The sequence below is a fragment of the Marinobacter sp. DS40M6 genome (assembly GCF_028581595.1).
Taxonomy (GTDB): Bacteria; Pseudomonadota; Gammaproteobacteria; order Pseudomonadales; family Oleiphilaceae; genus Marinobacter; species Marinobacter salarius.
On sequence record NZ_JAFCAE010000011.1, the window covers coordinates 1 to 56497 of the forward strand.

65 protein-coding genes are annotated in these 56497 nt (G+C 52.0%); 19 read left to right on the forward strand and 46 right to left on the reverse strand.

What is annotated here, in order from left to right; genetic code table 11:
- Positions 1-187: 187 nt before the first annotated feature.
- The 7 genes from JJO78_RS20165 to JJO78_RS20195 all read right to left on the reverse strand — a co-directional run bounded on the left by JJO78_RS20165 (position 188) and on the right by JJO78_RS20195 (position 2826).
- Positions 188-607 carry a hypothetical protein gene (locus JJO78_RS20165; protein ID WP_273624555.1) on the reverse strand — a complete coding sequence of 140 codons (420 nt, stop codon included), beginning with the start codon at positions 605-607 and terminating at the stop codon, positions 188-190.
- 482 nt (positions 608-1089) lie between these two features.
- Positions 1090-1281, reverse strand: coding sequence for a hypothetical protein (locus JJO78_RS20170; RefSeq protein WP_273624556.1), 192 nt, complete (start codon positions 1279-1281; stop codon positions 1090-1092).
- Positions 1282-1491: a hypothetical protein gene (locus tag JJO78_RS20175; protein WP_273624557.1), complete on the reverse strand. Its 210-nt coding sequence runs from the start codon at positions 1489-1491 to the stop codon at positions 1282-1284.
- Positions 1488-1811, reverse strand: a complete 324-nt coding sequence (locus JJO78_RS20180) for a hypothetical protein (protein ID WP_273624558.1) — start codon at positions 1809-1811, stop codon at positions 1488-1490. Before JJO78_RS20180 ends, JJO78_RS20175 begins: the two co-directional genes overlap by 4 nt.
- Positions 1812-2021 carry a hypothetical protein gene (locus tag JJO78_RS20185; RefSeq protein WP_273624560.1) on the reverse strand — a complete coding sequence of 70 codons (210 nt, stop codon included), beginning with the start codon at positions 2019-2021 and terminating at the stop codon, positions 1812-1814.
- 107 nt (positions 2022-2128) lie between these two features.
- Complete coding sequence (locus JJO78_RS20190) at positions 2129-2644, reverse strand: hypothetical protein (RefSeq protein WP_273624562.1); 516 nt, start codon at positions 2642-2644, stop codon at positions 2129-2131.
- The gene (locus tag JJO78_RS20195; protein ID WP_273624564.1) at positions 2641-2826 is read right to left on the reverse strand and encodes a hypothetical protein; all 186 of its coding nucleotides are present in this window, start codon (positions 2824-2826) and stop codon (positions 2641-2643) included. Before JJO78_RS20195 ends, JJO78_RS20190 begins: the two co-directional genes overlap by 4 nt.
- A 189-nt stretch (positions 2827-3015) precedes the next feature.
- On the opposite strand from JJO78_RS20195, the gene JJO78_RS20200 reads away from it, so the two are divergent.
- From JJO78_RS20200 to JJO78_RS20215, 4 genes are all read left to right on the forward strand, one after another.
- Positions 3016-4293: an ATP-dependent DNA ligase gene (locus JJO78_RS20200; protein ID WP_273624566.1), complete on the forward strand. Its 1278-nt coding sequence runs from the start codon at positions 3016-3018 to the stop codon at positions 4291-4293.
- A gap of 90 nt (positions 4294-4383) precedes the next feature.
- Positions 4384-4695 (forward strand): hypothetical protein, encoded by a 312-nt coding sequence (locus tag JJO78_RS20205; protein WP_273624568.1) that lies wholly within the window; start codon positions 4384-4386, stop codon positions 4693-4695.
- 15 nt (positions 4696-4710) lie between these two features.
- Positions 4711-4932 (forward strand): hypothetical protein, encoded by a 222-nt coding sequence (locus JJO78_RS20210; RefSeq protein WP_273624570.1) that lies wholly within the window; start codon positions 4711-4713, stop codon positions 4930-4932.
- An 833-nt stretch (positions 4933-5765) separates the two neighbouring features.
- Positions 5766-6716, forward strand: a complete 951-nt coding sequence (locus tag JJO78_RS20215) for a recombination-associated protein RdgC (RefSeq protein WP_273624571.1) — start codon at positions 5766-5768, stop codon at positions 6714-6716.
- Positions 6717-6976: 260 nt separating this feature from the next.
- On the opposite strand, the gene JJO78_RS20220 is transcribed toward JJO78_RS20215, so the two are convergent.
- The 33 genes from JJO78_RS20220 to JJO78_RS20380 form a co-directional block, all read right to left on the reverse strand.
- Entirely contained in the window at positions 6977-7372 is a 396-nt protein-coding gene (locus JJO78_RS20220) for a hypothetical protein (protein WP_273624573.1), read from the reverse strand.
- A gap of 7 nt (positions 7373-7379) precedes the next feature.
- Positions 7380-7706: a hypothetical protein gene (locus JJO78_RS20225; protein ID WP_273624574.1), complete on the reverse strand. Its 327-nt coding sequence runs from the start codon at positions 7704-7706 to the stop codon at positions 7380-7382.
- 28 nt (positions 7707-7734) lie between these two features.
- Complete coding sequence (locus JJO78_RS20230; protein WP_273624575.1) at positions 7735-9879, reverse strand: Ig-like domain-containing protein; 2145 nt, start codon at positions 9877-9879, stop codon at positions 7735-7737.
- Positions 9876-10703 carry a hypothetical protein gene (locus tag JJO78_RS20235; RefSeq protein WP_273624577.1) on the reverse strand — a complete coding sequence of 276 codons (828 nt, stop codon included), beginning with the start codon at positions 10701-10703 and terminating at the stop codon, positions 9876-9878. The genes JJO78_RS20230 and JJO78_RS20235 overlap by 4 nt, the downstream gene beginning before the upstream one ends.
- The gene (locus tag JJO78_RS20240) at positions 10703-10984 is read right to left on the reverse strand and encodes a hypothetical protein (RefSeq protein WP_273624579.1); all 282 of its coding nucleotides are present in this window, start codon (positions 10982-10984) and stop codon (positions 10703-10705) included. The genes JJO78_RS20235 and JJO78_RS20240 overlap by 1 nt, the downstream gene beginning before the upstream one ends.
- The gene (locus JJO78_RS20245; protein WP_273624580.1) at positions 10981-11451 is read right to left on the reverse strand and encodes a DUF5675 family protein; all 471 of its coding nucleotides are present in this window, start codon (positions 11449-11451) and stop codon (positions 10981-10983) included. The genes JJO78_RS20240 and JJO78_RS20245 overlap by 4 nt, the downstream gene beginning before the upstream one ends.
- Positions 11452-11463: 12 nt before the next feature.
- Entirely contained in the window at positions 11464-11883 is a 420-nt protein-coding gene (locus tag JJO78_RS20250; RefSeq protein ID WP_273624582.1) for a hypothetical protein, read from the reverse strand.
- Positions 11884-11961: 78 nt separating this feature from the next.
- Positions 11962-12858 (reverse strand): RCC1 domain-containing protein, encoded by an 897-nt coding sequence (locus JJO78_RS20255; RefSeq protein WP_273624584.1) that lies wholly within the window; start codon positions 12856-12858, stop codon positions 11962-11964.
- Entirely contained in the window at positions 12855-13532 is a 678-nt protein-coding gene (locus tag JJO78_RS20260) for a DUF2793 domain-containing protein (protein WP_273624585.1), read from the reverse strand. The genes JJO78_RS20255 and JJO78_RS20260 overlap by 4 nt, the downstream gene beginning before the upstream one ends.
- Positions 13532-18034, reverse strand: coding sequence for a phage tail protein (locus tag JJO78_RS20265; protein WP_273624587.1), 4503 nt, complete (start codon positions 18032-18034; stop codon positions 13532-13534). The genes JJO78_RS20260 and JJO78_RS20265 overlap by 1 nt, the downstream gene beginning before the upstream one ends.
- A 180-nt stretch (positions 18035-18214) precedes the next feature.
- Complete coding sequence (locus tag JJO78_RS20270) at positions 18215-18445, reverse strand: hypothetical protein (RefSeq protein ID WP_273624588.1); 231 nt, start codon at positions 18443-18445, stop codon at positions 18215-18217.
- Between the two features lie 8 nt (positions 18446-18453).
- Positions 18454-19242, reverse strand: a complete 789-nt coding sequence (locus tag JJO78_RS20275; RefSeq protein WP_273624590.1) for a phage BR0599 family protein — start codon at positions 19240-19242, stop codon at positions 18454-18456.
- The gene (locus JJO78_RS20280; RefSeq protein WP_273624592.1) at positions 19239-20909 is read right to left on the reverse strand and encodes a hypothetical protein; all 1671 of its coding nucleotides are present in this window, start codon (positions 20907-20909) and stop codon (positions 19239-19241) included. The genes JJO78_RS20275 and JJO78_RS20280 overlap by 4 nt, the downstream gene beginning before the upstream one ends.
- Positions 20910-20912: 3 nt before the next feature.
- Positions 20913-21878, reverse strand: coding sequence for a hypothetical protein (locus JJO78_RS20285; protein ID WP_273624594.1), 966 nt, complete (start codon positions 21876-21878; stop codon positions 20913-20915).
- Positions 21878-22840: a hypothetical protein gene (locus JJO78_RS20290; protein WP_273624596.1), complete on the reverse strand. Its 963-nt coding sequence runs from the start codon at positions 22838-22840 to the stop codon at positions 21878-21880. The genes JJO78_RS20285 and JJO78_RS20290 overlap by 1 nt, the downstream gene beginning before the upstream one ends.
- Positions 22840-27300, reverse strand: coding sequence for a tape measure protein (locus JJO78_RS20295; protein WP_273624597.1), 4461 nt, complete (start codon positions 27298-27300; stop codon positions 22840-22842). The genes JJO78_RS20290 and JJO78_RS20295 overlap by 1 nt, the downstream gene beginning before the upstream one ends.
- A 216-nt stretch (positions 27301-27516) precedes the next feature.
- On the reverse strand, positions 27517-27978 hold the full coding sequence (locus JJO78_RS20300) for a phage pre-tape measure protein (RefSeq protein ID WP_273624598.1): 462 nt from the start codon (positions 27976-27978) through the stop codon (positions 27517-27519).
- A 29-nt stretch (positions 27979-28007) separates the two neighbouring features.
- On the reverse strand, positions 28008-28799 hold the full coding sequence (locus JJO78_RS20305) for a hypothetical protein (RefSeq protein ID WP_273624599.1): 792 nt from the start codon (positions 28797-28799) through the stop codon (positions 28008-28010).
- 17 nt (positions 28800-28816) lie between these two features.
- Positions 28817-29005: a hypothetical protein gene (locus JJO78_RS20310; RefSeq protein ID WP_273624600.1), complete on the reverse strand. Its 189-nt coding sequence runs from the start codon at positions 29003-29005 to the stop codon at positions 28817-28819.
- Positions 28998-29474, reverse strand: a complete 477-nt coding sequence (locus JJO78_RS20315) for a hypothetical protein (RefSeq protein WP_273624602.1) — start codon at positions 29472-29474, stop codon at positions 28998-29000. Before JJO78_RS20315 ends, JJO78_RS20310 begins: the two co-directional genes overlap by 8 nt.
- Complete coding sequence (locus JJO78_RS20320; RefSeq protein ID WP_273624603.1) at positions 29467-30117, reverse strand: hypothetical protein; 651 nt, start codon at positions 30115-30117, stop codon at positions 29467-29469. The genes JJO78_RS20315 and JJO78_RS20320 overlap by 8 nt, the downstream gene beginning before the upstream one ends.
- Entirely contained in the window at positions 30114-30326 is a 213-nt protein-coding gene (locus tag JJO78_RS20325) for a hypothetical protein (RefSeq protein WP_273624605.1), read from the reverse strand. The genes JJO78_RS20320 and JJO78_RS20325 overlap by 4 nt, the downstream gene beginning before the upstream one ends.
- A 110-nt stretch (positions 30327-30436) precedes the next feature.
- Positions 30437-30808: a hypothetical protein gene (locus JJO78_RS20330; RefSeq protein WP_273624606.1), complete on the reverse strand. Its 372-nt coding sequence runs from the start codon at positions 30806-30808 to the stop codon at positions 30437-30439.
- A gap of 68 nt (positions 30809-30876) precedes the next feature.
- Positions 30877-31926: a major capsid protein gene (locus tag JJO78_RS20335; RefSeq protein ID WP_273624607.1), complete on the reverse strand. Its 1050-nt coding sequence runs from the start codon at positions 31924-31926 to the stop codon at positions 30877-30879.
- 39 nt (positions 31927-31965) lie between these two features.
- Positions 31966-32340, reverse strand: coding sequence for a head decoration protein (locus JJO78_RS20340; protein WP_273624608.1), 375 nt, complete (start codon positions 32338-32340; stop codon positions 31966-31968).
- A 40-nt stretch (positions 32341-32380) separates the two neighbouring features.
- On the reverse strand, positions 32381-33673 hold the full coding sequence (locus tag JJO78_RS20345) for a S49 family peptidase (RefSeq protein WP_273624609.1): 1293 nt from the start codon (positions 33671-33673) through the stop codon (positions 32381-32383).
- A complete protein-coding gene (locus tag JJO78_RS20350; protein ID WP_273624610.1) occupies positions 33666-35288 on the reverse strand; it encodes a phage portal protein in 1623 nt (540 codons plus the stop codon). The genes JJO78_RS20345 and JJO78_RS20350 overlap by 8 nt, the downstream gene beginning before the upstream one ends.
- On the reverse strand, positions 35288-35494 hold the full coding sequence (gpW, locus tag JJO78_RS20355) for a gpW family head-tail joining protein (protein ID WP_273624612.1): 207 nt from the start codon (positions 35492-35494) through the stop codon (positions 35288-35290). Before gpW ends, JJO78_RS20350 begins: the two co-directional genes overlap by 1 nt.
- Positions 35494-35751 (reverse strand): Acb2/Tad1 domain-containing protein, encoded by a 258-nt coding sequence (locus JJO78_RS20360; RefSeq protein ID WP_273624613.1) that lies wholly within the window; start codon positions 35749-35751, stop codon positions 35494-35496. The genes gpW and JJO78_RS20360 overlap by 1 nt, the downstream gene beginning before the upstream one ends.
- Positions 35752-35786: 35 nt before the next feature.
- Positions 35787-37892 (reverse strand): phage terminase large subunit family protein, encoded by a 2106-nt coding sequence (locus JJO78_RS20365; RefSeq protein WP_273624614.1) that lies wholly within the window; start codon positions 37890-37892, stop codon positions 35787-35789.
- Positions 37892-38473, reverse strand: a complete 582-nt coding sequence (locus tag JJO78_RS20370) for a DUF1441 family protein (protein WP_273624615.1) — start codon at positions 38471-38473, stop codon at positions 37892-37894. The genes JJO78_RS20365 and JJO78_RS20370 overlap by 1 nt, the downstream gene beginning before the upstream one ends.
- A 600-nt stretch (positions 38474-39073) precedes the next feature.
- Complete coding sequence (locus JJO78_RS20375; RefSeq protein WP_273624616.1) at positions 39074-41227, reverse strand: phage/plasmid primase, P4 family; 2154 nt, start codon at positions 41225-41227, stop codon at positions 39074-39076.
- A gap of 222 nt (positions 41228-41449) precedes the next feature.
- The gene (locus JJO78_RS20380) at positions 41450-41698 is read right to left on the reverse strand and encodes a hypothetical protein (RefSeq protein ID WP_273624618.1); all 249 of its coding nucleotides are present in this window, start codon (positions 41696-41698) and stop codon (positions 41450-41452) included.
- Between the two features lie 124 nt (positions 41699-41822).
- On the opposite strand from JJO78_RS20380, the gene JJO78_RS20385 reads away from it, so the two are divergent.
- From JJO78_RS20385 to JJO78_RS20455, 15 genes are all read left to right on the forward strand, one after another.
- Positions 41823-42497, forward strand: coding sequence for a hypothetical protein (locus JJO78_RS20385; protein ID WP_273624620.1), 675 nt, complete (start codon positions 41823-41825; stop codon positions 42495-42497).
- A gap of 9 nt (positions 42498-42506) precedes the next feature.
- A complete protein-coding gene (locus tag JJO78_RS20390) occupies positions 42507-43709 on the forward strand; it encodes a DUF2800 domain-containing protein (protein ID WP_273624622.1) in 1203 nt (400 codons plus the stop codon).
- Positions 43710-43720: 11 nt separating this feature from the next.
- On the forward strand, positions 43721-44401 hold the full coding sequence (locus JJO78_RS20395; RefSeq protein ID WP_273624624.1) for an ssDNA-binding protein: 681 nt from the start codon (positions 43721-43723) through the stop codon (positions 44399-44401).
- A 314-nt stretch (positions 44402-44715) separates the two neighbouring features.
- The gene (locus JJO78_RS20400; RefSeq protein WP_273624625.1) at positions 44716-45309 is read left to right on the forward strand and encodes a 3'-5' exonuclease; all 594 of its coding nucleotides are present in this window, start codon (positions 44716-44718) and stop codon (positions 45307-45309) included.
- On the forward strand, positions 45306-45767 hold the full coding sequence (gene dut, locus JJO78_RS20405) for a dUTP diphosphatase (protein WP_273624627.1): 462 nt from the start codon (positions 45306-45308) through the stop codon (positions 45765-45767). The genes JJO78_RS20400 and dut overlap by 4 nt, the downstream gene beginning before the upstream one ends.
- A gap of 2 nt (positions 45768-45769) precedes the next feature.
- Positions 45770-47845 (forward strand): hypothetical protein, encoded by a 2076-nt coding sequence (locus tag JJO78_RS20410; RefSeq protein ID WP_273624629.1) that lies wholly within the window; start codon positions 45770-45772, stop codon positions 47843-47845.
- 142 nt (positions 47846-47987) lie between these two features.
- The gene (locus JJO78_RS20415; RefSeq protein WP_273624631.1) at positions 47988-48509 is read left to right on the forward strand and encodes a hypothetical protein; all 522 of its coding nucleotides are present in this window, start codon (positions 47988-47990) and stop codon (positions 48507-48509) included.
- Positions 48509-48733, forward strand: a complete 225-nt coding sequence (locus JJO78_RS20420; protein WP_273624632.1) for a hypothetical protein — start codon at positions 48509-48511, stop codon at positions 48731-48733. The genes JJO78_RS20415 and JJO78_RS20420 overlap by 1 nt, the downstream gene beginning before the upstream one ends.
- On the forward strand, positions 48723-49097 hold the full coding sequence (locus JJO78_RS20425) for a hypothetical protein (protein ID WP_273624634.1): 375 nt from the start codon (positions 48723-48725) through the stop codon (positions 49095-49097). Before JJO78_RS20420 ends, JJO78_RS20425 begins: the two co-directional genes overlap by 11 nt.
- A 15-nt stretch (positions 49098-49112) precedes the next feature.
- Entirely contained in the window at positions 49113-50048 is a 936-nt protein-coding gene (locus JJO78_RS20430; RefSeq protein ID WP_273624636.1) for a DNA cytosine methyltransferase, read from the forward strand.
- 9 nt (positions 50049-50057) lie between these two features.
- Entirely contained in the window at positions 50058-50282 is a 225-nt protein-coding gene (locus JJO78_RS20435) for a hypothetical protein (RefSeq protein ID WP_273624637.1), read from the forward strand.
- A gap of 2 nt (positions 50283-50284) precedes the next feature.
- On the forward strand, positions 50285-51652 hold the full coding sequence (locus JJO78_RS20440) for a DEAD/DEAH box helicase (RefSeq protein WP_273624639.1): 1368 nt from the start codon (positions 50285-50287) through the stop codon (positions 51650-51652).
- A 213-nt stretch (positions 51653-51865) separates the two neighbouring features.
- On the forward strand, positions 51866-52519 hold the full coding sequence (locus JJO78_RS20445) for a helix-turn-helix domain-containing protein (RefSeq protein ID WP_273624640.1): 654 nt from the start codon (positions 51866-51868) through the stop codon (positions 52517-52519).
- Between the two features lie 93 nt (positions 52520-52612).
- Positions 52613-52774 carry a hypothetical protein gene (locus tag JJO78_RS20450; RefSeq protein WP_273624642.1) on the forward strand — a complete coding sequence of 54 codons (162 nt, stop codon included), beginning with the start codon at positions 52613-52615 and terminating at the stop codon, positions 52772-52774.
- Positions 52771-52986, forward strand: coding sequence for a hypothetical protein (locus JJO78_RS20455; protein ID WP_273624644.1), 216 nt, complete (start codon positions 52771-52773; stop codon positions 52984-52986). The genes JJO78_RS20450 and JJO78_RS20455 overlap by 4 nt, the downstream gene beginning before the upstream one ends.
- A 629-nt stretch (positions 52987-53615) precedes the next feature.
- On the opposite strand, the gene JJO78_RS20460 is transcribed toward JJO78_RS20455, so the two are convergent.
- The 6 genes from JJO78_RS20460 to JJO78_RS20485 all read right to left on the reverse strand — a co-directional run bounded on the left by JJO78_RS20460 (position 53616) and on the right by JJO78_RS20485 (position 56447).
- Entirely contained in the window at positions 53616-53870 is a 255-nt protein-coding gene (locus JJO78_RS20460) for a hypothetical protein (RefSeq protein WP_273624645.1), read from the reverse strand.
- Between the two features lie 2 nt (positions 53871-53872).
- Positions 53873-54142, reverse strand: a complete 270-nt coding sequence (locus JJO78_RS20465; RefSeq protein ID WP_273624646.1) for a hypothetical protein — start codon at positions 54140-54142, stop codon at positions 53873-53875.
- A gap of 12 nt (positions 54143-54154) precedes the next feature.
- Positions 54155-54754, reverse strand: a complete 600-nt coding sequence (locus JJO78_RS20470; RefSeq protein WP_273624647.1) for a hypothetical protein — start codon at positions 54752-54754, stop codon at positions 54155-54157.
- A 14-nt stretch (positions 54755-54768) separates the two neighbouring features.
- Positions 54769-55056, reverse strand: a complete 288-nt coding sequence (locus JJO78_RS20475) for a hypothetical protein (protein ID WP_273624648.1) — start codon at positions 55054-55056, stop codon at positions 54769-54771.
- The gene (locus JJO78_RS20480; RefSeq protein ID WP_273624650.1) at positions 55056-55661 is read right to left on the reverse strand and encodes a hypothetical protein; all 606 of its coding nucleotides are present in this window, start codon (positions 55659-55661) and stop codon (positions 55056-55058) included. Before JJO78_RS20480 ends, JJO78_RS20475 begins: the two co-directional genes overlap by 1 nt.
- A 63-nt stretch (positions 55662-55724) precedes the next feature.
- On the reverse strand, positions 55725-56447 hold the full coding sequence (locus JJO78_RS20485; protein WP_273624651.1) for a hypothetical protein: 723 nt from the start codon (positions 56445-56447) through the stop codon (positions 55725-55727).
- Positions 56448-56497 lie beyond the last annotated feature (50 nt).

Below are 56497 nucleotides of genomic sequence, written 5' to 3' on the forward strand. Positions count from 1 at the left end.
GAACGTCAGAGCACCAGAAATGCAGGTAAGTACATGAAAGTATTGGATAGAACGTTCTCTGTGGCCCCGATGATGGATAGATTCCACAGAGAACGTGAGGTCAGTAGTCACAAGGGTTTTCAGGTAGGTCGGAAGCCAGTGGTACACTGATGGTACACTGGGAAATTATCGTTTGTTCTAGTTTGAGCTATTTCATTCCAATTCTACCGTCATTCACCTTAACTGACAGTTCATTCAGAAACTCCCTTCTTCTCTGCAACTGGTTCAGACGTTCCACATGAGGTTCAATATAGTACAGTTCTTCTTCCTCACTCCTGGCCGGAGGTAGGTTGCTCGGATGAATGAAGAACGGCACACCCACCGGCTCCCCATTCAGGTTCACCTGTTTCTTCGCTTCATTGTCCCGTTCAATATTGATGACCGCCTGTAACACACCACGGTCGAACGCACAGGTGATGGGAATGGCGGCATCCAGAAGTTCCTTGATCGGCAACCGACCGTCGAAGTACGTCTTCCGTGCCCAGTCGTAGCCATCCTGATATTGAATGTCGTCGAGGCGTTTCCGCCAGCGTTTGAATACGGTGGTGATCTTACTGATAATTTTCATTGGTGTTCTCCTGTTCAGGTTGGAGATTTCCCGGCCAACGAGTGATCGGTAATGACCATAGGAACCCGTTGTCACCTCGGTATACCACCTGGGGTTCGTGGTTTTCATGAAGGTGTTCTGTGTTCGTCACACCCTCGACCGTGTACCCGTTGTACTCACCCTTCGACGGATCAAAGGTATTATCAGCACGGCACCAGCGACTCCCTTTGGTTGGGTAATCCGCTTCAGTCCCGTCAAACGGCACTAGACCATCAGTGAGAACGGTATCTTTGATCACCTGTCTGAACCGACCGAGGTTACGGCGCGTCATGAATGGCTTCGCTCGATTGCAAAGATGGTTCACAGTGCTGGACGCAATCCGGGTTTCTTCCGCCTTCTCGCAATACCCGCGCCAGGCCCACTCTGTTTCCATCGACATATACCGAGTGTCATTATACAGGCGTTCCAATGGGAGCCCCTGTTTCTCTGCGAATCGTTCAAACTTACGTCGGTTCATTGGTCTGCTCCTTCTGCAACTGACTACGAATCTGCGTCGGAGACACATAGGCGGTTAATGTCACACCGTTCTTCAGGTGGATTTTGCAACATGAAGGGTTCCTGCTTGCTTCCACCCACAGAATTTCATCCGCAATCACGAACCCACCTCTTTTGTCCAACTCAACAATGTCCATCATTCACTCCTTAATAATCACTTTGTGACCCAGGCGGTGTTCGATCTCCCGCATGGTCAGTTCCTGTGGGGTCCTGAGATACAGGTAGTGGTTGATCCACTTCAGCCGCTCCTGCTGTCCTGCCAGTTTTGAACTGAGTTCGGCTATCCTGCGTTCACACCGTTCCTTGCTACCCTGCAGTTGTTCTACCGTCTGCCACTTCAGATCACTCATCCCCTGTAACCCTCCGGTTTCTTGTTGAATTCAAAACGAAGTGTGGGTCTCCGGTGATAGTTGCCTGTCATCGTCTTGATCACCGGTTCACCGTTGTCGAACGCGATAATCTGGCACCAGAACCAACGTTCACCACCCTTCCGTGTATACCAACCAGTCCATCCAACATGGAGCCCATCACGTCCGTCGTTATTCAGGACCGAATGAATCACCGTGCGAACCAGACCTTTAAGTGTTTCCTGTGTCAGGAATACACTCTGTTCTGTTAGCAACCGGTCACCTAGTTTCGCGGCGGCTGTTTCTAAAACCTGTTCCATCACTCAATCCTCCGCTATACCAATGTCTTCCACACAACCGTCGATTTCCCCGGAGTGAACCCAAACCTCGTTTTCAGATTCACCCATTCGCTCGGCACCTAGTAGTTGACAGTTGTCCCGCCCGGAAGCAATCTCTAACGCTTCTTCCTTGCTGTCCGCCTCAACCATGGTTGACATGCTTATGGTCACAAAACCAACAACTCGATACTCCATCACTCAATCCTTATCTCTGGTATTCAGTTCGTAGTTCAACACCAGTCCCGCCAGCACGATTAACGTCAGGACCACTGTCACCACAATTACATCCGCAACCAGGTGCATCACATCACCGAGGGACTGCCTGGGTGGAACAACATTCTTCTGGCGTCGAATACCAGGACGATCTCACCATCCAGCAATGGTGATGCCCGGACGAAATCCCGTAATTGTTGCCCGGGTTGCACCATGTGATCTGGCACCAGTATCACCGTGTGCTGGTTGATCCGGTCGAGCGTTCTGTCATCGACGTTCGGGTTGAGAACTCTTACCACCTGGCGGATTTCCAGTGTTCTCCGAATTGCAACCTGAGTCAGATATTCCTGATCCAGGCACTCCTGAACTTCCCGCATTTGCTGAAGCAGATAGGCAGCACTGACAGGAGATTCCGATTCACTCTCTGCACTGAATGTCACAGGATTGGTCAGACCACCGAAGAACCTGGACATGTTCTGCATGGTCAACTCCATATCGATCTCCCGGCACTCCCGCGTCCGGTCCTCTGTTTGAACCGATACGTCTTCACAGGTACCAACCTCAACACCGTTGATGGTCAACTTACCTCGCCCAATGTGTTTCATACCTTCGCTCCCACGTTCTCGTAATTCACTTTCTCGCCTTCGATAGTGGCTATCTGGCGACCCTTCTGAAGCTGCAGTGGACAATGGCTCCGGATGGTCCAGCCCTGATAGAGCATCCAATCCACCCGTCTCCTGGTATTCAACTGCAGCCGGCGTTCCAATCTAGGTTTCCTGTCGCTCATTGGTTGTTCCTTCTACCAGTGGTTGTAACAAGAGAAACAAGGGTGTGTCCCAATACTTCAAAGCACCTGACTGTTCCTCAATGATTCCCACTCTAGTCCAACGCGATTTTATTTACAACCATTAGTTGACAATAAAAGTTTCACGTTCTAAAGTTCAGCACACATCCGGACATAGACAGGAGAGAAGTAGTGAACACAACAGACGTATTGATAGAACTGGACAACCTGGCGGATATGACGCCGACTCAGAAGAAGGGGCGACTCAAAGACTTGCTCACAGATACAACCTTCAGTCGTGTCGTCAAGTTCGCGTTGGACCCATTCACTACCTACGGGATCAACAAGGTACCGATGCCACAGGAACGTGCGACGTTGAACTGGCATTTCGATGAAAACACATGGGTGCTACTGGAACACCTGGCTTCTCGACGGTTCACCGGTGGTGACGCTATCCATGAAGTGCTTGAAGAAATGTTTCGACTGAACAACGAATCCCGTGAGCTCCTGAAGCGCATTCTCACCAAAGACCTCCGGTGTGGTGTGACAGCGAAGACGATCAACAGTGTTGAACCCGGGATGATCCCCTCGTTCGACTGCCAGCTTGCTCACAAATACGAAGAACGCCACATCAAACAGTGGCCGGTCGCCGTGGAACCCAAGTATGACGGCATGCGGGCACTACTCATCCTGGAACACTCGGGTGGTCAGTTCGTCTCTCGCACCGGGAAACCGTACTCCGCGGTGCAATGGTTGGCGGATGAGATTCACAAGTGGATTTTCGTGGACCGTAACGCCCTACTCACGCCGATGTCGGGCATGGTGATCGATGGGGAATTGACAACACCGGGTGGTAACTTCTACGAAACAGGTGCAGTGCGAAGTAAGTTGGATTTTCGCCACGTTCGATTCATGGCGTTCGATATGCTCCGAACGTTGCACTTCAAGAAGGGTCACGACCCCTCACCCTACACCGAAAGAAGGATGGCACTGTCCATCTGGATCGAGGACATTAATCACACCCATGTGAAGAAGGCACCAGTGTGGTACGCCGGTAACCATGACGAGATCATGGAATACTACAACGGTGTCCGTGCGGAAGGTGGTGAGGGTGTGATCGTCAAGCCGACCGATGGTGAATACCACTGCAAGCGGTCCCGTAACTGGCTCAAGATCAAGGACCAGCAGACCGTCGATGCTCCCATTGTCGGCTTCGAGGAAGGCACCGGTAAGTACCAGGGCATGCTCGGCGCTGTCATCGTGGACCTCGATGGTGTGGAAGTACGGGTCGGGTCCGGATTCAGTGATGAGGAACGTCGAGCGATCTGGGTTACCCAGAGCTTCAAGGAAATGGAAAACCGAATGATGGAAATAGAATACCACGAAAAGACCCCCGACGGTTCCCTCAGACACCCGCGTTTCGTGCGGTTCCGGGACGATAAGCCGGTGGAGGATGGGGCTGGCGTTTAATTAATGTTTACAATTGGTTGTGTACTTGCGGTTGACACGTTGACTGATCTGTAATTATATACAGTGGTGTGAACAGCAAGGAGGTGCAGGATGAAAAACGTAATATTGGCGGTAGCAATGTCGTTGCCCATGACGACCATGGCGGGTGTATTTGCAGACAGCACACCGGTGTGCGTCTCCCTCACTCACTTAGAGCAGGCCAATGAGGCGAAGAAGCGTAACGACACCCGGGGAATGGGTTACCTGGTAGAAGAAGGTTACTGTTTCTACGCGAAATCCGGCACCGAGTACAGTGTTATCGACGTGAACTATCCTGAGAGTCCTACTGAGTGGGCGAAAATCAGGGTCTACACGGACAAGGGAGCCACTGAGCTTTTCACATGGTACGGGTTTGTAAGATAAATCGAAGGGAGAGTTATGGACATCAGAGACGATTTTGAAAGCATGGTGCAGCAGTATTTCCCAAACGCAGACTTCACTAGGGACTGTCAGCATTCTGAATTCTACAGGGATCAGGGGATACAAACGTCATGGGTGGGCTTTAAAGCACTCCACCTGTCAAACGAAGATACAACTAAAGGTGCCGAAATCAACCATGAAGACAGTGCCGGAAATTCTGAAACAATGGGAGCAGGATAACGGACGGTGTTGGGTTTCAGAAATCCAACGGATAGCTGAATCAGGATTGTCCTGGGCAGACGCCGCAGAGTTCTTCGATATACCGGCGTACCGACTGAAAGCATTCTGTCATCGCAGGGAATTCACGTTCCCGTGGCAAGGTCACAAGTCACCGGTTCAACGTGATCATCAGCGACGGATGACCCTGGACAATCCTTCATCAGGAAGACCACCGAAACTGTACACATACAAGGGTCAACGCTACTCGATCAAGGAGTTGGCGGCATTAGCTTCGCTCGATGATACAACCATAAGGTGTCGATTCAACAAGGGGTGGACGGTAGAGGAAGCTGTAGAAACACCTTACATGGATCGACAGGTTCGCGGTCGGTTAGGTGGACTCGAAACCAGGAGAAGGCATGGCACGACGAACAAGCCATTTGAAAACTATTGTGCTCCTAATGCGGCACATGGGTTACAAACCCCGGGAGATATGGGAGGACCTGAATGAACAACCACACATTGTTAGAAAGATCATCAGCGATCACCTCAATCGCTATTCACCGGAGAGAGTTGAAGCCATCCGGTAGACTCGCAAGCGGCAACGTCAGAACAAGGCAATGCGTAAGCGTCTGGCTGAACAGCAGTGATTTACTCCCTCCTGTGTCGTGTCCGCTGTTGATTGAAGTAGGTGAAGCACTGGTGCCGGCAGTACGCACCGGGTTCATCGCAAAGAAGTCGGATGACATGGAGTACCGACTTTCCAATGGTCGTCTGATACACGGCCGCTACCGTTGGACGTACCCGTAGGATCAGTGCGTCTGGATTTACAACCAATGAAAGGGTGATCAACTATGATGTTTAAGAACGCGGTGATCTTTACGTTCACCAAAGAGTGGTTCATCAGTCAGGGCGATCTCGAATCTGAACTGTGGGAAGAATTGTTCAAACCTGTCGGATCACAGGAGATCGGTCGTACCGGGTGGGTTCCGGCTTTACCGGGTGATGAATACATGGTGTTCGACACCAATGAATGTTTGTTTCTGCGACTTCGCAGTGACAAGAAGGTGCTGAAAGAGTCAGCAATCAAACGGAAGGTCGAGGACATCACCAGTGGTATCGAGCGGGAACAGGGACGTAAGGTCCGTAAAAAAGAGAAGGAGGAAATCCGGGAGACAGTGATTCTGGAACACCTACCTCACGCGCTCATCGACTCCACCTACACCGTTGGGTACATCGACCTGAAGAAGCAGTGGCTCATCGTCGAGGCGTCCAGCTTCAAAGGTGCCGAGGAATTCGCCTCGTTCCTACGACGTACTCTGGGGAGCCTGCCTGTCCGTGCGCCGGCGTTGGAGAACAGCGTTGGGTTCGAGCTCACTGGTGCCCTGGACCCGCATGCAGAGTTCAGTAGGTTGACCAGTAAATTCGACCTCGGTGAAGAATGCACCATGGTTGGTATCGACGGTGAGAAGGCCAACTTCAAGGACATGGACCTGACCAGTGAGGAAGTGACGAACCACATCACCGATTCCGCGATGTCGGTATCCAGCCTCCGGTTGGCCATGGAAGACGATGTTGCTTTCACTCTCACCGAAGATTTCCGGGTGAAGAAGATCAAGTTCCTCGACCAGTTCCAGGAAGACGTATTGAACTTTGAACCGGAAGACGAGGATATTGACGCCGGCCTGTCGTATGCCAGGACGACACTGTTCTTGATGACCGGGACGTTCCGGGTCCTGTTCGACGCTCTGATTGAGAGCATGGGAGGGATCGAGGAAGACTTCGACCCGCTGGAAGGGTTATAGCAAGCAGCCTTGAATCAGGGCACGTAGTTTCGTGTCTGACTTCCTGAGCCGTTCTCTCTCAACGAGGACGGCTTTTATTTTCTCACCTGGTGATGACCCCTTTCTCACCTCTCCTTCTGCACCAGGCACCTGGTCAGGCACTTTCTTCCGGTCAACGCAAGGCACGGGTACCGGCACACTCACTTCGACCGTCTCGACGCGCACAGGGTTGCTCCCACAACCAGACACCAGTGCAACAGTGAGCAACGCAATCAGATATTTCATAACCCTAGTGCCTCATCGATCAGGTTGATACCTTCCTTGCAGGTCTGGGCTCCGGAAGACTGCAGGCGTTCGATCATCTCGTCTGCCCGTTCAGACTGTTGCTCGGCTTCCCTGAGTGCGTCAGCAGCCTGATCTTGCTTCGACTGGGCAATCAGACGCCATTGTTCCACTGCGTTGTTCTGGCTGGCGACAGAGCCCTTCAGGTCCCTGATCTCTCCATCCTTACGTTCAATGGTTGTTTCGTGCTTCGCCACCGTGGTTTCAAGATTGGCCACCGTCAGCTTCAGGTGGTACACGTAAAACCCAACGCCGGCGACAACCACAAGGATACCCACCCACTTCCAGGGCACTCGTTTCAACGCTTCACCTGCAACAATGCCACCCAGAGCCATATCAACCTCACAGGTTGTGAATGTTCAGACCGAAGTCAGTAGACCCGTCGGCACCAGATACCACCATCCTGAAGGGCAGGGTCTTCGAGAACTTGAACCGCTCGGGACCAGGTTTGGTGCTGAATACCCAATCCGAATGTTCCGGTAGCGCCTCAAGGGTGTTGTCCGGGCGCTCGGTTTCAAAGATGAACTTCACCGTGGCGGCACCGAAGTTCCCGTAGAAACCCAGAATCACTTCTCCGGACAGTTGGAATGGAGGATCACCCGGGGCCGGGTAAGTCCCGTTCTCAGTGATATCATCGAAGACATTGGTTTCGTGAAAGTTACCAGACATGATTGTTACCTCTACTGTTAGTTGTATGTTAGCTCAATTTGAGACTGGATCGTAGTGAACCACGAAGTAACTGCCGCAGTAGTTTCGACGAGGGCGAGGTGGACGGTTCCACGATCTGCAGTGTCGCCGTTTCCACGGTCTCATTCCCGGCAGTATCAACACCGGTCAGCGTCATGTTGTAGGTGCCGATAGCCAGTTCGGGGAACTGTTGAGACCACGACCCACCCGATGGGGTGATGTTGTAGCTTGATGTGTGGGTAACATCGACGCCATCCAGATCGAGAGTCAGACTATCGGAGTCCCCTGCACTACCGGAAGCCGTTGGTGTGGTATCCATGGTGTTGATCGCACCGATAGAGATAGTCGGGGCAATGTCGTCCACGACCGTAACCTCGAACACATCCTGAATGCTGCCGTCGGCACTGAAGGCGGTTGCCGTCAGGTTGTACGGTGAAGCCTCAACATCATTCTTGTTCGTCTCGCCGGACAGAACGGAACCGGTAAACGATAATCCAGAGCCGGCCGGAATCCCGCTGAGGCTGTAGGACGAAGCACCAGAGAAATAATCATCCAGGTCCAGCGATACAACATCTTCCTCGCCAAGGTTGAGGTTCGGTACCGGGGTGTCCAGTACAGGGAGCACCGCTGCCCTGGTAGTAGCAGAAAGGCTGGATGACTCGCTACCGATTGAGATTGAACCGGTTGCCTCCGACGAGAAGTCGTCAATGGTCCTGATCCTCGGCTTAACCAGGTCGCCGGCTTGCACATTGGTACTGGTAGCGCTGAACCCGCCATAGCCAGAGCCGGAATCCACGGCGTACTGAACATACGTACCGGAGACAACAACGGCAATCTGTTCACCGGGGTCAATGCCGCTCACCAGGATCGGATCGAACTCAACCCACTGGTCGAGGGCCTGGTTAGTCAGGGGATCAACCGTGAAGGCGTCGGGATCGGTGTCTATCTGTTCTTCAACAGTGATCGTAGCTGTCCACTGAGCCGTCGTACCGTCCGCGTAAAGAATCTCAAGCGTTACCGTGTCATCACCCGTGAAACCCTCATCCGGGGTGTAGATATCATCGACGTCGTTACCCCAGAGACTGTCCGCCTCGGCCGTAGCAGCATCGATCGTACCGTTCGCTGGGGGTGTCACAATCCGGAAGTAACTGTCCTCTGTGAGCGACTGACCAGCAAACAAACTGTTACTGTCAACCGGCGCGTATGGCGCTGTGTACTGGTGCGTGATCGCGTAGGTCACACCGGAGATCGTGTCCGTTTCAGTGGCACCGGAGATCGTCACGTCATAGGTGCCCGCAGCCAGGGTTACCGGCATACGAACTTGGATCACATCATCCGCTGGATCGTTGTCAGGAATGCTCGGGAACGCCACACCACCGATGTCACCGGATGTGATCGACTCTGTGAAATCAGTAACGTTGATGTTGACCAGTTGACCCTGGTTTACGGCGTTGTCGCCGTCCACGTTGGAAATTGTGGGAGTATCAGTCGGATATGTGACCGGCGCAAAATCCGTGTCTGCAGTCACCGTACCAGACGGCGTAAGTACTAGGCCGCCCACCTGGTCGGTCCATGACGTAACATTGTCACTACCGTCAACAGCCAACCCGGCAACATCAATCCAAAGTGCGATAGGTGATGTCTCTGACGGCAACAGGTCTGGGTTTCCGCCGCCTACAATATGGGCCTCATCGGTCGCATCAACCTTTGCCGGGTAAATGGCAGCCATCCCAAACTTGCCACCATTGGCCGGCTGGTTACCACCATCAAGGCGGCCAAAAATGCGAAGAGCCGGTGACGCTGGTGTTTGAAATGCCCCAGTACCACCCCCGGCATCTACGGCGGCGGAATCGGTTACCAAACGTGGTACACCGTCTGATACCGACATTGAACCAATAACGCACTGCCAAGTATTGGCTACAGAACCGGCATCTTCTTCTGCACCGGAACCGAATGCCTGATCAACTCGGTGGCGAATCTTCCCGCCCCAGTTGTCAATTCTAACGGTATTGGAGGCTGTGTTAGCGTAGTAGAAAAAACTCTCAAAGCCGGCAGCGTTGGCGGTCTTGTACCATACCGCAATCGTGTAGGTGCCATCAGGAATGAGGTTCGCAGCGATATCCAGAAAGCCGCCTGTGCCTTTTACAAGACTCATTGTGCGAATCCCCCTGTTGCTATTTTAATGTCATCAAAGTCAACAGTGAACGGATTGTTGTCATTCTGAGCGGCGTTAAAGAATACAACCTTCTCGATAGGACCGTTATCGTAGTGCCTGTTAAATAATTTTGTGGCATGAAGAAACACCAATCCGTCTATTTCAACATAGAATTCACCATCTGGTTTTTCTGTCGCGGCGGAATTACCGGAGTTGTATCCACATATTGTTCTGAAGAAATGCCAATCAGTTCCCCAATCAACTTCAGTCCAGTTCCGACCTTGCGGCGTTAGTATTACTGCATCCGAGTTGCGACCAATGCTGTGTCCACTACCAGTAAATTCAAAGGTATTCTGTGTGTCATTACCCGTCGTGGAACCATCTCCGTAGCTCACATCTGACATAATTCCAGTGTTGTTCTTTGTACCAAACGTGACGTTAGCTACGCCAGCAGGGTCATCATCGATACCTTGTACCTTGTAAAACTTACAACCACCCATGTTCCCCGGCATCCTGGCCCAAAAGGATGTGTATAGTTTTCTAACTCCGTAAGGTATTGGTACTGAGATGTTGACATGAGAATCGGGATTCCCTGCTGTTATCGGGTACTGACCTCTTGCAAAACCCCCAGAGAAGTCAATGGAACCCCCAGATTTTGTAGACACAAACCAGTTGTTTGGGGCGCTTCCAGAATCGAAATTGCTTTGTTCAAGAATCGTTACCTGTTCAGATGACTCCAACGCAGCCACACTCAACCCAACAGCCGAAGCCACTCTATCAAGCGGGTCTACCACCCTTGGATCGTGCGCCTGGTTATTAGGCATCAGAGTTGTGTCCTTGTCTTGTTAGCAGTGACTTCGAACACCGAGTCGGCCATGTACCCGACCCCCATTGCAGCAACCAACGTAAGTTGCCCAGTGTCTGCCAACATGATGTATCCCACCAGGGAACCACAGATTGCGAGCGCCGTTTTGTAGGGGCGATCCCCAATGTAGGACTGAATGGTTTCCTTCTTATCGGTCTCTCGAAGCTGAACGACCGTCTTGAGAATGTGTGCCAGGTGTCCCAGTAACATCACAGTGAGGAAAATCACATGTTCATTCACGGGTATTCCCTCAGTTTCGGGATGATCTCAAGGGTGTGTTCTTCTTCACCGTTGAGCTCGTCCATCAGGATTTCAAAGGCGTCCATGCTACGACCAACACCCAACCGGTAGGTCCCCTGTGCATCCACCACCAGTCCGTAAGTCAAACCGGGACCAATACAACCCTTGAAGTTATGGGGCCAGTTGCCAGGGTGAATCATGATGTAGGTGCGACCGGTGACATCAGTGACTTCCCATCCTTCCAGGTACTTCCCACCGGTGGTGTCTTCAACCACGTTGGACCGACGTTTACGGAGGGTGTAAACACCGTCGGGGATACAAGACACGTAGGGTTTGTTACCCACCCATGCTCGTTCGACAGTGAATATGGATTTTCCGGAGGGGAGAGAAAGAGTGCCGAACATGCCGGCTACTTTAGAGGGGAGATCAGGACCGTCGTTGAATCGTACCAGTTGGAGGTGCGCCATGATGGCCTCCTGTTAATCGCCGTCTTTCGGACTCGAAACCAACTTCATCAGGTACCCCGTAAAATCCCGACGCATGGCATTAATGCCTTCGTTGAAGGTCGCAATTCCGTTTGTCAGGTCCTGCTTGATCTCACCGCGGAACTGGGCCAGTGATTCCCGCATCAGGGCGATGTCCTTATCATGGGTGTCCTGGGTGACGTATCGTTCCTTCACCTCGTTGACCCGACCATGAAGCTGTTCATGCCCTTCTTTCATGCGGTCCCGGAGGTCATCCAATCCACCTTCGAGTCTTCGCATTTCCTGGGAGTGTCGTTCCTCCATTCGGTCCTGACGGCTTTCTGCCTTCTTATCCAGAACCTTGACAATGCCAATACCGAAAACCAGAAGACCTACTGCGAAGCCGACAAACTGCCAAACGTCACCAGCATTCACGGATATACTCCCCACAACCGAAATCCATTTTTCGCCAATCATAACAATCATATTATGTTTTGACCACTTTTAGTTGTATCAAGAGGGTATCTTAACCACAAAACCTGGTGGAAAGTCGAACTTACTATTGCGATTGTCACCCCAACCCACCATGGTTCCGTCTGACAACAATGCCAGTGTTGAGTACCCCGCACAGGCGATACCAACAACGTTTGTCAGTGTCGGAGTGTTATTCACCACGTTATAACTGTTGTCACCCCACGACTCCACCGAACCATCATCGAGTAACGCAGTGGTGTGCCAGCGACCACCCCCTACCCCAATAACACCGGTGAGGTCTACCGGGACATTCAACTGCCCATTGCTGTTACTCCCCCACCCCACCAATGTGTTGTCGGGTTTGATTGCGTAACTGAATTCACGTCCACAACCCAGTCCGACAACTTCGTTTAGACCGACGGGGATGTTCAGTTGTCCCTCACTGTTCGATCCGAACGCCAGAATGGTGCCATTCGAAAGCAGTGCAAGCCCGTGTTCACCCCAGGCGGTCACGTAAACAGCGTTGTCCACCGTGGGAACGGAGATTCCCATGCCAACCAGACTGCCGTCCTCAAGCAGAACAACAGTGTGATAGTTCCCGGCTGCTACCGCTTTGGCAGGACCAATACCTGCCGGGATATTCGTCTGCCCGTTGCTGTTGTTCCCCCAGGCGCTCAAGGTCCCGTCTTCCTGCAGAGCGATCACATGGTAGTAACCGGTAGCCAACGCCTTAACCGGTCCCATGCCGCTTGGTATATCCAGTTGTCCGTGGAAGTTACTACCCCAGGCGTGAACGTCGCCGGCGTTATCTACGGCTGCAGTGAATGAGTAACCATTATCGAACGTCGGCGGCATTGCCAGGATCACCTGTGGAGGCGGCGGCAGAGCCACACCAGCCAACGAACTCGACACGGCGCTGGTTACAAGAAGACTCATGGGACCACCTCAAGGTCACCCGTGGCATCCCAGGTGTCATCATCCACCTTCATGATGGCAATAGTGCTCCCCTGTTTCCGTGTCTTCAGGGTTTCCGGCGTCAGGATAGATACACCAGCCTCCGGTACCAGAGTCACCTGTCCCGCGCCGACCTGTCGAACCTGGATAATGGTTCCGGCCGGGAACGCCACATTACTGTTCAGCGGCACCGTCAACTGGAAGGGTGAACTGTTGCTGCAACGAACCACTGTGTTGTCGTCAGTCAGAACCAAGGTGTAGCTGGTGCCGGTCTGGTTGTTGACTGAGGGACGGGCGAGGGTTTCAGTAGGTCCGTAATCCCACACACCAGAGTTGAAGAACACATCGGCGTCCTCATCAACAACTCGGCAACGCCATCCGTCACGCGGTTGGTAAAGTTGCCATGCGTCCATATCACCACGGTATACCGCGATGTAACCGGCGCTGTTTTCCCATGCTCCCGTGGGGGCTGGTCCCACAATGTAAGTGTCACCGTTGGATGGTGAGACAGGTGGTGTACTCACACCCCTGGTAATACAGGTCAACTGAGCCAACGCCGCCAGTGTCAGAATGTTGTAGTCGTTCTGTTCGTTCCATCCTGATTCACCGAGTGCCCAGGAGTGGTACAGACCCATTTTCGGTTCTTGAAGTGGCATTAAAGAGTTCCCCCGTAATATTCACCGTATCGATAACCGTAACCGACCCGTTTGAATTCATGGTCGTGTGCCTGGTAACCACTCATTCCGTTTTCAACAACGTCCAATTTAACCCTCAACTGGTCGTTGAGTCTATAAGTAGTCGGAGGCGTCACTACCTCAGAGCTCACCAGATCGTCCGGCTTCGCGTCACTTTGAGTGACGGCATAATCAGAACTGGCCTTGAGTACACCACTGAGATCGTAGTCCCCTTGCATCCATATCAGGGTTGCGTTGGTGAACAGGGCAAACGGGACGTTCTGTGTAACCCTATGGTTCCAGGTCTGCCCATCGTCCTCACTCACCAGTAGTCCCCGGGGACCGTAGAACACGAATCCAGTGTCGGTCACAATTCCCTGGTCATGAGTACGGTCACCATTCACATCCCAGTCATGACCGTAGGTCTTCGTGAACGTGAACCCGTCAGTAGATGACCAGATTTCTACCTGATCGTAAGTTTCGTAACCGTCTCCACCCTGCACGTCCGTGAACACCAGTGCGACAACGTTCTGACCATCCGACAGGATTACCCTGACATGTTCGAAGGTAAAACGGCTGAGTCGCATTCTGGGTGTATCACAGATTTCCCAGTTCACAAGATCAGACGACCGGTAGATTCGGGCTCCTTTGTGTCCTGTGTAGTAGTACCCGTTGGCAAATGCGAGGTGTCCCGTTGGGTTCCCGAGATCAAACCCGTTCCTCAACTGATAGGTTGCAAACGTATCTAGGGGTGACACCGGGGTTGTCGTTGCCGACGACCAGGTTGACATGTCGGAAGATGTCCGGAACCAGTCCTGGTAAGACGTTGTATTGCTGGTCAGGTCCTGGTAACCACTGTCGTCCACAGTCCCCAACGCCAAAATGGAATCGTTGTAAGACTCCAACAGCGTTGCCAGATAGTTCAGGTTGCCACCTGCTTCGTCGAAATCAAACTTATCAGTGGAACCGACCGGGGCGGTCAGGAATTTACTCTGACTGAAAGCGTTGGTGAAAACACCAAACCAGTGCCCGTTCACCACACAACAATCACTGACCGCACCAAGGAATCCATCGTACAAGTCTGTCAGTTCGGTCCACGTTGCTCCCCCATCCGTGCTGACAATAATCCAAACGTGAGCGTCCTGACTCACATCCTTGCGACCGAATACAATCCAGTCACTGCTACTCTGAGCACCTGTGAACAGGGCTGAACCGGTTGGAACACCCAGTGAGCGGTCCCAGGTCAAACCATTGTCTGAAGACGTGTAGACCGTGCCTCCGTATTGATCACTGGGGTCGTCACCTTTGCCGCCGAGGATGGCCAGGGAGGTCATGTTTTTCATGGGTGAATGGAATGCCGGGGTCTCGGTTCCGTTGATCGTGGCAGAGCTCCACGTTGATCCGTCATCGTCACTGTAATCAATGAACGATTCCCCAATGGCAAACAACCGGGTACCGAACCAGAAGGCGTTATTGAATCCTTTACCGGATGCGATCTCAGTCCAGTTGCTACCACCATCTGTGCTCAACCAGACCTTACCGATGCCATTATCAACGCCGGCTGATACGATTCCCCCTGGTCCGTGGTCCAGAGTCTTGAGGGCTTCCCCTGAGACACCACTGTGAAGCACCGACCATGTAGCACCCTCCGACCCAATCGGTGTTGAAATAATCCTACCCCAGGTTGTTGCTACCACATGGGTGTCGGTAATCGTGACATCGAAAATGTCATCCCCTGTCGAGTCTCCCAATGGGGAAATCACTGTTCCCGGGGCGAAAGGTGGAAGGGTTGACCTTGCGACAGTGGAAGAAGTCTGGGAGAAACTGACCACCTGGTTGTTCACGGTGAATGTTCCTTTAACTTCCTCGGTGTCCTTCCACGGTAGAGTTACTTCACTTTTCCCACCGTCGGGTTCGAGCTTCAGGAACACACCTGGTTGACCGGCGTACACCGTCCAGTAATCATTGGTTCCGGAAGTCTCACCCAGGCGGAAATCGTTGGAATAGAAGTCCTGTCCCAGATTGAAAGCCCTGGCGGAAATATTGAATGGGTGTCGATCCGCAACCCAACTACCGGATGCCCGGAGAACCTGTCCCGTGGTAGTTGTATACTCTCTCACCGCTTCAATATAACCCGTTACCGAGTCAAACTGGATCGGTCGGTAGACATAGGGAATACCCTGCAGTTCGCCTCCAATAAACAAGGGTTTACCCTGATCGGAGAGAACGGTTGTTCGTCTGTACAAGGCACCTGCGGGGTTAACCGGTTTGTTTAAATCCGCCGCCTCCGAAGCATAATCAAACGATGTGACGGTACCGAGGGATGAATTGATGACAGTATCACCATCCTCATTCTGCACCTCAACCTCGTAAGCCCGACCGGTACCGTCGCCCACATCACCATCTGTGAACAGCACGGGGGAAGGAGCGAGTTGTTGGGTCCTGTCACGGTGAGCCCATGTGAGATTGAGAACACCGTCTTCACCGTTGACGGCTTGTGGGAAGTAGTCATCCAGTATTTTCAGATTGCCGGCCGGGTACGGTCGTTGGACCCTGTTGACCAAGGTATAACTGACAACCGGAGCCTGGTTTTCATCCAACTGTCCTTTCGAGGTTTCCGTCAGTAACTTGTAATCGACAACCTCACCCTCGACTCTCACCGTTGGGTCTAGCACATAGGTGTTCTGTCCGTAAACCCAGATGCGATCACCGGGAGCGTGTTCGTCCGGCACGGTGTCAATCAGCCCTCGGTTAACCGTGATGGTTTCGTTGGATGTGTCGAACCCTGTGATCTCAATGAGCTCGTTACCCAACCAGGCCAATCCGCCATCAAGGAGTTCAAGGGGATCAATGTTCGACGTGTCCACCTGCAGAGTGGATTGCATGTGGGTGCAATCTGCTGTCAGCGTAATGACCGGGGTGAGTTCACCACCGGCTACTACCTGTTCTGTTGTGGTGTCCAACAGGCTCATTGAGTCCGCATCTGAATTCGGGGCCTGTCCCGATACAGCGACGAAACCAACATCTGAAGGCCAGTCCAAGCGATCTGACGAGTCGGTACCGGTATAGAGCTCGTAATAGCTCAACTCGTAGAGCTTTTGGTTATCTACGGGTTCAGTATCCTGACTCGGGTCTACCCATCCAATCGGTTGACGGTCCATATAGGCAGACTGCGGGAGTCCAAACATGTCCTCCACTGCCTCAATCTGAATCTGTCCACTCTGGGCGTTACCGAGGTTCATCTTGCCGATCCTCAGTACAACACCATTCAACCCAAGTCTGGGCCAGTTGATCTTCACCACATCACCAGGGTAGTGACCGAGGATCGATCGATTGCAGGTAATGGTACATTTGGCAACCGGTTTCGACAGTGTATTCAGGTCCCTGAGCGCAACTTTGAATGCCAGGTTTGCATCCCGAATACCAGGGTATTCCTTCTTCTGGGAACTGATCTGCCCCGTGTTCGAGAAGTTCGCCAGGTCCTGGACTGTCACAGTGTCGGTCTCCCCGTCTTCCGGGCGGGTGTAAGCAACCGTCACCTCGTTGACCGTCTCACCGAATGTCTTCCGTTGGAAATCCTCAAGTGTACAGTTCGACTCATTCAGTTCGAACAGGTTCTGTGGGTCGTAATTATCCCGCACCAGGATAATCCGGAACTTACCCGTTTCCCGGTCTTCAACCACGTTCGCGTTGATGTGTTCCTTGATCAGATCGATGAACTCGCTGATGCGTACCTGTTTCGTCCACTTCAGTGACAGACCGAATCCTTCGTTGTAAAGAACATCCGCGGCGGCTCTGAAGTTGGCGTCATCGATGTCGATAGTAGGGTACCCGAGTCCCCAGGTCTTGTTGATCAGTGACTCATAGATGATATGAACGGGGTTCACATCAGCACCGATTTTGGCTTTCTCAGGGTACCAACCCTTCCATACACGCCTGACCAGGAAAGCGGGTGTCTTGAAATAAGGGTTCATTGCAGACCAAAGGAATGATCCTCTGACCAGCGATTTCCAACTCAAGAGGCTGGATGCGTACTGAAGAAGGTCTTTGAACCCGGTCGTTGGGGGTAATTCACTACTCGGGTCTACGGTTCCCTTGTCAGCTTCATCCCACGGGGTACCTGTAAGATCAACACCGTCGAGTCCTTTAAAGAACACAGTACTCAACCCACGATAGGCCGGTACCGCCGTCGCCCCTGTCGCCCTGATGACAGCCCTTTGTAGTGATGGATTCAGCGGTTGTGATGTGTCACCTGGCATGAAGTCAACAACACCCAGTACACCACCTTCTCGCTTTTCCCCGCCGAACAGATTGGGTTGGTTGACCATGGCGGACCCGGCACCAGTAATGTTACCTCTCCATGCCGTGCGGTCCCCCACTCGGATTTCAAGAAGTTCATCAACACCACCGTGTGCCAGGGAGAAATGAACATTCATGTAGTAGTGGTAACCGACCGTTACCGAACCACCTTTACCGCTACCCATGTCTCCGCTCCTTTGCAAACTCAACCAGGCGGATAGCCATTGCATCACCTGTGTTCATAAATACTTCTTCCGGTAACCCGTTCTTCATGAACTCTGACCAATCCAATCCGTGACGATTGAAGAAATCCCTGGCTCCGTTGTTACAGTATTTAAGGGCTCTCAGGTCCGAGTGGTGAACGATCATTTCTTTCCACCGTCTGACTTGATCGACTTCTTCTGTGGGTTCCCGTAATAAATCACACCTGAGTCCTTGATCCACACTCGACCAAACACCACAGGAATTTCCTCACCCATAGGAGGATGAGGAATATCAAGATTGCCTGCCGTCGCGTCTTTCGGTCCCTCGGGTTTTGGTGCTAAGACATAGGACAGGACTTGGAGAACAAGCGATACCGCCACCAGGGTCCACATAGATCACCTCAGAAAAGTGGGTCGTTACCGAAGGGGTTTTTGGTAGGAATGAACGGCATCCCGCCATAATTCTCGGCGTTATTGAATTTCTGATCACAAGTGGCAAGCACCCTGTCACACCCGGCGTAGGCACGGACTTCATCGCCGGCGCTCAGACCTACCGGGAATGAGAACAACGTTAATGTGATACCTGTGGAGTCCGAGACGGCGATTCTCTCCGTCGTGTTCAAGGTAGAGTGGGTGTACTCGATATAACCACCGGCGTAGTACCCATCGTCTTTCCCGGCGACTGCCGTCATATCAATGGTTCCACCTGTGATATTCGACGCTGCTCCTACCGTGACGAATTGACCACGGTCAGCACCACAATCCGCACCGTAGAGCATGTGAGGGCAACCATACTGGTAGTGCCTTCTCAACCCCATCCGTCGGATCGCCTGGCTGCTGCTCTCACAGGAAACGTTTGCCTGCCCTTCTCCCTCCGCAAGCCCCACATTGATAATGCGACCCTTGAAGATCACTTCGATGACCGTTTCGCTTTCAAGGTCGTACCGTTCACATTTTAGTGTGACCAAACCAGACGGAGGGGATACCCTGAACAACTCAAGGAATTCAAGGTCCAACGCACAGTTAACTGTAAAACTGGCGGTTGTATCATCGGTGCTGATTTCAACGTTACCTCGGTCGATAGGTACCGCACGAAAGGTCACAGGTGATACATACACATCCTCATCGGCCGACGTGTAATGCCACCGGTTGAAGTCGTAGTTTACGGTGTATAGCTCTACCTCACTCACTCTCTGACCACCTGTGCGCTGATTTCAACTGTTGCAACGGAATCCGACTGATAGTTGATTGTAACCCCATCCTGACTGAGACGGCAAAGATGAACGAGCGAGATCATGAGTACATTCGTCGGTGTCACTTCATAAGGCAACGTGTTGTCCAGGTTCAACTGCTCTACTTCACCACTGAAGACGCTTGTTCCGGTGATCTTGCGAATGAACTTTCGACCATCTCTCATTCGAACCAGAATGGCGTTCTGAGTGTCGGATGCACCCACCAATGAATCGTACTGTGACATCTTCACTTTCACGGCTACAGCACCCAGACCACTCGGTTCAGCGAGTTCGAAGTCTTTGAACCATGAGGGGAAATAGGCTGATCTGAACCGCCCCTTGAACCGCCCGAGTAGCGCCCTGAAATCCTTAATCTCGGAACGATCCCGAAGCAACCATTGCATTCGCCGGACTTGACGTGGGAATGAAGGCTTACCCACCTGTTGAATAGCACCAATCTGATAGTCCAGCATTTCAAAGTCAGACTCATGACTGTACTGCACGGGGGACGACCAGTTCGGCTTTTTGTAAATCACCTCTTTACCGTCCAGGGTCTCAACGGCTGGTTCCCCAGGAATGAAAGGATCACTACCCACTGGGAACATCTGGAAATCCACCGATCCCGTCATGACCCTACTGGTAAGTCTCTGCGTCTGAACCGCGTTCGGCAACGCCGCCAGGTTCAACGGGTATAGTCGAGTGAGAGCACCCCATGAGTTTTCCAACCCATTCTTTGCAATCAGGTGATCAGTGTTTACCTCGTCAATCTCGAACACTTCGAAGGTGTAACTGTCCTTCATCAGGATTGCCAGGCCACCTTCGAAAAAGCTACGGGTCGTCGTGTCCACCGGAATGTAGGTGTCTTCCTCTGAAACAGCGTCCATGAGTACCGTCTTGTCGAACCATACTGGCACCGCATACTGTCGATCCTGCCAGCCAAACAGCAGATTCTGGAACTGGACCAGTTCGTTGTCCCACAACGACAATCTGTAATTGATCCTCCTACGTGCCTTCGTTCGTAGAGGTCGGCGTTCTTCAGCACCGTTGAATGCCGTGATTACGTCCGTCTTCCACTCCAACGACTCATACATTGGCTGGTCCCAGTTCGGCCCAAACGGCCACACCACTACCCGTTGACCGGTGATTGGCACTGAATAGTTCACACCATCGATCACCCACAAAATTTCAGTGTTGAATTGTGGGGGTCCGTCAGTGGAAACGGTCACGGTATAGGACAGTTCTTCCAGGGGAGGCATTGTGTAAGGAGCACTCACCGGTGCCTGCACACTCACACCTTCCTCGCTGGGTTCCAGGTAAGAAGTGATGTCCTTTGATGACAAATGGGCATTCCAAACCCGGATTTCCTCGGTCTGCACTGACAACACATTACCCAGATTTATCTGCCCAGGCGTGAAATGCACCTTGAAATACAGGTCGTCAAAATAGCTCCGGGCTCGATGTCCGTTAAAAGAGAACGAGTAAACCTGAACATCCGTGAATGTGTTACCGCCTTCACCCTGGTCATCGATGGTTTTGATACCCGTGTTTTCAATGCCAATATGGTTGACAGAAGCAACGGGGAAGGGTGAGTCAATGGTAATAACTGGTGGTTCACCGTGGGCCATGGGTTACGCCTTTCGATACGCAATGCCATACATGCCGGTCGCCTCGTCGGAAGGAGCCGTAGCGGACACGCTATCAAACGCACCCTGCTTTCTTCTGGCCCACGGAAAGACCTTCCATGTCTCACTTCCGATTGTGAACTCGTCGCCGGCCTCGAAATAATCCATTGTGACAAACCTGAACTCAGGAGGGGTTCCAACAGGTCGATAGCCGTTACTGTTTGCCCACACCAGGGGTGACAACAAGGCACTTCTGCCGTTGAACTGAATGGGGTTGGCTTGAAAGAATGCGTAAACCTCTGCCGCCCAACACCCACCATTGGAATATAGGTTCAACGACGGGTCATTGAATGAGTAGAAAGACGGATTTCCCGCGTTGTCCTCACAGTCGAAACCACCATAAGGTGTATCACTTGTTGCCCGCTCGTTATAGAGGAATGGCACCCTGTGGTAGTAGTGGTAGGAACCGAATGAGTCACTTCCAGGGCCTGAGATATCCCAGAACGTGCCACCATTGAAACTACCGAACTTCTGGAAATGGCCAATCACGAAATGACGGTAGAAGCCGGGTTCGAGCTCAATGGCTGCATACAGATAAGGTTCCGGGGTCATTGCCCCGAAAAAGTGAACGGATGTAATCGGGTTTACTCGGAACCGCAACAGGGGGCGGGTGTATCTCTCATCTGCATCGTTTTCGCGATTACCGTCCCCATCGTAGAAAATGTACTGATCCGGCTGCTGATCCCAGTCCAGACCCGTGTCAATACCGCGATGACCGTTGACCCTCATGGTTGTTGCATCACCAATAACCGTGAGGTAAATGCCACCGGCTGACAACGTGACTATCCTGTAGGACGTGTCGGCCGGTCTGGCTTCGTCGCGATGAACGGTCCAACCAACCGTTGCTGCAAAGTTCGCCAGTTGTTCAACAACCTGGTATCCGCTTGACACAGGTACATTCTGATACGCCATTACGATAACCTCACAGCCATGTAGTCACGGAATCCAGTCCGGTGTAGATTCTGGACAACCAGATGATCCTGTCCGTCTTTATCAACAATGTTCTCGGTCGAGTTACCCCGTCCAGGAATCCAGTACACCCCGTCCAGAACACCCATCCATGCACTGTAAGGTGACTGTTGGTCGGACGAAACGATGGTCAGGTCCCTCAACAGGTAGGAACCATCAAAGCAGGTGTTAGCGTTGGCAGTAATGGACTCCGCATCCGGGGAATCAAACGGGCTGTTAGTGTCGTCCCTGGTCGGAAACACATATCCGAAACACTGGTTGTCACTTCCACCTTCGGGTATTGGTGAATTATCGCTGTCTTCATAGTTCGAAATCTGACGCCAGACGTTATCCGGATAATAAATCCAGAAAGCACCTTTACCAGGGCTGGCCATAAACCGATTGCGCTCCCCTTGATCACTCCACCGTCTGTTGGCGTAGGAGATTCCCGCAACCGTCATAGGATATGGGTATTCACTCGGTGTCGCATACGGCAGAAAGAAGCCGCAATATGCGGACGAGTAGACCGTTGAGACCTTTACAATCAGCACCCACCGTCGTCCATTGGCAACGATCCAATAATCCATTGTCTGGTTCCAACAGAAAACGTAGGCATCGGGTGATTTCAGCGCCTGGTCTCTGGGGTCAAGCGTTGCTGAGAAACCGGGGTGCCCCCACGTTCGGATGTTGTAAATATCTGAACCAACGCTTGAAATTGCCTGTAGTCCACAGTAGATATTCTCCGAACCTGTGAGACCAGGACCACGGAGGGTAATGGAATCACCATTTACCAGTGCCCCCGTGGGTCCGAGTTCTTGCGTCCAATTCTCCCCGGCGTTCACCAGGTCGGTGTTGGTTGTCAGGAAGTCCCGAATCTTATTGATCAGGTCAATGTGACCCGCTGCAGTACCTGTTTCCCAAGCCATTATGTCAGCACCGATTTTACCTGGGCCTTGTTCGCCCGAATGAAATTGATGAACGCCTTCTGTCCCTGCGGCTTATTCAGACCCTCAGAAACGATGGACGACGAATCGATTGCATTGATGATCTTAACACCTTCTGATTGACCTTCCGACCCTTGGTTGTATCTGTGTCGAGGATCATCCCTCGTCAGGACTTCCTCGCCCTTCTGTAACACTGTGGGTACCTCGTCCGGCTTCAGACCGGCGATGCCTCCGGAGTGGTACCGGATGGCTCCCAGAAAGGCTGTGGGGCTCACTGTCTTCCGGGTACCCTCTCTACCCACGATACCACCGGAGTGATTGAATAATCCATTCAACCCCTGAGCGAGAGCACCACCTGCTCCCCCGTTACCACCAGTGAACGAACCGGTGATCGCGTTCAGAATGACTGCCTGCAGGATTGCATTCGCAATCTGACGAAGGAAGTCCGCAATGAACTGCCGGAAGGCGTCCGCCGCTGACCTGGTTCCCTGAATGAAGGAGTCAAAGGCGTTCGTGAACCCAGAGGCAAAGTCCTGACTCAACTGGGCACCGTCGAACACCTGGTCGTTGACCTGGGTAAGGTTGGCCTTCATGTTCTTCAGGTTGGCAACCAAACCCTCATCACCGAGCTTCTGTGCTAGGGTGATCGCTTTATCAATCATTTCACCCAGGACATCGTTGCTTTCTTCGAGGATGCGCTTGGACTGTTCTTCAGCGTCTGCCGCCGTAATGGCACCTGTCTCCCTCAATGTATTGAGGGTGTCCAGCTTCGTCTCACGAAGACTGTATTCATCGTTGATCCGCTGTTCGAGGCGATTCAGGCTTTCGAGTGCCGCACGACGCTTCTCCACTTCCTCAAAGTTATCGAACTGGTCCAGAAAGTTCGAAAGGGAGGCGTTCCCGGTTTCTTCAGCAAGCGTCTTGGCCTGGGTAACCGCCTCTTTCAGTTTCCCGATAGCCTCATCATTGATCTCTGAAATCCGGCGACCTTGTTCCTCGGTAGTGATCAGACCCAGTTCTGCCAACTCATTAACCCTGGACAGTTCGTCCTGGCGGTTTTTAGTCAGGTCGTTGATTCGATTCTGAGTTTCTTCAATGTCCGTCTCGATCTGCTTCTGACGTTCTTTCTCTTTTCGAATCTCAACCAACCGTCCGACAAGGGCAGGTGCATCAGCGAGCAAGGACTGATTCTCCCGGATGTCGGCAACCTCCTGGGCTGCTCGCTTCTCAATGGCGGCGATTTCCCGGGCCTTCACCTCCTGCGTAATGTTACTGTTTTCACGGAGGGTGTTGATTCGCTCCTGGGCTTTTTCCTGAATTGACAGGATGTCCTGGTCCCCTTCCACCTGGAAGTTGCCGACATCTTTCAGGAATTCACTGTATTCCGCCTCAATCAGTTTCAGACGCTCACCGAGGGTTCCGGCCGATTCTTCAGCCAGAGCTTCGCGAATGTTCTTCAATTGCGTCAGGAGCCCTTCACCCAGACTCTTACCTGCGTTTACACCGGTCTGGAAATAGTCCAACTCCCGGAGCCCCTGCATGAATTCTTCACCGTAACGTTCGCCTTCTTCCCGCCCCTTCTCTGGGTCAACGATGCCATTCTTCGTACTCTGGGCATCAATATCAGCGAACATTTTGGTTACGATGTCATCAACAGCCGCACGGGCGTCACGGGCATCCTGCTCGATCTTCGCAATCGCCGCGGTTGTCTCACCCGATGGTGCAAATACGGTATCCGCCTTCTTCCGAATGTCGTCCGCAAGCACCCTGTTGATGAACGCGAAACCATCAGCGAACCGGTTCAGGATGAAAGCAACCACGGTCTTTGCCGAATCCTTCCATCCGGTTTCAAACTTGGCAATGGCGATCTGCCAATACTCGTCAACCGTGATCGTCGCCTTCTCAAAGATACCGACGAGGGTCGCACCGAACTTCCTAAGCTGCGGGAATTGACTTTGAAGTTGGTCACCAATGGTGAACCCTGCGTAGAACGCAGCAGGTAATAACAGGACCGCTCGATAAAGCGCCAGCACGGCTGCTCTCATCTTACCCAACAACGTTGTAGCGGTGGCCACCTGTGCGCCGGCAGTGGATGCTGCAACACCCATGGCAACCATCTGCCTACCCAACGACTGGATATATCCAGCGGCCTTCAGGGCGACCAGGGCCTTCAATGCATTGATTACCAGGTCAATGTTCTTCACCAACAGAACACCAAACCCCACGGCACCACTCAGTGCATTTGCGAACGTTCGCATCCCGTCCCGGAATTCCGGTGTTCGCATTTGTGTGTTCAGTTCCTGCAACCCGTTGGTTAGGGTATCAATGAATCCGGAGTCGGCAATTTCCTTCCGAATGTCAAACAGGGTGTTCCGGAAACGCGCCAATGATGCGAGTGGTGAATCGAGAGCGGTTTCCAGGGCTGGACCAAACTCACTTTTCAAGGATTGAGCCAGGGCAACAATGGCTGTGGAACTAACCTCACCTTTGTTGATTCTCGCCAATAGGTCTTCAGTGGTGACCAGTTCCCCGGTCATCTCAGTCAAACCCTTGGCTGTGTTCTCGATGGCGGCGGGGATTCGTTCACCAAGTTGCTGACGCAGTTCTTCAAGTTGAACAGCACCTTTTGCGGCAATCTGCCCGAGCGCCACGAACACCGATTGAATATCCTGTGTACCCAAACCGGCCGCACGGGAGGCTTCTGCAATACCAGAGAAGGTGAACCTGATCTGGTCGATGCTCAGTTGCCCGTCAGGAACGTTGTTCACGAACTTCGTGTACTGTTCCAGTAGGGTTTCGAACTCGATGCCCAGACGGTCGGCTTCCTCCCTGACGAACTTGATCTCCTTTTCAATCGCGTCAAAGTCACCGTTGAACTTCGCAGCCAGTCGAGCGGTCGCCCTTTGGGTCAGAACCGATGCGTCGTAGATTGACCGGACAGCCCCGCCCACAGCAAACACACCGGTGTACGCTGCAGCAATTGACAGTAGCTCACCACGAATGCGCTGTAAGAAAGAGAGTGCCTGACGACTGTCGTCACCCCAGACTTTGAACCGTCGTCCGGCCTGTGACGCTTCTTTGCCAGCACGTTCGGTTGCATTGGCCGTCTTCGAAGTCTGAGATTCCAGTTCACGCTGTTCCTGTGTCAGGCGTTGCGTGATGCTCTCCAACTCACGTTCTTGTTGCGCCAACTGTTGAGCGGAAGCCCCGGCCTCCCGGTATTCCTGTTGCATCTGCTCAAGAACACCTGTCTGTTCCCGAATCTCCTGTTCAGTATCCCGGATTTTCTGTTGCAGATTCTCAAACCGCTGAACAGCCTTCGGGTCTGGACCACTGGCCTTGTTCAGGCGTTCCTGGGTGCCCTCCACCCTGGTTGCCGCCGCCTGATACTGTGTCTGCAGCTTTTCCAGACTGGCGTTCAGCTTCTCAATGTTCTGACGTTGACGCTCGGTACTGGCCTTTTCCTGAGACTTTACGTAATCATCCAGACCTGCCTTCAACTCAACATAAGACTGTTTCTGCTTGTCAGCCTGACGAACCAGCTTATCAACTTCCCTGTTCTGGTCACGGTAGGACTTGGCAGCGGCATCCCGTTCAACCCGTGCCTGACGCTCAACCAGCACCTGCTCCTGCACCTGGTCTCGCAGTCTACGGGTTGCCGCAATGGCTTCCTCTTTGGCTTGAACCTGTTCGTCAGACGCCTCTACCGACTCACGAACAATCCTGCGTTGTTCCTTCTCGTTTTGGCGAGCAATCGTCAGTTCTTCCCGGAGTGTATCCAGGCGGGCCTGAGCTTGCTGCTGACCAGCGTTCGCAGTGTCGGACACCTGTGTTCGTTGAGAGAGGACTTTTTGTGCCGCAGCAACAGCCTGGGTGGTCTCACGCCACGATTCACCAAGTTCAATAACCCGTTTCCGGTACTTCTCGATATTGGAGGTGGCTGATTGGTCTACACCGTCGTTCTGCTGAAATGCAGATTGGGCCTGTCGGAGTTCATCACTGGTTTCCTGGACAGACTGAGCCAGTTCCACCTGTCGTTTTTGCTGTCGCTCGAAGGTATCGGTCAGTGCCTTTGAAGGTTCCCGGGTCTTCCTGGATGCCTGTTCCAACTCATCATATTGGGCATTCAGTTTCGCCAACGACACTTCAGTTTTATCAATGGCTTCACGTTGCCCCTGAAGGTCTTTTTCTCGTTCGTCGTTGGCCTTCTTCAGTTGATCCTGGGCATCCTTGGTCCGCTTCAAAGCGTCAGCCAGATCAGCCTGTTTCTTACCGAGATTGTCACTTGCCTGGGAAAGTTTCTTGAATAAACCAGTAATCCCAGACCCACCCGCTTCCTTGGTCAGGTTCTGGAATGACTGGATCAGTTCGTTGATCGTCTGGGTAGCTTCGTTTTTGGCTGAGACGACGAGCTCGACATCGCCTTTACGGTTAACTGCCATCGTTCGTCATCCTCTTAACAAACTCTTTGAACGCCTTATTTCCTTCCTTGGACAAAGCCGACCCAATCGCCAACTGAATACTGATTGCTTGTGTGGCCGTTTGACGGTTCAGGTGTTCTTCCAGAAGCCTGCTTTCCACCATCAACGTCCCCACCGGGTACAAATGTGCGTCAGGATGCCCGTGGGCTTTCATTTCACTGACGCACCGTCTGAGGGTCAGGTACCAGTGTTCGCCGCCTCCACCGTTTTCTGCAGCGAATTCAGCGAGTGGGTCGTCACTCTCAATCTCTTGAGAACGGCGAACACTTGGTCCAAAAAATCCTCCAACCCTCCGGTGTCTTCGATGGTCAACTCATAGATCGCGGTCACCAGCCGGAATTGAATAGGCACGGGGAGTCGAATTACCTCCCCGGCCTTGTCCGGTATATCAGCGGCCAGGGCGATCAGTTGAGCCACCAAATGAGGGAACTGTTCCATCAGTTCCATACCGAACTCAGTGATACTCTGATCGTCTTCAAGTCGTCCTTCTGCGAGATTGAACGCCTTGGTTAATGAATCTTTATGGGTACGAATGGCAGTGGTCAGGTCCTGAGTACTCAATCCTCGAACAGTCAGGACCTTCTCGTTGCCTTCTTTCCCCCACTTCACTTCTTTCGTGGTGTAGAGAAAATCAGTCATGGGTTGATCGCCCTTTCATTGGTTGTAAATTAAGCCGCAGGACGGCCGTCGATATACATGGCAGCGAGTCCCGGCAATTCACCGACTTCCACCGAGAACGCCTGGTTTTGCCAGTCATCACCTTTCAGCGCCCAGTCACCTGTGGGTTGCAGGGTCACGTATGGGATATACACGTCCTTCTGTTTACCCTTGGCGTTGAACGCCACGAAGCGAAGCGCACCTTCAACCGATGCCTCGGCACTGGTGGTTACTCGCTTACGGGTGTTCTCGTCAGGTGTGTAGTCCACGGAAACTTCCGTCTGACCGTCAATTGCACCACCTTCCATGATGTAGATTCGACCCAGGTCAGCTTCCAGGGTGTAATCGGTACCCTCAGTAGCCGAAGATGAGGTCCCATTAGGATCAATGGTAACGGTCACACTGGTAACCCCACGTACACCCTGTGGGTTCGATGCACTGGCACCGAGTTGATAATAACGACCAGGTAGCGGAATACCGGCGTTACCGATAGCCTCGTCAGTCACCGGTGTCGATGTCTGAGCTACTTCGGAAACCTCACCAAGGACGAACAAGGCAGTGTTTTCTTCACTGATGTTGTCGGTGGTGAGAGAGCCGTTACGGGTCAGTTCCAGGATTACCGAATCGTCCTTGGAACGAACACCCTGGTCACTGTCGAAGTGGTCCAGAGATTCCGATTCGACTGTCAGGTTGAATTCCGTGGTGTTACCGAAGTAACGCTCACCCGTTTTGTTTTTAGTGCCCGGTGCGAAAGGGTCAAGAAACAGTTTGCCCCGACCGAGCACGTAGTTTTTCGTATCCATAAGGATTATCTCCTACGTTAAATGTGTTCCGACCCTTTCAGCCACTCGGCTTGTCGGTCGTTCAGCTTCACTTTCTCGCCAACACCCTTATCCTTGCCCTTTTGGACAATAGGTTTCTTCAGGGTGTATTCGCGGCGGGCAGTGATCGTTTCCCCAGACTTCACTTCTTCCTGGGCTTGTTCTTTGACTCCACTTTGATTACGCATACGGGTCTCCTAAGTTCTCAACCACCGTGAGTGTCAACTTCATCGCAAAGAAACAACAGTTGGTTGTTTCGTCGGGCTCAAAGCACATTCCACCATCCAACCTGATGTCCTCAACGAGATCGTTAAGCATGTACTCAGGTGGTGGTGACTGGGCTCCACCATCGTCCAACAGTTTCCCGATCTGCTGCTTGATCGCAGCCATAAACTGGTGGGCGGGGTCCGTGGGATGAGTCTTGTCAGGTTCCACATACCCCTGAATGCCAATGTACCAGGGCATCTTTTGGACCTGACGATCAGCCCGTTCCTCGAATTCAGGAGGCATTTCAAACAGGATGAGGAACGGTTGATGACTCTCCTGGGCTGGTCGGTTTCGCCCTCGCCACACCTTACCTGTCAGTGCGTAATCAGGGGTCGCTTCCAGGTGTTCGGTCAACGCCTTGAGAATAGTCAACCGCTTACTATCAGCCACGGTACAACCTCCCAAACTGACGCCTGAACTCCTGACTCAAGTACGTGTCCAATCGCGGTTTTAGCGTCTCCACGATACTTTTCCCACTCCGTGAGGAAATCATCATCTGGTTCACCGATGGTCCGTACAGCAACCACACGTTTGTGCTTTGGTTCTTGTAGAGAGGTTTCCCACCGAATCGTCTATCTGGCCTCTGACCTTTCGGTAACCGCACTGCCAACCCTTGGTTCACACCATCCCTGTTCCCTGCTTTCAGTTTGACCAGGAAGGCATTCGGGATAGTCTTTCGACGGTTCTTGACCCGCACACTCACGCCGGCCGGCTTCCGACCAGGGCGCGTTTTGTTCGACTGGTAAAGCTGTTCAGCACCAAAGCGAGCAAGTGAGGTCGGACGCCGGCGACCCACGATAGAACCCACCAGGTTGTCTTCCGTCGCGAAGTTCTCACTCAACCGGGTCTGGTTCAGGTAACTGGACGGCAGATTGACCTGGGTCATCACCTCCTGCTTCGTCATCCGGCGTCCACGGCGAATCGTGTCATTGATCGACAGCTTCGAAGCCTTACGGGCAACCTTCGGAAACTCCCGAAGATACCGCACCATCAAGTCGTCGCCTGTCACACCGAAACGTAGTCCGAGACTCATGCCCTCACCTCGCAAAGTGCGTAATGCTCACCCTGTGGGTTGTAGTTCTCGACCGTAACCTCAATTCCCTCAAAGTCCGGAAACCGAATTACAGCCCCTCGTTCAGGGGTCACTTCTCGCAGATCAACAATCACTCGATTGATCTCTGAGAAATAACCTGGTGAAAACTCGTTGTAGTTATCACCCAGATAGGCAGACTTCCTGTGCAACCGAACCGAGAGTTCCAGATCAGTCTGCTGAGAGTCTGAATAAAAGCCAGGGACAGAGAACGTCCCGTGGACAGCATCCCTGGCTTTTTGTTTGGTCTTCGCCCAATTCATCAGTCGTTGAGACCAAGGTCTTCGTCATCGGCGGTATCAGAACCGTCTTCGGCTTTTTTACTGTCGCCGGGTTCACCACCTGTGTCCTTCGTTTCGGCCTTTTTGGCGGCAGGTTTACCACCTGTGGCTTTCTTCGCCGGGGCCTTCTTCGCAGGCGCTTTCTTCTGGGTTGAAGTAGACTTCCCTTCACCCTTGCCGGCAAGACGGTCCTCCACCTTGTACTCTTTGGCCGCGTCCAGTTTGATCAGACGTTCGGCTTCAGCGTCATTGCGAGTTTCAAAGATGTCACCCGTGTGTGCGGTTTTTGTACCCTCACCTTTGCCGGCGAGAACCTTCACACCTTGAACTCGATTCAGTGCTTCCAGTTTCATTGAGATCACCCTTTAAATCAACTGTTAGTTGTATCCCGGGGCACAATTGTACCCCGGGGATTCACCAGTTATCGAACGGTCGCCTTGAAAGTGGCGTTCGGCCGGCGTGGGACCATCAGCGGAGCGGATTGCGTCATCACATACTCTACTGAAGGGTTGTTCTCTGCCCAGTTCTTCGGGAACCGGTCGAGAGCCTGGTAGCTCGCTTCCAGGTCCATGATAGCACCGAAGCAGCGAACACCCTGTACACCTGCCGGGTTGATACCAACCACAATGTCCGGGTCCATGATCTCGACGTTATCGCCGTTCTCATCCTCGTAGATGTCCGAGTAAACCCAGATACGGATACCGGAACCAATGGTTCCTTTCAACTGAATGATGGCACCGTTTTCATCGGCCTGGTTCACACCAAGGTCGAGCATCATTGAACTGCTGTTCTTGACGTCCTTGTTCAACTGCTTCTCGGTGTCCGGATGCTCAAGCAGAGCCTCACAGGCATTGACACCCATGATCCAGTCAGTAACCGGGTAACCGGCGCTCCGAGCCATCTGCAGGGACCAGCCTTCCAGGTCCTTGTACGGCTTGGAGTTGGCTGTATCGGTCCAGAGGTCAGTACCACTCAGGGTGACCGTGTTGTTCGCGTCACGTCCGAAATTGACCGTCTGGGTTGGGTAGTCCTCACCCTCGACAACAACCGAACCATTGATGACCGCTTCCGCCGCCATGACTTCCCAACGACGGGTCACCATCTCGTTCTGCTCACGCAGGATGTCACCTACGATTGCGTTGCGGCGAGACATGATACCCTGACTACCTGTGTACGCCTCACCTGCCTGGCGAGTGATCAGACGATCAGGGTCAACCGGGTGCATCGGCTTCACATAGGCCGGTTTGAACCGGTGGGTTGTGAAACCTTCAGACATCATCGGTTTACCGGCAACCGTCGGAGCCACGAACGGCGCGATACGGCGACCTTTACTGATCTTGTCGAAGTCAATGTACTGAGTGTCGAAGTTGACCTGTTCACGAAATGCCAGGTTCAACCAGAAAGTGCTCGGTTTCGGCAGGTGCCGGATAACCCCGAGCATTTTATGGGTACTATAAGGCGTAAAGGCCATAACCTTTTCTCCTGTTCAGTTTCTCTACGGGGTTATCGGTTAACCGGAGTAACCGAGTGTCCGATGGTGAATGTTGGTACCGGTGAATGCCCCTTTCTTCTGGGCATCAGTGGTACCGTCGGGCCAGTTCAGTGCGTTGGTGTTGAAGTAACCACCTTCATAGATCGGATTGATCGCCGCACCACCGGATGTGTCCACGGCTTCACATGTAATACCAACCGCAACCTCAGTACCGTTGGAAGCACCAGGTACCCACTCAACCAGTTCACCACTGGCGTTCCGAGCGACAATCGAATTGATCGCCAGGGTCAGTCCAGAGGCAAACAGATGGGCGTTAGTGATTACCTCTGCGTCACCTGCAAACAACTCAGGCGGCGTGTAGGCATTTGATTCGTTACCAGCAAGAAGACTCATGTCGTTTCTCCCGTGTTAAAATTCAATCCTGATCGGTCGATCAGGACAGTTTCAGACCGGAAGCCGCGGCATAGTCTTTCAACAGGTCGTTATCCTGCTCGCCGCTTGCTTCATGTTCTGAATCCGCGCCAACGTCCGGGTTCGGAGTGTCAGTCATCGCTTTCGCGAAATGATCAGTACCTTCGTCATCCGGCTTTGCGGCTTCAACCTTTGGTGACTCACTCAACATTTCGTTGATTTCGTCGGCGCTCAGGTTTTCATTGGCAAGCATCTTTTTCCCCAGACCTTCACGGCCGGCGAAATGCTCGGAGTTAACCACAGCCAGGAAGCGTTCACGCTCCATACTGCGACCTTCGGAAACACCCTGTGCCTTTGCGTTGTCCACATCAGCCTGGGTGAGATTGGTATTTTCACCACCCGCGTCCGCGGCCTGCTGACCGGCTTTCTGGGTGGCCTTGTTTTGATCTGCCATAACGGTCTCCTTTGACTCACCGTTCAGTTCGGCTACGAACGCTGTCATGGACTCCTGGGGAGAAGCGACAGCATCCACCAGTTTGAGGTCCACGGCTTCCTGGGCACTCAACGTCTGTGCCTCAGTCTTCCGTACTTCCTCGACACTCAGACCGCGATTGCGGGCCACAGCATCAACAAACATGCCGTAGGACTCATCAATCTTGGTCTGAATTCTGTTCCGCACCCCTTCAGGAAGTGCTTCATAAGGGTTCCCGTCCACCTTGTGCTTACCGGCATGGATGAACGTGATCTTGATTCCAATGTTGTCCAACAATTTCGACATGTCGGCATGCATAGTGACAACGCCAACCGAACCGGCACCTCCCGTCTTTGGCACCGTCATCTTCCCCGCCGCGCTGGCAATCAGGTAGGCCGCGCTGTAGGCATGGGAATTGACAATGGCGATGGTCGGCTTTGCACCACGGTTCTCGAAAATATGATCGGCCAGTTCGAAAGCACCATCGACCTGTCCACCACCGGAATGCACGTCGAAGACAATTCCAACCACATCCTCATCCGCAATTGCCATGTCGAACACTGCACGGATGTAGTCGTAACCCGTGGCAAACCCGAAGGACCAGTTGAATCGATGTAACAGAGTTCCTGTCACCGGTATGACCGCCAGCGACCCCACCATCTTGTATGGTTTGGACCGGGAACTTCCGAACGCCCAATCAAACATCTTCTCGTCAGCGTCTTCTGGTTCGGCCTCAATCATGAAGGATTCAGGTGCCAGGGCGGCAAACGACTCCGCATATTCCTGACTCATCATGAGCGGAACGTTGAGAAGCCTTGTGCGAAGGTCGATCTGCTTAGTCATCGTTTTGGTCCTCATCACCTCGTTTCGGGCTCTCGTTTGTCGCGTTACCGCCAGCTTCAAGAGACCCGGTATCACCTTGTGTACTAATCGTGATACCCATGTCTTCGATCATTCCCTGTTCCCGCTTAATCTGACGGAAGACCTCTCGGAAATCCTCACCGAAGCGGGCGGCTTCTTTTTCATAGGTGCTCAGACCAGAGTTAATCCGGGCAATCGCCGCCTGGGTTTCCTTGAGTTCGTCGATCTGACCTCTCGGGGCACCAATCCAGGAACAGGCTGTGTAGGCGTCCGCATTCAACCCTTCATAAAAACTCGGTGCGTTCCGAGGTAACACATCATTGAATGCACCGGCGTTCAGTTGTTCCTCAAACCACAGACGAACAATGTCCGTGGCAAACTTGTCTGCAACCGCCTTCTTCCGTCCCTGTAGGCGCTTGTGGGATTCACCCATCGCAGCCCGGGCACTGGAATAGTTCGTCTTCGTGAAGTCGTGACTGAATTCCTCGTAACTCAACCCGAGTCCAGCCGCCAGGTGGCGCAACAGCGATTCCTCAAACCCACTACCGAGACCACCCGGTTGACCCGCATTCTGCAGTTTCAGTTTTGTACCTGGGTACAGATGCGGAATCTTGATCCCGTCGATATGCAGGTTCTTACTCTCACCGGTATAAGCGGCAATCGCGGAAAGGTGGTTTGATGCCCATTTCGTCATGTTGGCATCGCCACCACCGATGGACTCGAATGCCTCAATCGGTGGCAGGTCCGACTCAATGGCCGCGGCATAGGTGGCATTCAGGACAGCATTCTGCAGAACCACATCCTGGTATTTACCAACCATCTTGCTCTGCTTCAGAATCGAGACGAAATCACTGACACCCCGTGTCTGATCCACTCGGTACGGCTCAAAATAGTGGAGGACCATCTTGCGTCCCCACGGCTTCCGAGCGTTAATCAGCTTCCAGCGGTACTGATTCTCGAAGTCCCAATTGTCCCCGGGCAGGGTGTGACGAATCGCGTACTGAACCGCTCTACCTCGGTTATCATGACGAATACCCTTCTTCCAGGTGGTCGTCGCCATATCGTCGTAGGGATTACACAGACGGATCGGGTCGATCATCTGGATTGCAGTATTGAACGGCCGACGCACTTCCCTGATCCATTCGGAAGTCCCAAGGGCTTCGCCCGACATCATCGACACACCGATAGCCAGACGAATCATTTCCGAGAACGTCATTTTCCCGGCTGCATCAAACCAACAATCAGGGGATTCAGCGGCAAGCGCGAATTGAGTCTCAACAGCTTCCTGGAATTCTTCCGCCCACGTCTCATCCAACCCAAGGTGCTTATAATTCGGTTTGGAGTTCAGGCGATAGAACGCCCCTACAATGGAATCCTTGTGACCCTGGATAGCACCGTGGATATAACCATCGTTGCGTTGCAGGTCGAGAGATCGGGCGTCCAGGGAATCTTTGTCTGGTAGGATTTCAGCGTCGGCAGAACGGAGTGCAGGATGCCACATAGCCAGTTCACGGTTAATGTGACTGGCTCCTTCGAAGCTCGCCGCCATCTGTTTCGACGGCATCTTATCCTGCAGTAGGTCCAACTGTTCCGACATCAGAAAAACACTCGCATTGGTCCACTGGTTTTATTACTCAACTGACCTTTCAGGCTCTCGATGTACTGACGGAGACGACCGGCGTTGGCAGTGGTGAACTCAACCCGCTCACCGTTCTGGTCCACAACCACCCGTGGCTTGGTGCCGGTGATCAGGGCGTGATATTCCGCTTCCGCCTCTGCCAATCTGTCTGCCACCGTTGCCATCAGAAACTCCCGGGTTTTGCCACTGACCGGACCAACGACATGATTCCTTTCTGTAAATCCATCTTGCCTTCAGAAACCCAACGTTGATCAAACAAGGGTTCGTTGGTGTTGTGTCCGTCGATGATCACCGTCGTTCGTTCCAACCGCTCAACCAGGTCTTCAAGTTCTGCACCTGCTGCCTTGATCTCATTCATCATTCCGATCTCGGCTTCATCCAATTCACGATAACCAGTGATCTTACGGTGTTGGTTTTCCATTGAACTCTCCGGTAAATCAACTTTTGGTTGTAACTTTAGCCAAGCTGTCCGGCCAATTTCTTCAGAACATCCATGTCGTCACTTGGGCTCTGTTCCGGTCGGACTGGGTTTTCCGAGTCCAGGGGTGTAACCAGTGGATTCTTGTCCCACTCATCCGCCCAATTCGGCGGATCATCCCAATTCATTTTCTCAATCCGGAAGAAGATACACCCGGCGTAGCAATAACAGATCAAGTCAGTCGTTTCGTTCCGCAGCTTCTTCGGGTTTTCCCATTTTCCGTTCTGCGGGTTCTTGATCTCAACACAGAGCTCTTTGTAAAAATCCAGTTCCAACCAGTCGGGAAACTCGATATACCCACCGCCTGGTTCTACCCGGTCAAGTGCCTTGTCCAACCAATCCTTCAGTAAGTCCGTGTTCAACATCAACACTGGAATCTCACCCCGGGCACCCGCCTTCCGATCTTTCCGGCCAGAATCCGGAAACGTTTTCCGAACCCTTGGAGCGGTCTTCATCGGCTCACCTTTGATCAACCAGAACCGACCACCGTACCCTTCAGACTTCAATCTTCGGTAGTAATCATAAGCGTTGGTTGTAACGCCGGCACGACCACCTGAGTCACAGAATACAGCCCGCACACTCATTTGTCGAGGTTCAGCTTCATCAGTGGGATACGTTTTGTCAAGGACTTTCTCGGTGATGCGATCCCAGTCCTCCGGATAGGCCCCCGGATTCACCCAGAACCGCTCACCGTCCTGGTCGTATCTTTCCGACTTTCGAATGTCGAAACGGTCGATAATTACAAGGTCGAATCCGTTGGTCGCAGGTACGATACCGTGTATTTCAACCACGAACCGATTCTTCTGAACGTCGATGCTCCCCAACAGGAACCGGACCTTGGTTGGCACCACTCGATCACCGATGTCATTGGCCCGCTCCATGATGTCTTCCGGTGCCCTGGACTCCGCGATATGCGGCGGGGTGTATGGTAAACCCTGGTCGGTGTTAATCGTGGTTTTCAACGGTCGGTCGTTCTGTGTGCTCTCGTACTCCTGCATGGCCAGCAGATAGTTCAGTACGATGGTCTTCCACTGACCAAACGCTGTATTCGGACCCATCACCCAGTAACTGGCAATGTCAGATCGGCGTCCGGTACCGGAGCGATTACCCTCCTGGTCAATTCGCTCACCGTCGCGTAACCACACACCCTGGTTGTCGATTTCCTCACGCATATCCTGGGTGATCACGGCACCGTTGCTCTGGAAGCAATGTGGACACGCCATGAACGCCTGTTCCGCGCACTCCATGGGATCGGTGCTGTTCGGCCACTGTAGGGTGTTGAAATGCGGTTCAAACCAGTTTCGACAATGCGGACATTGCCAATAACGCCGGCGACGGTCACCCCGGTTGTAGATACCAAGGATGCCTTCGGTCGGTGGGGCTTCGTGGGGAGTCTCCGGTCGCCATCTGGGGTTCAACACGTCGAACGATGGGGAGCTCTCCACGTAGGTCATTCCCAAACGCTTGTACGAGTTCGTCCGGCGACGGGCAAGGTCGAAGGGTGACCCCTCGCCACCGATGTCCTGGGGCATACGGTCGTAGTCGGTCAGTGCCACCCGGCGCAATGACTTACCGGACAACGCATTCTCGGTTGGCCAGTTGATCATCAGGTAGGTGCCGGACTTGAACGCCTTGTCGAACGTATTATCCGCGGTGCGCCGGCTGATCAGGTGCTGTCCGATTTCCGGGGAATGTCGAAGTAACCGATCCACTTTGAGTTTCGAAAACGTCTGGGCTTCGGTTCTGGCTTTCTCGACCACCATCAGGTCAGACGGGTCACACCGGACGTTGTAAGCGATCCAATTCAGGATCAACTCCGTCTTCGCAGACTGAGCCGGGGCCACTACGCACACCGCTGAATGTTCCCGTGAATCCAACATGTCCATTGGCTCACGGAGGTATGGAACCGTCTGGTTACTCCATGGTCCGGTGTAAGCCGGTGGGTTATAAACCTTGCGGTACTTCTCGGCGGCATCGGCAATGCTGATCCGCTCCGGAGGCAGTAGAACCTCCGACAGATCGTTAATGATCTGTTGAATCGAATGGTATTTCTTGAACCCGGATTCGTTCTTGAAACTGACCATCAGAGTAACCCCAATTCCTTGAGATCGTCTTCCGATTCGCCGGTATCGTCGTCGTTACTGGGTTCCGGTAGAACGTGTTCGCCTTCCGGGTCCAGGTCCAACGACATCAGGTGGTCACGCATTTCGACCAACAGTGCATCCCCGAAGTGTTTGGCCTTCTCGATCTGTTTCACGGGTAGACCGGATTCGTGTTCCAGGGCATCGATGAACACGGTGACCGATTCCCGAATCTGCTTGAATACCACGGCGAAGACTTCAACAATCCGTTCCGTCCGCCAGAGATCACCCATGTTCTCAAGGTATTTCTGTTCCTTGAGTTTGGCGTCCCAGTAATCCTTTTCCTTGTCCGCCCGTTGGCGTTTCTGGGTCTCCGAAATGGCATCACCGGTCATGTACCCCACGACCAGGAGCTCGGCCACCTCTGAAATCTTGTAAATCGGAAATGAGTTCCGTTTCCCACACGGTTGAACCTCCTTCAGCCGGTTCGCCACCGTGCGACGGTCCAGGTCGAACAGTGCGGCCAACTGGTTGATACTGGCCCCTCGGACCAGTTCTGAGAATTCGGAGGCTTTGGTTCCCATGTACTTCCGGACAGTTGAGTTGAAAAATTAGGGTCTGCACCCGACCCCAGGTTGTTGATGACAGGGAGATAAACCGGGGTCGGGCCGACCAGGACCTCAATGATACACGACAACTGTGACTGGTCAACTTTTGGTTGTTTTTCGGCTTATTTCAACACCGTTGGATTTATCAAGTAATGGTTGAGTTAAAGTGCATTTGTCCCCATGTCCCCTTGTCCCTACACACTCACCTACTTACTCTCAGATTCACTGAGACACACCGTTGAGATTTCGCCGCGAAACCCTCTCTTTTATATTATATTTATACTATTAATATATATTATAAGGGGACAAAGGGACAAAATAGTAATAATTAATAGTAAATCAATAACTTACGATGTCCCTAGTTAAGTTTTCTATGGTGGTTTTGTCCCAACACCACGGGGACAGTAAAGTTTAGTTCAACCATTACTTGACTTAAAGTTTAATAAGAGTTCAACCATTACTTGACTTAAACTTTTGTCCCTTTACTGGGGACACTGTGGGGCCACGTTGTGAGGACAGAAATTCAGACAAAAAGAAACCGCCCGAAGGCGGTTCAAAAGGAAGGTGATTGATCGTCTAAATATCGTCGTCATCGGAGAAGTCACGAAGGGCATCCCAGTTCACCTGGACCCCAATATAGGCTTTATCACGACCTTCCTCAGTCTTCATTCGACCCACCTTCAGATCATCCACGACATCACCCAGGCGACGACCAAACCACTTCTTGTCTACCGGCCTCTTATCCATCTCATGACAGAAGGTGCAGTAAGCGTCGTAGACATCCCTGATGGCAACACGACTCTCATCCCCAGTGTGGATCAGGAAGTGCTTGTTGAAGTACGCCTCGGGGTTCTGCATCATCATGCTTTCTTCCCGTTTTGGCTGACTGGCCTTCGGTTCAATGAAGTACCCGGTGTTCCCAAGGTCCATCAACCCTTCCAGCGCCCGGTTGAATATTCCAGGCATTTCCGTCATCAGCTTTTGTGCCAACCGTGGGTCTTCCCTGCCGGCGAACGACTTGTTGAACGGGAGAATCAGGTACCGGTTTGCCAGGGCATCCATACCATCCGCGAAACGCGGTTGTTCGTTGGCACTGATCACCAGGCGAGACGGTAGCCGTATCGTGATCTCATCCTTGTTTTTGGGGTTGACCGACACGAAGTCATTACCAGATATGTTCAACATCACCTCTTTCGCACGACCAATGCGGTCCTTCACCCCATGGTGAGCATCACCTATCACAGCTACTTTGGCGTACATCAAGGCAGCAAGACCGTGATCACCAGCGAGGTTGGATAGAGTGGTGGCTGCAAACGACTCACGACCAACCAGGGCGGGGATAATGTTGTTGGCAATGGTGCCCTTCCCTGACCGGGATTTACCAACCATCATCAATATCTTCTGGAACCGGTAATCCGTCACCAGCAGGTAACCGAGGAACATCAACAACAACCTCACCCGTTCCTGGTCACCCTCGAAAATCTGATCCAGGAAGTTGTCGAACACCGGGCATTTCGCATCAGGGTCAAAGTTGTAATCCAACATAGAAGTGGACTTATACTTTCGATTGTGCGGAAGCAAGGTGGTATCAACCAACCCCATATCCCAACCATCGAGGTTGATGCAGCCATTCTTGAAAGTGAGGATTGTCGGGTTGGGTCTGAACTCGTCCTGGGTACTGAAGCGTCGAACGGTGGTAATCGTATTGTTGATGGTCGCCATGGGGAAATCACGCCCCCGCAACGATTTCTGAATGTCCCTCTCAACCTGGTCGTCACCGTACAATTGCCAGTATTGCCCGTTGAACCTGAAATACTGCTTCATCGCCCGGGCCAGCGGACTGACGTGTTTCAGGAACAACAAGGCATTCTTTTCGTGGTTACCCTTCTCGAACGGAAGTTGCTGAATCTGCTTCTCCCGCTCTTTCTCTGATGACTTGGAGTCCTTGGTCTCGGGCTTCACCTTCTCAGTGGTACTAGGTGTTTCCTCGGGCTCATCCTCATCATCCAGGTCATCGAACAACTGCTGTTCTTCTTCGCGTTTGGCGATTACCTTTGCCAGGGTGTACTTCCACACCCATGACCGTGCTGACTGAGCATTACCGCCGCGGCGATCCAGAGCAGCACTGGCCAGGAAATAGTTGGGATCGGAAAGGCAGGTCAGGATGGATTCTTTGTTCACGCCGGCGCTGTCCATCTCACGACACGCCATGAACAGGGCAAGCGACCGGTCTGGGGAACCCGTGTTCTCGGTGAAGTCCTCCATTCCCTCGCCGTTTGCAACCAGGTTCTTCACATAGTCAGAGATCGGCATATCTTCGAGAGCGATGATCGGTTGTTCACCATCCCAGTCCAGTTCCACTCCCGTGTAATCCTGGTAACTGGCTGCACCGAACCATTCGTCGTACAGAAGCTGCACGGCTTTCGGGTTCTCGCTCACGGAGGTGTAGTCACCCACGGTATCAGCGGTGATCGTGAAGAACCGGCCTTCCTGGTACATCTCCCGACCGCTCTTATTGTCACAGTGACCGGAGCCCGGAAGACGCCCTTTACAGATAATGTGAAGACCGTTGCCCGACGGTGAACGCTCGGTGAAGGACCGAACGGTGTTAATCGCCGCTTCTGCATCTCCACGGAGGGTGCCGTCTTCACTGAAACAGTTATCCAGATCGATACCAACGAACGGGTCATCAGCGGTGAACACGAAGCCGATGCCGTCGTACCCCTCCATCAAGAGAGATTCACATGCCTGATCGAACGATCCCCAGTTGCTTCTTCGTTGTGTGCTGGCCTTCTTTCCGTTTTTTGGATCGTATGGAACCTTCGTAATTTTGACGGTCCCATCCCTTTTTTTCATAGGTACTGCTTTCCAGACGACCCACTGATTCACAGAGGCGAGTTCGTCCGGCACCCGGTCTAACCGGGGTTCGATGAGATCGGACATAAACGCCCCTTAGTATTGTGCTACGCGGTCTTCTACTGCCTTAACCTGGTCACCAACCTTCGGGCACAGTTCGCGCCAGGAGATTTCACCATCAATCATGGTTTCCATCTTCAGCGCACAGGGGAGACTGATTTCACCGTCCGCCATGGCCTTGTAGGCGTATGAGTTGGAGATGTCGAGAATGCCGCACACGATAGCCAGGGAGTCCAGCTTTGCTTTGGCGAGATTGAAGGCCCGGGTTACTGCGTTTTCACTCATGGTTGTTCCTCTCGTTAATAAAAGTTGTCGATCAGGTGTTGACAATAATACAACCATCACTATAAATTACAACCATCTGTTATCAAACAGAGCTTAAAAACCAACAGACAGAGGTACTTGAAAGATGAGCATTGAAACCCGGTTAGAGGAACTGACCAAGGCGATCAACGAACTTCCTTCCGCTATTGCCGCCGTACTGGGCACAGCCGGTCAAACCCAGGCCCGAACCCCGGCAGAGAAGTCTGATTCTGATCAGGCATCCAATTCCACCAGCAATTCAACCAAAAGTGGTAAAGACAACCCGCCCGACACCTCCGGTGCTGAAGTAGCCGGCCGCAAGACCTACGTCTTCAGTAAGACGACCAAAACCGGCCAGATCATCGAGAAGGGTGAAGAACTCCCCGAAGGTGATGAATTCGTGAAGGTCGGTAAGACCAACTGGGAAAAGCTGTGTGACAAGCACGGTCTGGACCCGGAAACCGGTAACGCCGTCGAAGAAGAAAAGGACGACGATGACCTGAACGACCTCGATGAGGAAACCGAGGAAGAAGGTGAACAGGAAGAAGCCGGTGAAGACGATGACGACCTCGGTCTTGAAGAAGACGATGATGACGAAGCCGGTATTGATCCCGCTGAAGTGAAGAAGCGGATGGTTCGCGTCATGAAAGAAGTCGGCCGTGAAGACGCCATGAAGGTGTTCAAGAGATTCGGTGCCCGCAACTTCGATGAAATCAAACCCGAAGACCTGCAGGGCGTATACGACCTCGCCGGAAAAGTTCTGAAGAAAGCCGGTAAATAAGGGGTCAGTATGGGACACACCAACCGTAGCCCTTCCGGATACGATCAGTGGTCGGTTTGTACCGCCAGCGTCGATGCCATCGAGGACGACAAAAAGGCGGGTCTGATTGCCACCGATGACGGCGGTAGTGAATACGCCCGGGAGGGCACGGTTGCCCATGCGCTTCTGGCTATCTGTCTCGATCTGAGAATGAGTCCCCGTGATTTCATGGGTGAGGAAATTCTGGTCGATGAGTTGAACGAGACCTTCACCGTCGAACCTGAGATGGCCGAAGAAGTAGACAAAGCCTATGAGTACATCATGGATTTTGTCACACCAGGTGCTCAGGTTTGGGTTGAAGTGAAGATGCCGTTGGACAAGGTTCTACCTGGTCAAAAGGGTACCGCCGACGTGGTTATCCTCCCTGCTGATCGGAAACGGCTTCATGTGTTCGACCTGAAGTACGGTAAAGGCATGTTCGTTCATGTCCAGAACAACTCACAGATGAAACTGTACGGAATCGGTGCCTTTGATGAACTCCTGGATCGGAAAATCCGGACCAGACTCGAAGACTTGATGTTGCATGTTGTTCAACCACGAATCGGCAATATCGACAACTGGGTGTTCGAGAAAGGTGCGCTTGAGAGATTCCGGGTGGAGGCTTATCAGCGGTACCAGGAAACAATGGACCCCAAGCGTCGGAAGTTCGTCGCCGGTAAACATTGTTGGTTCTGTGATCGAAGGAGCAGGTGTCGCACCCTCAAGGACAGCATCTATGCCTGGATTATGGATGATCCTACCGCTGATGCCTTCGACGCCTTCAAGAATCCGGACTCGATGACGGATGACGAATTGGCAGGTATCCATCCGATGCTCTCGTTCATCGGTGCATGGGCAACCAATGTTCGCAAATTCATGGATGACCGGGCTGTTCAAGGTAAACAGTACCCAGGTCTGAAATTGGTAGAAGGTAAAAAGGGTGCCCGTCAGTGGAAGGACGAAAAAGCCGCTGATGAGTACCTGAAGAAAAAAGGTCTGGACGAGGATCAGCGTTACAAGAAAACCCTGCAGTCCCCGGCACAGGCTGAAAACATCATCGGTCGGAAGAAGGTAGACGACGACTTTAAGAAGCTGTTTACCCAGTCCGACGGTAAACCCTCGCTGGCTCCGGACGATGACCCCCGGCCGTCAGTGGATCAATCACTAGCAGATGAATTCGACGACCTCGATTAAGGAGTCTCACCATGGCACAGAAGAAATCCATTTCCGGAGAAAAGATTCAACTCAAGCGGGTTCGCTTATCGTTCCCTACCCTTCATAAGGCTGATGTACCGAAAGGTTACGACAACGCCGAACCGAAGTTCAGCGCAAACTTCCTGTTGGACCCGAAGGACCCGGGACACAAGGCGTTGCTGAAACACATCAAGGCTGAAATGTCCGGTCTGATCAAAAAGGCATGGCCTGCTGGCAAGCCACCCAAGTTCAAACCGATTGACTGTTTCGGCAAAGGTGAAGGTTTCACCAACAACACGACGAAGCAACCCTATGAAGGGTACGAAGGGATGTACGTCGTCGCCGCCAACAACAAGAAGCGTCCAACGCTGATTGACCGGGACAAGACCCCTCTCACCCCGGATGAAGTGGAACAACGCATGTATGCCGGTTGCTACGTCGATGCTTTCATCAACTTCTGGATTCAGGATAACCAGTTTGGTGAGGCGATTCGTTGTTCCCTGCAGGCGGTTCGCTTCCGTGAGGACGGTGAAGAATTCGGAGCCGGTGGTGTTGATCCCGACGAGTTCGATGACCTGGACGATGGTGAACTGGCCGACGAGCTCGACGATGACGACGATCTGGATGATCTGGATGATCTCGACGATGACGACATGGATGATCTGGACGACCTCGACGATCTGGACGACTGAGTTACAACCATCAGTTGATCCTGCTACTTAGCGGTCCCCGGGCCGCTCTTTTTAACTCAGAAGGAATGAGCAATGAAAGGTATGAGCCGACTGACAGCAATAATGGCCGCTCTCGGAGTGCCGTTTACCGATCTATCATCAGCTTCCAATGCACGGGTTCCATATCCATATGGGATGGGTGAAAAGCACACCAGGGTGGGGTTGAACCCTCACTACCGGAAGAAAGGTCCCGGTCGCCGGCACACCCAAGGTAACGGTCATTGGCAACGTACCCACCAGCGGAAACTTGCCACCTGTCGTGGGAACGCAAAGGCATGAGATGGAACTACACCGACGCGATGATCGATATTGAGACGCTGGACACCCGGCCTTCAGCCGTCGTTATCGCCATCGGTGTCGTCCTGTTCAATCGCCGGGAACCGTCCATCAAAATGAAGGGTCTTCACCTGGTCTTCGGTAAAAAGGAGTTCCGGGACGAACAGATCATGATGGGTCGAACCGTTGATAAGAAAACGGTGATCTGGTGGAAAGGTCAGGAGCCTGCAGCGAAGAAGATTTTCAAACAGGCGAACGTGAAGTCTATGACCGATATGTTCGAGAAACTGACCGCTTTCCTGACCCAAGGGGACGTTAAGTACCTGATCTGGGGTAACGGCGCTTCGTTCGACAACACCATTGTCACCAGCCTCTACGATTCGTTCGGGTTGGAAGCCCCATGGAAGTTCTGGAACGACCGCTGTTTCAGGACCTTCAAAGGGGAACACGGTCACATTGCTCGCCCTCCTGAGTTCCAGGGTGTGAAGCACAACGCCGAAGACGATGCCCGTCAGCAAGCCCGGTACCTGCAAGCAATCTACCAGGAACTTCAGAAGTACAACATTCAATCGTATAAGGATCGTCAATCATGAATATCGGTTTCGTAGGAATCAAGATTCGCCGTCTCCACCCTGACGCCCATCAACTTCGCCGCGGTTCCAGTGGTGCTGCAGGTACAGACGTTGCCTATGTCGGTAACCACCCGCTCATTATCCATCCCGGACAGGTGGTAAAGGTCCCTACTGGTTGGGCGTTTGAGCTCCCAGATCACATTGCAATGCAGATTCTTCCCCGCTCAGGGCTCTCTACCAAACGACATCTGCGACCAGCCAACACACCTGGTCTTCTGGACCCGGACTACCGTGGAGAACTGTTCGTCGCCCTGGAGAACTTTGGCAACGATGTGCAGGTCATTGAACCTGGTGATTACGTCGCCCAACTGATGTTCACCCCGTTCTATAAACCGCTGTTCCAGGTGGAGAACAAGTTGGAAGAAACGGAACGGGGCGATGGTGGTTTCGGTAGCACTGAGGAACGGAACCGGGGATAGTCATGACCGAGATTACAACCAACGATTATGCATACGACATAGAGACGTATCCGAATGTCTGGACCTGTTGGGTGGGTAGTCTCAGAACTGGTCGTTCGAAGACCTTTGAAATCAGTCGTCGCAGAAATGACCTGGGGCCGTTCAAGGCGTTCATGCAGCGCCTACGGTCCAAGGGTTGCCGGATGGTCGGGTTCAACAACGAAGGATACGACTACCCGGTGATCCACTATCTGCTGACCGACCTGGCAGATGAGAAGGACGTTGAGACGATCAACCGGAAACTGTTCGAAAAGTCCAAGTCGATCATCGAAGCACCTCACTTTAAACGGTTTGCACATGTGATCTGGTCCAATGATCAGATCGTTCCACAAATTGACCTGTTCAAGATTCACCACTTCGACAACCAGGCCAAGTCCACCAGTCTGAAGATGCTCGAATTCAACATGCGAATGAAGGACATTCGTGATCTTCCTTTCCCTGCTGAGACCGTGTTGAACCATAAACAGATCGGTCACCTGGTGGATTACAACGGCCACGATGGTGCTGCTACTGTCCTGTTCCACTCTCACACTGTCGGCATGATCCGATTCCGCGAATCCATGTCTGCCAAGTACGACCAGAATTTCCTGAATCACAACAACGGGAAGATCGGTAAGGCCATATTCATCGACCAGATCGAACGGAAGATGGGTAAACATGCATGCTTCACCCGCGAAGGTGGAAAGAAGAAACCCCGGCAGACCAAGCGTGACAGTATCGACCTGGGTGAAGTGATCTTCGATTACGTCGAGTTTGAGACCGAACCATTCAAGGCGGTTGAAAGCTGGCTCCGACAGCAAGTGATCACCGAAACCAAGGGTGTGTTCAGTGACCTGCCTCTGGAACGAATGCTTGAATTCATCGAGTTTTCACCTATTTCCGAGTTACCGAAGGTTCGCGCCTGGATTGAGGAAAGCGAAGAAGCCGCCCTTATGGGAGGTGAGTGGCCGAAGGAACCCCGGGTGAAAAAGGCAATACGCCGCCTGTCGGTCATGCTCGACGGTGTTGAATTCGTGTTCGGCACCGGTGGTATCCATGCCTCCTTGCACAACACACGGGTCGATTCCGACGATGATTACGTGATCGTCGACCTCGACGTGACCAGTTACTACCCTTCCCTGGCAATCGTCAATCGCGTGTATCCGGAACACTTGGGTGAGGAATTCTGTGACATCTACCAGGGCATCAAAGAACAGCGACTGAAGTACAAAAAAGGGACCGACGAGAACAAGGCACTGAAGGAATCATTGAACATCCCCTACGGTGACTCCAACAGTCAGTTCGGTCCTTTCTACGACCCCAAGTACACCATGACCATCACCATCAACGGTCAGCTTTCCCTGTGCATGCTCTATGAGCAACTTCGCCACATCGACGGGCTTTCGCTGATCCAGGTGAACACGGACGGTCTCACGGTGAAGTTGCCCCGGGACCAGGTTGACACATTGATGTACGTGAAATCCGAGTGGGAAGCAGTCACCGGTCTCGACCTGGAAGATGCCACTTACGATTTCATGCACATCCGGGACGTGAACAACTACGTCGCCAAGTACGCTGATTCCGACAAGGTGAAACGCAAAGGTGCTTATGCCTTCATTCGCCCGGACGAGGAAGGTGCTGAACTGGGCTGGCACCAGAACCACAGTGCCCTGGTCACCCAGAAAGCCGCGTGTGCCTACATTGTCGATGGTACCGACATCCGGGATTTCATCGAATGTCACGACAACGACTGGGATTTCCTGCTTCGAACCAAGGTACCACGGTCCTCCTTCCTGGAAGGCGACTGGGGACTCGGGCTCACAGAGACCTACCAGAACATCAGTCGCTACTACATCGCCAACGATGGTCCCGAACTGTTCAAGGTCATGCCGCCGCTCGCCAAAAATCCTGACAAGTGGCGTCGGATGGCCGTCAACAAGGGCTGGAAAGTCCATATCTGCAACCACTTCACCGGTATCGACCCGGACGTTATCAACTACGACTGGTACGTTGCCGAGGCTGAGAAACTGGTGAACTTTATAGAGCGAGACGAAGAATGAATGAGCGCAAACGCATTTATGTAATGAGAGAGGACCACATTGGGTTCGGAATCTGGTGGAGACGACACATTGATTTTGAACTGGAAATTGGTATTGCACTGCCGTTTATGGTGGTGGGTTTGGGTTTTGGGAGGAAAATCGGATGAAACTGATGATTATGGGTTACGGTCGGCACGGGAAAGACACCGTGTGTGAGCTACTGAAGGAGATGTACGGATTCACGTTCGTATCAAGCTCCTATGCCGCCGCTGAACACGTCGTTTACCCGGTAGTCAGAGACCTGATCGGTTACAGCACCCTAGAAGAATGCTACAACGACCGACACAACCACCGAGCGTTATGGTTCGAATTAATCAAGGCTTTCAATCATCAGGACAAAGCGAACCTTGGTCGCCTGATATACCGCGACTACGACATTTACTGTGGGGTCCGGAATGCCGAGGAATTCGACGGTATAAGAAAGGCTGGTCTTTTCGATTACTCGATCTGGGTGGATCGCAGTAAAACCTTGCCTACAGAACCAACTAAAAGTTGTACGGTCGGTCCCTGGATGGCAGATTATATCCTCGACAACAACGGCAATCTCGATGAATTGAGATCGGAAATACGAATGATGGCCGATCGCCTCAAGGTGATGTTTGAAATGGATAAGCGAGGTTGGTGATGAGCGGTACCAGCGAACGTCTATTGGAGCGGAACGAAGAAACCGCTTACCAGATGAAAGAGAACGAGATCAACAGCATTCGCAGTCAATTACCGAAACCAGGGACGCTCGGTCCCGAGGACTGCCAGGAGTGCGGAAATGACATCCCCATGGGGCGCCGGCAACACGGGTTCGACCTGTGTGTGGGATGCGCCACGGTTCGGGAGGTGAAACATGGTCGATGATCCAATGCTCGTCCTTGAGGGCGACCGGAAGAAGGGTAAGGTCGAGAAGCGGGCACTTCTGGAAAAAGACGTTGAAGACCCAGTTTGCCGCTACGCCCGAAACCGCCATGGAATGAAGGCTGAGAAATTTACATCACCCAGTCGCAGAGCGGTACCAGATCGTCTGTTCAGTGTGAAAACCAAGTCACCCGGTGGGTTCGCGTTCTTCATTGAATTCAAAGCACCTGGTAAAGAAGCCACTGAAAAGCAGGCGAAGGACCACAAGGAACGCCGGAAGATGGGATTCAAGGTTTTCGTGGTGGACGACATCACCCGTGGTAAACGAATCGTGGACGCGATGGCAGCGTTTGCGGCCGAACTGTGACCGGAGATACAACCAGTGGTTGCCTATTACAACGAGATTGACCCTTACGCCGCTGAATGGCTGCGGAACCTGATACTCATGGGTGAAATCGCCCCGGGTATCGTTGATGAACGAAGCATAGAGGATGTATCACCAGATGACCTTCGAGAGTTCACCCAATGTCACTTCTTCGCTGGAATCGGTGTCTGGTCCCTCTCTCTCCGGAGAGCCGGATGGTCTGATGATCGACCAATCTGGACCGGCTCATGCCCCTGTCAGCCCTTCAGCTCGTCAGGTCGCAGAACTGGGTTTGCTGATGAGCGGCATCTATGGCCTCACTGGTACTGGCTCATCGACGAGTGCCGACCTTCAGCAATCGTTGGAGAACAGGTTGCAAGTAAGGATGCAGGGCCTTGGATCGACCTTGTACAGGCTGACCTGGAAGCCCTGGACTACGCCTTCGGGTGTGTCCCGTTTCCGTCTGCGGGCGTCGGTGCCCCGCACATCCGCGACCGGGCGTACTGGTTGGCCCACAGCAGCAGCACGGGATTGGAGAAGCGAGTCGGCAACGGACGAGTTCAACGAGAAAAGATGGTCACACGCCAGGGGCAAACCGCTATCGGCAGTGGCGACTTTATCAGGGTGGGGAACACCGCAGGCCAGGGACCATTTCCCCTCACACAGTCCGGAGTACATAGAGGCGAAGAAAGCACAGGGGCACGGGATGTCGAACCTGAACGATCAGGTGCCTCTATCAACCCCGGCCCGACTAACGGCTTCTGGGCTTCTTCTGACTGGTTGTTCTGCCGGGATGGAAAGTGGAGGCCAGTTGAACCCGGCACATTCCCGCTGGCTCATGGGGCTCCCGCCCGAGTGGGACGATTGCGCGCCTACGGAAACGCGATCAACGCGGAAGCAGCCACCGTATTCATCGAATCGGTGATGGATACCTTTGAACTCAATTACAACTAAAGGTTGATTATGGACATCTACGAAACGCATTTTGATCCCGACACGAAAGAAGTAACCCGTCATTCCGAAATCAGCGATTACGAAGGAATGGACGAGGCAGAGTTGATGCACGGTGAACCTATCGTTGCCCGGGGCTCCTACCAGGTACACGAAGGTGGACTGATGTTCAGCACTTTTCCATGGAGCCTACCGTCGGCCGCGCCTGCCACTTCCGATCCAGTCTGGGCGAGGTGAACATGTTATTGACCCGAGACATGATGCACCCGTACCAGAATCGAGCGTCAGACTTCATCTGTGACATTGCCGGCAGTTCTGCAAACGGGTGTGCGTTGTGGTTGGACATGGGACTGGGGAAAACCGTCAGCACCGCTACTGCCGCGAATGACCTACTTATGGACCTATCGGTGGGACGGGTGCTGATCATCGCTCCGAAACGAGTTGCCCTGACCACCTGGCCGCTGGAACTGAGGAACTGGGACCACCTGATGCATCTCCGCTTCTCGGTGATCGCCGGTAACCAGAAACAACGCACCTCTGCCATCCTGCAACGGGCTGAAGTTCACATCATCAGCCGGGACAACGTTCAATGGCTGGTGCGAATGGTGGGTAAACAGTGGCCGTGGGACATGGTGATCATCGACGAAAGTTCCTCGTTTAAATCACAGTCCAGTAACCGGTGGAAAGCACTGAAAGCCGTCCTCCGGAACATCACCCGCGTTGTTGAGTTGTCGGCCACACCGGCTCCCCAAGGATTGATTGACCTATGGGCTCAGTTCTACCTGTTGGATAAGGGTGAACGCCTGGGTGCAACCGAGAAAGCCTACAAACAACGGTGGTTCCACGAAGATCGGGAAAAACGTCTCATCGTCCCCCGTGATTTCGCTGATACGGAAATCCATGAACGTGTCTCCGACATCACCATGCACATGAGTGCCGAAGACTACCTGGACATGCCGGAAAAGATCATCAACAAGATCGAGGTGGACCTGCCCCGGGACAAACTGATCCAGTACCAGAACTTCGAACGGGACATGATCCTGGAAATGGAGGAACTAGACCTTGAGGTTGAAGCGGAGAACGCCGCTACCCTCACCGGGAAACTCCTTCAGTTCGCCAATGGTGCCATCTACAAGGACGAGGCTCGCAATTGGGAACTCATGCACGATGAGAAAATTGAAGCACTGAAGGAGATCGTCGAGGCACACAACGGTTATCCGATCCTGGTGGCTTACAACTTTCGGTCTGACCTTGCCAGACTTCAGAAAGCATTCCCCCAGGCAGTGGTTATGGATGATGACCCGGATACACAATTACGGTGGAATAATGGTGAAATTGAAATACTTCTTACTCACCCTGCCAGTTCCGGTCATGGACTGAACCTTCAGAAAGGTTCCAACGTAATTGTATGGTTTGGTTTGAACTGGTCACTTGAGCTCTACTTACAGTTGATTGGCCGGTTGTATCGGCAGGGTCAGACTCAAAAGACAGTTGTAATACATCATATTGTTGCCCGACACACCGTTGATGAACGGGTACTTCGGGTGGTGAGTAAAAAGGAGGCAACACAGAAGGAACTTCTTGAAGCCGTTAAGATGGTTGCGTGATGTACGTAAATTGACAATTAAATATCAACTAATAATTGACAATAGTTTGTTGTTAGTTGATTATTCAACTACAAGGTTAGGTTTTTCGTAATAATGAAGCGGTCAATCTAATTGCTGTTATGAAGAATCCCTAACTATTGGGTGCAGTCGGACACCACCGGAACGGTGCCGCTGACCTTGGCGTTAGTTGAATTGTTGAATAAGGAGATTGTCATGGCCGACCATCGTGAGTTTGCACTAAGGCTGAAGCAGGCTTGTGATCGATCACAGGACGTGCCTGCACTAGGTAAAGGACAACAGACCTGGCTTTCAGATCGACTGGGAATTAGTCAGGAAGCGGTACGTCGTTACTTCGAGGGTCAAAGTCGCCCTCGCCCTAAACTGATGACCCAACTGGCGAAGATTCTTAACGTCGATGAATCCTGGTTGGCACTGGGTAAGTCATCAGAACTCTCTGACAACGAGAGAAAGCAATACAGTCAGAAAGCGGATGCCGCGGCTTATATGTTGTTCGGGATTTTCATGAGCGCCGGCTACACCTGTGCGTTCGAGGAAGAAGAACCCGGTGTCGATTTTTACGCCATCCGTAGTGGAAAGCAGATCGCTGTATCTGTCACCGTTGGATGGCCGAAATCGAAGAACAACTACGTTGCGACCGTTCGGGAAAACTCGGGTAAGCGCCTTAACCTTTGCGTTATATCAACCGACCCCGGTGTTAGCGACATCCTGGTAATGGATCAGGACGGTGTGACCACCCACGGTGACGCGAAAACCGACATGATTCACGTACCAGTGAAGAAGGAAAAGCAGGGTTACCACACCGAGGGTAGAACCTGGGTGCAGTTGAAAGACTCCGAAATCCTCTGATCTCTCCTAACCCGGTTTCGACCGGGTTTTTACTTGCCCTCAATACAACCAACTGTTATATTTTGCTTATCGATACAACTAAAGGTAGTTTTAATGATGGTAAGTAGAAAGAAGTTCAACGATCAGGCAAAGCGACTGAAGCGTAAGCAGTTCATCACCGGTGCAGAAGCCAGGGATCACTTGGCACGTCAACAGGGTTACACCGACTTTGCCGCCATGGAAAAAGCATTGCGAGTGACGGGAGAGTGGAAATGAACCAACAGAAACCGTGGGTACCAGTCAACGAGGTATTCGATCACTTCGGGTACAAGAACCAGAAGTCCGCCCTGGCTGCAATTACAGCCGGAACATTCCCGGTGGAGACATTCCGTGTCGGTCGAATCCGAGCAGTCCACCGTGAGGTTTACAACGCCTATTTTGGGCAATTCCGTGATGAAGGATTGGAGCGCATCACCGGTGCAAAATAAGGTTCAGAAATGTTCAACCTGTAGTTACATCCAATGGTTCACACCTATGGGTACAACTGCAGGTTTTCTTTTCAACTACGTTATTGATTTCAAATAACTATTCACGCCGTTTATATGCTGACATCAGGGCATGCACACCGCTTATATCTCCATAACCTCTTGTGGAGCCTAGTAAATTTTGAAGATAGGCGAAAACCGCGCTCAGCGTCCCCCGCGGTATCCAGTTTTACCTGGGAAGGACCCATTCGTTTATAATCAATCACTTAGCTTGTTCCAGGCAGGATCGGGACGGTCGGCACCAGGGCACCAGTACACCAGGGCACTAGACAATCAGTACACCAGGACACCACAACAACCACCAGCCACACGGCACCAGGGCACCAGGGCACCAGGGCACCAGTAAACCAGGTTGAACCAGTATCAGGGGATAGGATAGACGGGTATAAAAAGACCGGCATGATAGCCGGCAAAAGGGGAATGCTTAGAAAGGGATTATTTAAAAAGGGATACTAGCAGGGCAATGAATAGCCATAGTAAAACCGAACTATAAAAGCCGCTTTCACTGTCTGGTATCTGATCCTGCAGCATTAGACCAAGGGATAAACAGACCAATAGAATCAGTATTTGCATTACGCCACCATAACCCGGACATAATGCCCTTCACTGGTGTAGTCGGAAAAATAGCCGTTATTGCCAAGGGTACGGAAAACGCTTTTTTTGTATTCTTCTGTTTCCGGCAATCCGTTTAACTCAATAAACGCGGTTACACTCATATATTGAGCCGCTACTATCTGATTCAATTCGGGATGTATATATTCGACAATATACCGGCCTTTATGGCGTAGTTCTGTTTCTGTTAGTTCTGGCATGGTGTTAGAAAACATAACTATTTCCCCTTTTTGTTTTCTTCAATAATCCGTTTGATTTCATCCGTACCTATAGAATAACAACGGCCGCCGGATAGCAGTTTAACAACGCTATAGGGCTCACAACGGATTATTTCACCAGTTTTATAACCGCTATGGGTATTCCTGGCGGTAACCTTACAGATTACGCAATCACCAGTATTAAAGCCGTTACCATTGGTGATTGATTCAATAAATTCAATTGGTTTAACTGCTATGGGACCGCGTAAAGCATCATAATAGACTGTCATAATAAACCCCTTTTATTCTGTTTCGTCTGCTACGGTTACCAGGTAGTCCCGGCTTTCTAGTTCATTCAATAGCGACTGATATTCTTCACTGGTGGCGACTTCTAACTCATCCAATAATTCCGGGCTGGCGGCACTATGCTGACCTATATGTTGGTAACTGGTGATATAACCCGGACTGGCGCTGTTATCGTCCCATAACGCTATGATGTCACCGTCGGGAAACTTTCGGAAACTAACGACAATACCACCGGCTAACTGGTGTAATAGTTCATACGCTATCTGTTCCCCTGTTCCCTTTTCAGGTCCATTCGTGCAACCAGGGGAGAAAATGCGACCAATAGCCGATAGTGCCTGATAGCCTTTTGAAAATTGCCCGCTATGCCATTCTGTAAAATGCCAGTACGCACCTACTAATAGATCATCTAAACGGAATTCGTTATGTTCCCCTGTTTCCTGTAAGAAAAATTCAGGGGTTTCTGTTTCTGCTACCATGTCCGCCAGTCTAATAATACAATCCGTTACCCGTTCATAGGATAGCCGGCCGTTAATGGTGGCAATGGTGTTATAGGCTACGTTATACAGTCGATTGATGTTTTTTAGTTGGTTTCGCATGGTGGTTTCCCCTTTTAACTGATATACGTCGCTATCTGGTATTGTTCGCCGTCATCCGATAACCGAACCAGGACACCAGAAAAGGCGCTGTCATGTTCTATACCTTGCCAGTCATTAGGAATATCGCAATGTTCAGGTAAAAGCATAAAGCCGGATACGTGATAATAACGGCCGCGATATTTAATAAAACCGTCTGTTTTTTCGTCATCATCCAAGTAATCGAAATCAGAATTTAAAACGGTTTCCGGGATTTCGTAACCGTAAAGAAAATTACGCCATTGATAATTGGTGATAATTTCCATTAGTAAAAATCCCCGTTTTCCGTGAATTCCCATTCATTAACCGTCATTGCTTCATCTATCGCTTCATCCGATACCAGGTATTCATACTCGGATTGCAGTGAATAATAAATATCCTGCATTAGTTCGCGTAATGTATCGGTTATATTTTCTTCCATATCTGAAGAATCGGACCAATAACCGTTTACATGTTCACCAGGATCAACGGAAACCGTTACAGACTGTTCATGGCAATAACGGCCGGTATGGTGAATGGTGGCGGATATTCCGTAAAAGTATTTCTTTTGTTCTTCCTGCAATTGCTCGCCAATATTTTCTAGTTTCTTGTATAGTTCGCCACCGGTTTCCTTTTTAATGACCTGTTTCCATCCCTTCCGGTAACTATAAGAACCAGTAAAACAAGCGCCATCCCCTTGTGACGAAAAGCCGGAAAAATAAATATTAGCTATTTCAATTCCGAGATAACCGGCTAACTCTTTCCATTCGTCAATAGTGCAATCGTACCATTCATAATCTAAACCGTTCTGGCGATACCATTCACGGGCTTTTTCTTTTGCGGATTCGGACAATTCATTAAACTGGTATAAATAAACTTTTTGATTTCGCATTTTCTTTCCCCTTGGTTTTCAATACTATTTTTAGTTGTAAATGCTGGCGGATTTATCCCGCGTTTATAGTTCCTGCAGCCATTCTTCAGACTCGGAAACCCAAAAAGCAAAATGGTTAACGGTTACACTGAATTCATCCGTTTGATTTTCTGCATGTTCCCCGGCTTTTTGGTACTGTTCTGCTAATCCCCAGTTTCCCCGGTCTCTTTCTTCAATTTCCCGGCTTTCAATTTCTTCAGTGATATATTCCCGGGCTGATTCAAAATCAGGAAAGGTTACGGGCTCACTATCCGGCATATAACCGCACATATTGAAGCCGGCCGCGTATGGTTCCACGTCATCCGCTAAACTTTCGATTTCAGAAACCAGGGATTGTATAGTCTCGCTGATTTCCTCATATTGTCCCGCTTGAATCATATTAATCAGATCATTTTCACGCGGTAAGCCGTTTTCGCTTGCCTCGTCACAATAGCCAATTCGAGAAAGGTTAGAAGCCAACCAGGACAAAAGCCGGCCGTTGTAAACGTCAATTAACCCGTCTGCTATTTCGTGGGTTTCATCTTCCCAATTATCGGGATCAATATCCGCCAGACTATCAGCGGCCAATGAAATCCAACTATAACGCCAGTCATCCGGCATTAGTCCGCCGTGCACCTCCCTGCAGACATCCTGACACCAGGATGGTGCACTATCACCCAAACAAACAAACGTGTCCCCGTTGTCCCTTTCCTTAACTTGGAATTGATTAGCGAAAAATTGCATGATCTGATTTTTAACGGTTTTCATAATCTGTTTCCCCTTATCGTTTCAATTGTTGGTTGTAACCGTTACCAAAC

Coding starts and splice junctions, on each gene's coding strand:
- JJO78_RS20320 (WP_273624603.1), bottom strand. CDS start 30,117: ATGAGTCTCGGACTACGTTTCGGTGTGACAGGCGACGACTTGATGGTG.
- JJO78_RS20445 (WP_273624640.1), top strand. CDS start 51,866: ATGGCCGACCATCGTGAGTTTGCACTAAGGCTGAAGCAGGCTTGTGAT.
- JJO78_RS20205 (WP_273624568.1), top strand. CDS start 4,384: ATGAAAAACGTAATATTGGCGGTAGCAATGTCGTTGCCCATGACGACC.
- JJO78_RS20440 (WP_273624639.1), top strand. CDS start 50,285: ATGTTATTGACCCGAGACATGATGCACCCGTACCAGAATCGAGCGTCA.
- JJO78_RS20330 (WP_273624606.1), bottom strand. CDS start 30,808: ATGAAACTGGAAGCACTGAATCGAGTTCAAGGTGTGAAGGTTCTCGCC.
- JJO78_RS20335 (WP_273624607.1), bottom strand. CDS start 31,926: ATGGCCTTTACGCCTTATAGTACCCATAAAATGCTCGGGGTTATCCGG.
- JJO78_RS20225 (WP_273624574.1), bottom strand. CDS start 7,706: ATGTCTGGTAACTTTCACGAAACCAATGTCTTCGATGATATCACTGAG.
- JJO78_RS20390 (WP_273624622.1), top strand. CDS start 42,507: ATGGGACACACCAACCGTAGCCCTTCCGGATACGATCAGTGGTCGGTT.
- JJO78_RS20395 (WP_273624624.1), top strand. CDS start 43,721: ATGGCACAGAAGAAATCCATTTCCGGAGAAAAGATTCAACTCAAGCGG.
- JJO78_RS20295 (WP_273624597.1), bottom strand. CDS start 27,300: ATGGCAGTTAACCGTAAAGGCGATGTCGAGCTCGTCGTCTCAGCCAAA.
- JJO78_RS20260 (WP_273624585.1), bottom strand. CDS start 13,532: ATGCCACTTCAAGAACCGAAAATGGGTCTGTACCACTCCTGGGCACTC.
- JJO78_RS20270 (WP_273624588.1), bottom strand. CDS start 18,445: ATGTGGACCCTGGTGGCGGTATCGCTTGTTCTCCAAGTCCTGTCCTAT.
- JJO78_RS20460 (WP_273624645.1), bottom strand. CDS start 53,870: ATGTTTTCTAACACCATGCCAGAACTAACAGAAACAGAACTACGCCAT.
- JJO78_RS20360 (WP_273624613.1), bottom strand. CDS start 35,751: ATGGAAAACCAACACCGTAAGATCACTGGTTATCGTGAATTGGATGAA.
- JJO78_RS20375 (WP_273624616.1), bottom strand. CDS start 41,227: ATGGAGGGGTACGACGGCATCGGCTTCGTGTTCACCGCTGATGACCCG.
- JJO78_RS20475 (WP_273624648.1), bottom strand. CDS start 55,056: ATGGAAATTATCACCAATTATCAATGGCGTAATTTTCTTTACGGTTAC.
- JJO78_RS20265 (WP_273624587.1), bottom strand. CDS start 18,034: ATGGGTAGCGGTAAAGGTGGTTCGGTAACGGTCGGTTACCACTACTAC.
- JJO78_RS20415 (WP_273624631.1), top strand. CDS start 47,988: ATGAAACTGATGATTATGGGTTACGGTCGGCACGGGAAAGACACCGTG.
- JJO78_RS20185 (WP_273624560.1), bottom strand. CDS start 2,021: ATGGAGTATCGAGTTGTTGGTTTTGTGACCATAAGCATGTCAACCATG.
- JJO78_RS20290 (WP_273624596.1), bottom strand. CDS start 22,840: ATGGCTTGGGAAACAGGTACTGCAGCGGGTCACATTGACCTGATCAAT.
- JJO78_RS20235 (WP_273624577.1), bottom strand. CDS start 10,703: ATGCCTAATAACCAGGCGCACGATCCAAGGGTGGTAGACCCGCTTGAT.
- JJO78_RS20365 (WP_273624614.1), bottom strand. CDS start 37,892: ATGGTCAGTTTCAAGAACGAATCCGGGTTCAAGAAATACCATTCGATT.
- JJO78_RS20480 (WP_273624650.1), bottom strand. CDS start 55,661: ATGCGAAATCAAAAAGTTTATTTATACCAGTTTAATGAATTGTCCGAA.
- JJO78_RS20370 (WP_273624615.1), bottom strand. CDS start 38,473: ATGGGAACCAAAGCCTCCGAATTCTCAGAACTGGTCCGAGGGGCCAGT.
- JJO78_RS20485 (WP_273624651.1), bottom strand. CDS start 56,447: ATGAAAACCGTTAAAAATCAGATCATGCAATTTTTCGCTAATCAATTC.
- dut (WP_273624627.1), top strand. CDS start 45,306: ATGAATATCGGTTTCGTAGGAATCAAGATTCGCCGTCTCCACCCTGAC.
- JJO78_RS20470 (WP_273624647.1), bottom strand. CDS start 54,754: ATGCGAAACCAACTAAAAAACATCAATCGACTGTATAACGTAGCCTAT.
- JJO78_RS20450 (WP_273624642.1), top strand. CDS start 52,613: ATGATGGTAAGTAGAAAGAAGTTCAACGATCAGGCAAAGCGACTGAAG.
- JJO78_RS20425 (WP_273624634.1), top strand. CDS start 48,723: ATGGTCGATGATCCAATGCTCGTCCTTGAGGGCGACCGGAAGAAGGGT.
- JJO78_RS20245 (WP_273624580.1), bottom strand. CDS start 11,451: ATGGCGCACCTCCAACTGGTACGATTCAACGACGGTCCTGATCTCCCC.
- JJO78_RS20165 (WP_273624555.1), bottom strand. CDS start 607: ATGAAAATTATCAGTAAGATCACCACCGTATTCAAACGCTGGCGGAAA.
- JJO78_RS20380 (WP_273624618.1), bottom strand. CDS start 41,698: ATGAGTGAAAACGCAGTAACCCGGGCCTTCAATCTCGCCAAAGCAAAG.
- JJO78_RS20170 (WP_273624556.1), bottom strand. CDS start 1,281: ATGATGGACATTGTTGAGTTGGACAAAAGAGGTGGGTTCGTGATTGCG.
- JJO78_RS20340 (WP_273624608.1), bottom strand. CDS start 32,340: ATGAGTCTTCTTGCTGGTAACGAATCAAATGCCTACACGCCGCCTGAG.
- JJO78_RS20310 (WP_273624600.1), bottom strand. CDS start 29,005: ATGCGTAATCAAAGTGGAGTCAAAGAACAAGCCCAGGAAGAAGTGAAG.
- JJO78_RS20280 (WP_273624592.1), bottom strand. CDS start 20,909: ATGGCCCACGGTGAACCACCAGTTATTACCATTGACTCACCCTTCCCC.
- JJO78_RS20455 (WP_273624644.1), top strand. CDS start 52,771: ATGAACCAACAGAAACCGTGGGTACCAGTCAACGAGGTATTCGATCAC.
- JJO78_RS20215 (WP_273624571.1), top strand. CDS start 5,766: ATGATGTTTAAGAACGCGGTGATCTTTACGTTCACCAAAGAGTGGTTC.
- gpW (WP_273624612.1), bottom strand. CDS start 35,494: ATGGCAACGGTGGCAGACAGATTGGCAGAGGCGGAAGCGGAATATCAC.
- JJO78_RS20305 (WP_273624599.1), bottom strand. CDS start 28,799: ATGGATACGAAAAACTACGTGCTCGGTCGGGGCAAACTGTTTCTTGAC.
- JJO78_RS20410 (WP_273624629.1), top strand. CDS start 45,770: ATGACCGAGATTACAACCAACGATTATGCATACGACATAGAGACGTAT.
- JJO78_RS20465 (WP_273624646.1), bottom strand. CDS start 54,142: ATGACAGTCTATTATGATGCTTTACGCGGTCCCATAGCAGTTAAACCA.
- JJO78_RS20210 (WP_273624570.1), top strand. CDS start 4,711: ATGGACATCAGAGACGATTTTGAAAGCATGGTGCAGCAGTATTTCCCA.
- JJO78_RS20190 (WP_273624562.1), bottom strand. CDS start 2,644: ATGAAACACATTGGGCGAGGTAAGTTGACCATCAACGGTGTTGAGGTT.
- JJO78_RS20195 (WP_273624564.1), bottom strand. CDS start 2,826: ATGAGCGACAGGAAACCTAGATTGGAACGCCGGCTGCAGTTGAATACC.
- JJO78_RS20300 (WP_273624598.1), bottom strand. CDS start 27,978: ATGACTGATTTTCTCTACACCACGAAAGAAGTGAAGTGGGGGAAAGAA.
- JJO78_RS20385 (WP_273624620.1), top strand. CDS start 41,823: ATGAGCATTGAAACCCGGTTAGAGGAACTGACCAAGGCGATCAACGAA.
- JJO78_RS20350 (WP_273624610.1), bottom strand. CDS start 35,288: ATGTCGGAACAGTTGGACCTACTGCAGGATAAGATGCCGTCGAAACAG.
- JJO78_RS20175 (WP_273624557.1), bottom strand. CDS start 1,491: ATGAGTGATCTGAAGTGGCAGACGGTAGAACAACTGCAGGGTAGCAAG.
- JJO78_RS20345 (WP_273624609.1), bottom strand. CDS start 33,673: ATGACTAAGCAGATCGACCTTCGCACAAGGCTTCTCAACGTTCCGCTC.
- JJO78_RS20220 (WP_273624573.1), bottom strand. CDS start 7,372: ATGGCTCTGGGTGGCATTGTTGCAGGTGAAGCGTTGAAACGAGTGCCC.
- JJO78_RS20255 (WP_273624584.1), bottom strand. CDS start 12,858: ATGAGTCTTCTTGTAACCAGCGCCGTGTCGAGTTCGTTGGCTGGTGTG.
- JJO78_RS20400 (WP_273624625.1), top strand. CDS start 44,716: ATGAGATGGAACTACACCGACGCGATGATCGATATTGAGACGCTGGAC.
- JJO78_RS20420 (WP_273624632.1), top strand. CDS start 48,509: ATGAGCGGTACCAGCGAACGTCTATTGGAGCGGAACGAAGAAACCGCT.
- JJO78_RS20435 (WP_273624637.1), top strand. CDS start 50,058: ATGGACATCTACGAAACGCATTTTGATCCCGACACGAAAGAAGTAACC.
- JJO78_RS20285 (WP_273624594.1), bottom strand. CDS start 21,878: ATGGCGTATCAGAATGTACCTGTGTCAAGCGGATACCAGGTTGTTGAA.
- JJO78_RS20230 (WP_273624575.1), bottom strand. CDS start 9,879: ATGAGTCTTGTAAAAGGCACAGGCGGCTTTCTGGATATCGCTGCGAAC.